Here is a 54,888-nt window from a genome sequence, read left to right on the forward strand (position 1 = left end):
CCCCGGCACGGTCAGCGGCGCCGGCACGGGGCCGCCCTGCCTCGATCCGCGCCGCCGCAGCGGGTCAGCCTGCCCCGGCGGCACCGCCCGTGCAAGGTGGCGAGGCTCGCTTGCACCCGATGCGCCGCCGCCGCAGGTCTGCCTGCCCCGCCCGGCGCCGCCTGCGCAGGCCGGGAGGTCCGCCTGCCTGCCGCGGCGTTCAAGCCCGAGGTCTGCCTGCCCTTCCCTGCCCCGGCATCAGCCGATGAGGCGCCCCTCGGGTTCGGTCATTTCCTCGGGTTCGACATGGATGATGACCCGCGCGCCGCGATCCTCGCGGCGCAGGGCCTTCTCCACCCGGTCGCAGATCGCATGGCTGTCGCGCACCGTCATCGCCCCGGGCATGATCAGATGGAACTCGATGAAGGTCACCGGTCCCGCCCGGCGGGTCACCAGGTCATGCAGCTCCAGCGCCCCGGCGGCGCTGGCCTCGATGATCGCGGCGATCCTCTCCTGCTCCTCCTCCCCGACCGCCTCGTCCAGCAGCCCGGCCAGCGATCCGCGGATCACGCCCCAGCCCTGCACCACGATGTGACCTGTCACGGCCAGCGCCAGAAGCGGGTCGAGCACGGGCCAGCCGGTGCCCCAGGCCAGGCCCAGCCCCGCCAGCACGCCGCCCGTGGTCACGACGTCGGACATCAGGTGATGCCCATCCGCCTCCAGCGCGGGCGAGCGCGCCGCGCGGCCGCGCCGGATCAGCTGCCGCGCCCAGAGCCAGTTCAGCGCCGTGGCCGCCAGGCTGAACCCGATGGCCAGCGGCGACAGGTCGGGAACCTGCGGCCGCAGCAGCGCCGCCACCGCATCCATCACGATCATCGCCGCCGCGATCATGATCAGCGCCCCCTCCAGAACGGCAGAGAGATACTCCACCTTCTGATGACCATAGGGATGGTTCTCGTCGGCCGGCCGACTGGCATAGGACAGCGCCAGGCAGGCGGCGACCGCGGTGACGACGTTGACGATGGACTCCAGCGCATCCGAATAGAGCGCAACCGAGCCGGTCATCCGCCAGGCGACGACCTTCAGCGCCAGCACCGCCAGGGCCACGGCAATCGACAGTCGCGCCTGGCGCAACAGCTGCGGGGGATAGGCGTCGGGCGGGGGCATGGCACTCTCCGGTTTCGCGCCCTTCCCCTAGGCCGGATTCGCCACTGGCAGAACCCCCAGCCGAGAGTCGCTCTTAACTGGAGCTGAAAAAACGGCGGCCTGCCCTCGGCCCCGCCGGACCGGGCCGGGCCATGCGCGCGGCCATTGCGGCGCGTCCCGGGCGCGGCTATATCCGCGCTCATGCTGGACACCCGTTCGAACCGCCCCGACCTTCCCGCGGAGATCGCCCGCAGGCGCACCTTCGCCATCATCTCGCATCCCGATGCGGGCAAGACGACGCTGACCGAGAAGTTCCTCCTTTACGGCGGCGCGATCCAGATGGCCGGCCAGGTCCGCGCCAAGGGCGAGGCCCGGCGCACGCGCTCGGATTTCATGAAGATGGAGCAGGATCGCGGCATCTCGGTCTCGGCCTCGGCCATGTCCTTCGATTTCGGACAGTTCCGCTTCAACCTCGTCGACACGCCCGGCCACTCGGATTTCTCCGAGGACACGTACCGGACCCTGACGGCGGTGGATGCGGCCGTGATGGTGATCGACGGCGCCAAGGGGGTGGAGAGCCAGACGCAGAAGCTGTTCGAGGTCTGCCGCATGCGCGACCTGCCGATCCTGACCTTCTGCAACAAGATGGACCGCGAAAGCCGCGACACGTTCGAGATCATCGACGAGATCCAGGAGAACCTGGCCATCGACGTTACCCCGGCAAGCTGGCCGATCGGCATGGGGCGCGACTTCCTGGGCTGCTACGACCTGCTGCGCGACCGGCTGGAGCTGATGGACCGCGCCGACCGCAACAAGGTCGCCGAGAGCATCGCCATCGAAGGTCTCGACGATCCCAGGCTGGCAGAGCACGTTCCCGCCGCGATGCTGGCCCAGCTGCGCGAGGAAATCGAGATGGCGCGCGAATTGCTGCCCGCGCTGGACCCGCAGGCCGTGATGGACGGCACGATGACGCCGATCTGGTTCGGTTCGGCGATCAATTCCTTCGGGGTGAAGGAGCTGATGGACGGGATCGGCAGCTACGGCCCCGAGCCGCAGCCGCAATCGGCCAGCCCCCGCCAGATCGCCCCGGACGAGACCAAGGTCGCGGGCTTCGTCTTCAAGGTCCAGGCCAACATGGACCCCAAGCACCGCGACCGCGTGGCCTTCCTGCGGCTGGCCTCCGGGCATTTCAGGCGCGGCATGAAACTGACCCATGTGCGCACCAAGAAGCCCATGGCCGTGTCGAACCCGGTGCTGTTCCTCGCCTCCGACCGCGAACTGGCCGAAGAGGCCTGGGCCGGCGACATCATCGGCATCCCCAATCACGGCCAGCTGAGGATCGGCGACACGCTGACCGAGGGCGAGGCGCTGAAGGTCACGGGCATCCCCTCCTTCGCGCCGGAACTGCTGCAGGGCGTGCGCTCGGGCGATCCGATGAAGACCAAGCATCTGGAGAAGGCGCTGATGCAATTCGCCGAGGAAGGCGCGGCGAAGGTGTTCAAGCCGATGATCGGCTCGGGCTTCATCGTCGGCGTCGTCGGCGCGCTGCAATTCGAGGTGCTGGCCAGCCGGATCGAGCTGGAATACGGCCTGCCGGTCCGCTTCGAGCCGTCGCAATTCACCTCCGCGCGCTGGGTCACGGGCCCCAAGACGGCGGTCGAGAAATTCGCCGATGTCAACAAGGGCCACATCGCCTATGACAATGACGGCGACGTCGTCTACATGACCCGCCTGCAATGGGACATCGACCGCATCGAGCGCGATTATCCCGAGCTGAGCCTGTCGGCGACCAAGGAAATGATGGTGTAGTTCTAGATCTACTCAGGATGCATCAAGAATACCGAACTTCTTGATGTAGTCCTTCATAACGACCGGATCGCCGACCGCGCCACGAAAATGGGCGAAATAGGAATGAACGGGCTGAAGGGTTTCGATCCCCTTATACCGGCGCGGTGTCGGAGGGTACGCTTGAAAGTTTTCTTCTAATATATCGATCTGGGACTTCCATTTTCGGAACAATATGGCCTGAAGCGCAGCCTGATCGCCCCGAACCCGACGGCAGAGTTCTGCTTGCCAATCCCTCAAGATATTCATCGAAACCTGAGATGGTCTATAGAAAAAAATTCCACTATTGATAACAGGCCCTCTTGAATACCTGAGGTGCTCCCAGAAACTAAGATTTCCTGCAGAAGCGCCGACCCTTTTAAGTTCACTGCGCTCATTCCGAGAAACGCCAAAATCGTTCTTCATATCGAAAAGAACGTTGAAAATCTCCGGCATGGGTGAAACCGGTACGATGTCCACATCCAGCTGCAAAACTAAATCATAGCCCGAAATATCGATATAACGGTGAAGAACCGGCGTAAGCTGCTTAATAACATCACCGACATTGTTCGCTCTGCTCATATCGCGGATGTCGAACTCATATCCCCAGCTATCCGCGTCTGGATTCAAGTTCAGTTGCCAAGCAGGCACTTCAACCGTATGGACCCGCGCGTCTCCTGGCGCCACGGGCGCGTCGGAAAGTATCGCAATATCACCATCCCAGCCCATTCTTCTAACGCAAGAGATGGATAGTTCACACAGAGTCCGCGCAGCCGCGCCAATTGCAAGATAGGTTACAAGCGATTTACGAACCATTGACCTTTTCTCCACGGCCGAATTATAAAAAAGAGTAGGTTATAAACACAATGCGAACTTAGCCGACGACCGCCGCCTCTATGGTGCGCTGCATGTTCCGGCATTTTCCCTCGTAGTCCCGGTACCAGAATCCCTCGAATTTCTTGCGCACCCGGCGCCGGTACAGGCCGACGCGAATGTCTTCCATGATCCTGAGGCCGTGTTTCGGATTTTCATACCTCCAGGCCGCCGAGCCTTCGGGCACCTTGCGCTTGAACTCCGGAAATTCGCGCTCCAGGTAATCTGCATATTCGGCCTCGAACAGGCGCAGGAAAGGATTGTCCTGCTTGTCCCAGGGCTTGGACGGACCCGCGAAATGCAGAACGACCGGATCGAACCGCTCGACGATCCGCGGGTTCATCCAGTCGCGCGAGCGCCAGTTCAGCAGCGGATTCAATGGCAGGATGTCATCGGCGAAGGCCAGGTTCATGGCACCCTGGTCCTGATCGCGATGGATCGGAAGGAACTCGACATTCTTGGCCATGGCCTCCTGGAACCGGCGCAGCCCGTCCATCGCCAGAAACGCCTCGGGCTGATAGACGAGAACCCCGGCATTGTAATACTCGCCGTTGCGCCCCCCGAGATCCCGGACCTTCGCTTCAAACCGCCCGGTCTGCGTCAAGGCCGGATCGATCAGGCGCGACAGCTCGGTCACCGCGGCCAGCGGGACGGGCCGGTCGATGCCTTCGAACAGGTCCTGTATCCCGGGGCGCCGCAGGTAGGTATCCGTGTCGAGATAGAACAAGGTCTCGTACTCGTCGCGGAACACCGACGGCAGAACCCAGCGGTAATAGGTCCCGAAGCTGATCCAGTCCTTGACCATGGGCACCGTCGGCAGGGCGGAAATGTCGATTTCGCAGATGCGCACCGGCCCGTCCATCTGCGCAGGGGTGACCTTGGCGATGTCCGGCATGGCGATGACAATGTCGAAGGGCCCGTCCTCGACCCGGCGAATGCGCTCCGCCGCGAACATCGCCAGCGGGAAATGCCCGTGGTCACAAGCGAAGACGACTGCATTGCGATGATGCGACGCCCTGTTCTGTCTCTTGACTAGCTTCATCGCCCGATCCTTGCAGTCATGCCCGTGATGTTCGGCCCAGATACCGGTGGCGGCGGGCTCAAGTCAACGAAACACACCACCTTGGCCGGGGGGCCGGGCCCGGGCGTCGCCATGAAGGTTGCCTTGCCGGCCAAGGCAGGGTTTGCCATATCGGCAACGAAAACGGAGGTAGTCATGCGCGCGCGCTTCATTCCCGCCCTTCTGAGGGCGCACAGGCAGGGCCTGAGACAGCCGGTGCTTCGCAACCAGGCCAAGGCGATGGTCCTCCCCGCTGCCCGGGCGATCTATGTGCCGGTGCCGAAGGCCGCCAACTCCTCCATCCGCATGGCGCTCTGTCCGAGCCTGGGGATCGACCCCGCCACCATCGCCGACCCGCAGGGCGACAATGGCCTGCCCATCCTTCCCCTGCGCGAGGCGCTGGAGCAGGCCGGTCCCGACTGGCTTGTCTTCACTGTCGTGCGGCACCCATGGGACCGCGCGCGCTCCGCCTGGCGCGACAAGCTGGTCCTACGCGACCCGCCCCTGCGCCCGCTCGTCACGATGGGACTGGAAAAGACCGACAGCTTCCGCACCTTCCTGCTGGCCTCGCGGCTATGGCCCCGGCAGGGTCTCAACGATCATTTCATTCCGCAAACCGATCTGCTGGCTCCGGTGCTGGACCATCCGGGCCTGCGCATCCTGAAAATGGAAACCCTGGCGGAACAGTGGCCCGCGCTGTGCGACGACCTCGAACGCCGCGGCGCGGTCCGGCCGGACGCATTGCCCATCCTCAACCGCCGCCCCACGGCTCCGGGCAACCGGTCTTTCAGCCGGGGCGAAGTCCTGCTGCTGCGAAGTCTCTACGACCGGGACTTTGCTCCGCTGGGGTATGATTGCGACGCCACGGCGCCTGCATCGGCTCCAAGTTGACCGGTATCGGCTTTTGCTGTAATGCGTCGCCAGCCTTCCTCGTGAGAGGCGATATACGCGGGACGCCCGAAATCATGCGTCCTTCCGACGAATGGCGGCCCGATGCCGCTCCTACAGGACGCTGATGACGAAATTTTCCGATCTCAAGCTGGACCCGAAGGTCCTCAAGGCCATTGACGACGCGGGCTATGAAACGCCCACCCCCATCCAGGCCGGGGCGATTCCGCCCGCCCTGGAAGGCCGCGACGTGCTGGGCATCGCCCAGACCGGCACCGGCAAGACCGCCAGCTTCACCTTGCCGATGATCACCCTGCTGGGCAAGGGCCGGGCCCGGGCGCGCATGCCGCGCAGCCTTGTGCTGGCCCCGACGCGCGAGCTGGCCGCCCAGGTGGCCGAGAACTTCGACACCTATACCAAGCACATGAAGCTGACCAAGGCGCTGCTGATCGGCGGCGTCAGCTTCAAGGAGCAGGATGCGCTGATCGACCGGGGCGTCGACGTCCTGATCGCCACGCCCGGCCGGCTGCTGGACCATTTCGAACGCGGCAAGCTCCTGCTGACCGGCGTGCAGATCATGGTGGTCGACGAGGCCGACCGGATGCTGGACATGGGCTTCATCCCCGATATCGAGCGGATCTTCAGCCTGACGCCCTTCACCCGCCAGACGCTGTTCTTCTCGGCCACGATGGCGCCCGAGATCGAGAGGATCACCAACACCTTCCTCTCCTCGCCCGCCAAGATCGAGGTCGCGCGCCAGTCCACCACCTCCGAGACGATCACCCAGGGCGTGGTGCTGTACAAGCCGTCGCGCAAGGACCGCCAGGCCAGCGAGAAACGCAACCTGCTGCGGGCGCTGATCGACCGCGAGGGCGAGGCCTGCACCAACGCGATCGTCTTCTGCAACCGCAAGAGCGATGTCGACATCGTCGCCAAGTCGCTGGTCAAATACGGCTACAACGCCGCGCCGATCCATGGCGACCTGGACCAGTCGAAGCGCATGGAGGTCCTGCAGGGCTTTCGCGACGGCAATCTGCGCATCCTCTGCGCCTCGGATGTGGCGGCGCGCGGGCTCGACATTCCCAATGTCAGCCACGTGTTCAACTTCGACGTGCCGAACCACCCGGAGGATTACGTCCACCGGATCGGCCGCACCGGCCGCGCCGGGCGCAAGGGCACCGCGCTGACCATCTGCGTCCCCTCCGACGAGAAGCAGCTGGCCGCCGTCGAGGCTCTGGTGAAGCAGGAGGTCCCGCGGGTCGAGACCCCCTATGCCCCGCCTGCCGGACGCCGTGCGGCCGAAGAGAACGCCCCCGAAACCGCGGAGAAGCCCGCCCGCCGCAGCCGCGCCGAGCGCAAGCCGCGCACGCCCCGCGCCGAACAGGCCGAGATGGCGCCGCGCGAGGATCAGCCCCGCCGTGATGAGGCCCCCGCACGGGAAGAGCGCCCCGCACGCGAGGACGCCCCCCAGCGCGAGGAGCGTCCCGCACGGGCGGAACGCAGCGATCGCGGGCCGCGCCGCGGCGGACGCCGGGATGAACCCGTCCTGGGCATGGGCGATCACATGCCCAGCTTCATGGCACAGAGCTTCGACGAGCGCCGCCAGACGGCACAGGGCTGACACCCGCGGCCGCCCGGCCGGAACCGCAATGGGAAAGGGGCCGCGCGGCCCCTTTTTTCATGCCCGTTTCATCGCCTGCACGGGGCGCCGATCCCCGGTTCCGGGCGGCAGAGCCCCTGCCCCGCCGCCCTCCCGGTCACTCCGACAGGCGGCTGATGACCACGGTGACCTCGGGCTTCTTGCCGATCTCGTTCTGCGCGCTGTTGCGCACGGTCCGGCGCATCATCTCGGTCAGCTTGTCATCATCGATGAGAACATCGTCATCGGCCCGGCCCAGCACCTGCGCCAGGTCATCCTCCATCACCTCGACCAGCGGCGCCCGCGACCGGCCGGTGGCGGGCAGGCCCATGGCCTCGCACCACGGCTCGCCCAGCGGATCGTCATTCTCGTCGATGATCAGCGTGACCAGGACATGGCCGTTCAGCGCCATGCGGATACGGTCGCGCACCACGCCGTCCATCGCCCCGATCATGGAGGAGCCGTCGAGATAGGTGCGCCCGGTATCGACGAAACCCACCACCTTGGGCGTGCCGCCCGAAAGCTGGACCAGGGTGCCGTTGGGCGCAAGGATCCCCGGAAGGCCGTTCTGTTCCGCCAGCTTGACATGCTCGCGCAGGTGACGGTGTTCGCCATGCATCGGCACGACGATCTGGGGCCGCACGATCTGGTGGATCTCGGTCAGGTCGGGGCGGTTGGCATGGCCCGAAACATGGTAGAGCCCGTCGCTGTCATCGACCACGTCGATGCCCATCTCGCTGAACTGGTTGATGATGCGGAAGACGCCGCGTTCATTGCCGGGGATGATCTTGGAGGAGAAGAGGAAGGTATCCCCCGGCTTCATCTGCAGGCCCAGATACTTGCCGCGCGCCAGCTGGGCGGAGGCGGCACGCCGCTCGCCCTGGCTGCCCGTGACCAGCAGCATCAGGTTCTCGCGCGGGATCTGGACCGCATCCTCCGCAGAGACGGTGGGCGGGAAATCCTTCAGCACGCCGGTCTCGATGGCTTCCTGGACCATGCGCCGCATCGCCCGCCCCAGAAGGACCACGGATCGTCCGGCATCGCGCCCGGCCTCGGCCAGGGTCTTCAGCCGCGCGATGTTCGACGCGAAGGTGGTCGCCACGACCATGCCGCTGCAGCCCGCCACCATCTTGCGGATCTCGGGGCCGACCAGCGTTTCCGAACGCCCGGGATGGGGATTGAAGACATTGGTGGAGTCGCAAGCCAGGGCAAGCACCCCGTCGGCCGCCACTTCCGCCCAGAGCGCGGGATCATAGGGATCCCCGACGCCGGGATCGCGGTCCAGCTTGAAATCGCCGGTATGCAGGATGCGGCCCTTGGGCGTGTCGATCACCAGCGCGGAGCTTTCGGGGATCGAATGGCTCATCGGCAGGTAGCCCACCTGGAACGGCCCGGCCTGCACCTGGTGCGGCCAGGGCTCCACGGTCGTCACCTCGGTCTCGGGCTGGTCCGCCTCGATCATCTTGCGCCGCGCGACGGCGGCGGTGAAGGGACGCGCATAGACCGGGCATTTCAGCCGCGACCACAGCCGCCCCACCCCGCCGACATGGTCCTCATGCGCATGGGTGACGAAGACGGCCTCGATCCGGTCGCGCCGTTCCTCCAGCCAGGCGATGTCGGGAAAGATCAGGTCGACGCCGGGCGTGGTGTCCATGTCGGGAAAGGCCACGCCCAGATCGATCACGATCAGCCGCTCGCGGTCCTTCGGCCCGTAGCCGTAGACATAGCAGTTCATGCCAATTTCGCCCGCACCGCCCAGGGGCAGGTAGATGACTTCGTTCTTGCTCATTCCGGTACCGCCATTTCATCCGGACCGATCCGGTCCTTGTTGTAATTGTAGATGACGGTGAGTCCGTGCATCGTCAGGTCTTCCTCGAAGACGTCGAATAGCGCATCGCCCTGCTGAAACAAAGGGGCCAGCCCCCCGGTTCCGATGACTTTCATGGCCCGGCCGCGTTCGGCCTTGATCTGCCGGATGATCCCCGCCACCAGGCCGACATAGCCCCAGAACACCCCGGACTGCATGCAGGCCACGGTATTGGTGCCGATCACCTTCTCGGGCTTGGTCACATCCACATGCGGCAGCGCCGCGGCCGCCTGATGCAGCGCCTCGAGGCTCAGGTTCACGCCGGGCGAGATCACGCCGCCGATATAGGCCCCGTCGGCATCGACCACGTCGAATGTCGTGGCGGTGCCGAAATCCACCACGATCAGGTCCCCGCCATAGAGGTCGAAACCGGCCACCGTGTTGACCAGCCGGTCGGGACCGACCTGGGTGCCGGGATCGACGCGCGGCTCCACCGGCAGCGCGCAGCCGGGCTTGCCCACCACCATCGGACGGCAGCCGAAATAGCGGCTGGCCAGGACGCGCAGGTTGAACACGACCCGCGGCACCGTGGAGGAGATGATCACCGCGTGGATCGGGGCCTCCAGCCGTTCGTGCTGGATCAGGGTTGACAGCCACACGTGGTATTCATCGGCCGTGCGGCTGTGATTGGTCGAGATCCGCCAGCGCCCCAGCAGCTGGCGCCCGTCCCAGATGGCGAAGACGGTATTGGTATTCCCGCAATCGATGGCAAGTAGCATGGGTCCGTCCGTTCCGGATCAGAAGAAGACATCGGCGGCCGGGATGCGGTGCAGCCCGTCGCCGTTGCGCAAAAGAAGGTGGCCGGTCTCGTCCACCGTATCGAATATCCCGTCAAGGGTCTCGCGCGCCGTGCGGGCGCGGATCGGCGCGCCCAGGCGCGCGGCGCGGGCCAGCCACCGGCTGCGGATCGGGGCAAAGCCCTGCGCCACGAACTCCGCCTCGCGCGCGGCATAGGCGCGGGCCAGCGCGATCATCATCTCCTCGCGGTCGACCGGACGGCCCAGCACCTCGGCCAGGCTCGCCGGCGGGACGGCCCCCGCCTCGATCAGCGCGGCATCCGGCGCCCCCGAAAGATTGATGCCGATGCCGATGGCCATCCAGGCCAGGCCGCCGCCGGCCCCGGCGCTGGCGCTTTCCAGCAGAATGCCCGCCGCCTTGCAGCCATGCAGGAGCACGTCATTGGGCCATTTCGCCGTGACTGCCCCGGCCGGGGCGCCCAGGGTCTCAAAAGCCTCTGCCAGCGCCACGGCGGCGACGAAGCTGCGCAATGCAGCGGTCCCGGCCGGTTCCGCCGGGCGGATCAGCAGCGTCGCGGCCAGCGCGCCCTCGGGACTGGCCCAGGCCCGGCCGCGGCGGCCGCGTCCGGCCGTCTGCCGCTCGGCCGTGATCCAGACCGGCGCATGGCAAGAGGCGGCCATGCGGGCCGCCTCGGCATTGGTGCTGTCGATTTCCCGGAGGCTGTGCAGGCCGTAACCCTGCGGCCAGCCTCCGCCCTTACGGGACAAGTGCCGCCGCGGCCCCTGCCGCGATGGAGTCGACGCCGAAGAAGTTGAAGATGCCCAGGAGCATGACCAGCGCAGAGGCCAGCACGAAGGTCCGCGCCACCGGCGCCCGGTCGAAATCCAGCGGCTCGATCTCGGGGCCGAAATACATCAGGTAGACGATCCGGATGTAGTAATAGGCCGCCACGACCGACGCGATCACCCCGGCGATGGCCAGCCAGACCAGCCCGCCCTCGACTGCGGCATAGAGCACGCCGACCTTGCCGAAGAATCCCAGCATCGGCGGCACCCCCGCCAGCGAGAACAGCAGCAGCGCCATGGCCAGCGCGCGCAGCGGATCGCGCGCCGACAGCATCGACAGCGACGCGATGTCGGTCACCGGATGGCCGTCGCGTTCGGTCGACATGACGAAGGCGAAGGTGCCGAGATTCATGGTCACGTAGATCGCCATGTAGATCAGCATCGCCTGCACGCCGAAGACCGTGCCGGAGGCCAGGCCCATCAGGCCGTAGCCCATATGCGCGATGGAGGAATAGGCCATCAGCCGCTTGATGTTGGGCTGTCCGACGGCGGCGATGGAGCCCAGGAACATGGAGGCCACCGAAAGGATCCCCAGGACCTGCTGCCAGTCCTCCACGGCATCGGGGAAGGCGCCGTAGAGCAGCCGCGCGAAAAGCGCCATCGCCGCCACTTTCGGCGCGGTGGCGAAGAAGGTCGTGACCGGCGTGGGAGAGCCCTCGTAGACATCCGGGGTCCACATGTGGAAGGGCGCGGCCGATACCTTGAAGGCCAGCCCCGCGCAGAGGAAGGCCAGCCCGAAGACCAGCCCCAGCGGCGTGCCCTCGCCGGTGACGGCCGAGGCGATCCCGTCGAAGGAGGTGGTCCCGGCAAAGCCGTAGCTCAGCGACGCCCCGTAAAGCAGCATGCCGGAGGACAGCGCGCCGAGAACAAAGTATTTCAGCCCCGCCTCGGTCGATTTCACGCTGTCGCGGCGCAGCGCGGCGACGATGTAGAGCGAAAGCGATTGCAGCTCCAGCCCCATGTAGAGCGACATCAGATCGTCCGCCGAGACCATGATCATCATGCCGATCACCGCCAGCACGATCAGCACGGGGAACTCGAAGCGCAGGATGCCGCGGCGTTCCATATAGGCCTCGGACATGATCAGCACCGCCGCCGCCGAAAGCAGGACCGTGACCTTGGCGAAGCGCCCGAAGGCATCATCCACGATCAGCCCGCCGAAACCGGCCGTAGTGCCGCCGCCATTCAGCCCGATCCAGAAGGCGGTCAGCGTGAAGACCGCCGCCGTGACCCAGGTCAGCAGCGGCGCCAGCCGGTCCTTCCCGGCATAGGCGACAATGACCAGTCCCAAGATGGCGAACAGCGCCAGGACGAATTCCGGCAGGACAGTGGAGAAATCGGTGGCCGTCATCTCTTCGGTCCTCAGTGGCTGTCGGTTTCGGCAAGCGCGAGTTCGGGCATGAACTCGGCCAGGGCGGCATCGTTATCGGCCAGCAGCGCATCGACCGAGGCGCCGATCACGTCCGTGACCAGCGCCGGATAGACGCCCAGCACCAGGGTAATCGCGACCAGCGGCGCGAAGACCGCCTTTTCTCTCAGGTTCATGTCGCCGATGGTCTTGAGGCTTTCCTTGATCAGGTCGCCCAGCATCACCCGCCGGTAGAGCCACAGCCCGTAGGCCGCCGACAGGATCAGCCCGGTGGAGGCCACGAAGGCGACCCAGGTATTGTCGAGGAAGATGCCCATCAGCGTCAGGAACTCGCCGACGAAGCCGCTGGTCCCCGGCAGCCCGGCATTGGCCATGGTGAAGAACATGAAGACCAGGGCGAAGGCCGGCATGCGGTTGATCAGCCCGCCATAGGCGGAGATCTCGCGGGTGTGCATCCGGTCATAGACCACGCCGACGCAGAGGAACAGCGCCCCCGAGATGAAGCCGTGGCTGAGCATCTGGAAGATCGCGCCATCGACCCCCTGCTTGTTCGCCGCGAAGATCCCCATCGTCGCATAGCCCATATGGGCCACGGAGGAATAGGCGATGACCTTCTTCATGTCCTTCTGCACCAGCGCGACCAGCGAGGTATAGACGATCGCGATCGCCGAAATCCAGAAGACCAGCGGCTCCATCAGCTTGGTGCCCACCGGGAACATCGGCAGCGAGAAGCGCAGGAAGCCATAGCCGCCGAGCTTCAGCAGGACCGCGGCCAGCACGATCGAGCCGCCCGTGGGCGCCTGGACATGGGCATCGGGGAGCCAGGTATGCACCGGCCACATCGGCATCTTCACCGCGAAGCTGATGAAGAAGGCCAGCCACAGCAGCGTCTGCATGCCGCCGATGACGTGAACGCCCAGAATGTCGAACGTGCCGGTGGCGAATTCGTGCTGCAGCAGCCCGACGGTTTCCGGCCCGCAGGCGCCGATGCAGGTGGTTCCGACCTCGATATACATCGCCACCATGCCGACCAGCATGAAGACCGAGCCGAAGAAGGTGTAGAGGAAGAACTTGAAGGCCGCATAGACCCGCCTGTCGCCGCCCCAGATCCCGATGATCAGGAACATCGGGATCAGCGACCCCTCGTAGAAGACGTAGAACAGCACCATGTCCAGCGCGCAGAACACGCCGGTCATCAGCGACTCCAACACCAGGAAGGCGATCATGTATTCCTTGGTGCGGTCCTTGACGTTCCAGCAGCTTAGGATGACCAGCGGCATCAGCGCCGTGTTGAGGATCACGAACAGCACCGAGATGCCGTCGACCCCCATGCGGTATTTCATGCCGAAGACCCAGTCGCGCTCCTCGACGAACTGGAACCCGGTCTCCGACGTGTCGAACCCCGCCAGGATGAACAGCGACAGAAGGAAGGTCACCGTCGTGGCGATCAGCGCGACCCATTTGGCATTGCGCTGGGACGCCTCGTCATTGCCGCGCAGGAACACCGCCAGGATCAGCGCCGCCAGCGTCGGCATGAAGGTGACGATGGAAAGAAGGTTATCCATTATTCGGCCCCTCCGGCGAGGACCAGCCAGGTCAAGAGGACCGCGATGCCCAGCACCATGGCAAAGGCGTAGTGGAAGATGTAGCCCGATTGCGCCCGCCCCGCGAGACGCGCCAGGTAGGGAATGAAGGCGGTGGCCACGCCGCGCACCGTCCCGTCGATCACCGTGCGGTCGCCGCGATTCCACAGGAAGCGGCCGAATTTCATCGTCGGCCGCACCACCGCATGCTCGTAGAGCTCGTCGAAATACCACTTGTTCAGCAGGAAGCGGTAGAGCGGCGCCTGGTTGCGCGCCAGCCTGCCCGGCAGGTCGGGACGGCGCAGATACATCTGCCAGGCCAGCACGAGCCCCGCCGCCATCGCGACGAATGGCGAGACGCGCACCCAGACCGGCGCGGCATGGGCATCGGCCAGCACGGTGTTCTCGGGCCCGAAGAAGACCGAGCCGATCTGGCCATGCGCCTCGGCGCCTTGATGCGGCATGCCGAAGAAGGCCGCGACCTGGTCGTGATCGCCGAAGAACGGCCCGTACCACAGCATCCCCGCCAGGATCGCCCCCACGGCCAGCACCGCCAGCGGCACGGTCATCACCGCCGGGCTTTCATGGGCATGGTCGTGACGGCGGCGATCGCCGCGCGGGCTGCCCCAGAAGGTCAGGAACATCAGCCGCCAAGAATAGAAGCTGGTCATGGCGGCCGCGATCACCAGCATCCAGAAGGCATAGGGCGCCATTGCGCCGCCCCCCGCCCAGGCGCTCTCGATGATCGCGTCCTTGGACAGGAAGCCGGCAAAGCCGATATGGGTCAGAGGGATGCCCACGCCGGTGATGGCCAGCGTGCCGATCATCATCGCCCAGAAGGTATAGGGCAGCTTCTTTCTGAGCCCGCCGTAATTCATCATGTCCTGTTCGTGATGCATCGCCGTGATGACCGAGCCCGCGCCGAGGAACAGCAGCGCCTTGAAGAAGGCATGGGTGAAGAGGTGGAACATCGCCGCCGGATACATGCCCACGCCCGCGGCGACGAACATGTAGCCCAGCTGCGAACAGGTCGAATAGGCGATCACCCGCTTGATGTCGGTCTGCACCAGGCCGACCGTGGCGGCGAAGAACGCGGTCGTCGCCCCGATGAAGGTGACGAAGCCCATCGTCTCGGGGGCGTATTCCATCACCGGCGACATGCGGCAGATCAGGAAGACGCCCGCCGTCACCATCGTCGCGGCGTGGATCAGCGCCGAAACCGGGGTCGGCCCCTCCATCGCGTCGGGCAGCCAGGTGTGCAGCAGCAGCTGTGCCGATTTGCCCATCGCCCCCACGAACAGCAGGAAGGCCGCCAGGTTGGCCGCGTTCCAGTCGGTCCACAGGAACCCGATCTGCGTCTCGCCCAGCTCGGCCGCCTGTTCGAAGATCGTGTCGAACTGCACGCTGTCGGTCAGGAAAAACAGCGCGAAGATGCCCAGCAGGAAGGCGAAATCGCCGATGCGGTTGATGATGAAGGCCTTCATCGCCGCCGCCCCCGCCGAGGGCTTGCGGAAATAGAACCCGATCAGCAGATACGACGCCAGGCCCACCCCTTCCCAGCCGAAGAACAGCTGGACCAGGTTGTCGGCCGTCACCAGCGTCAGCATCGCGAAGGTGAAGAGCGACAGGAAGGAGAAGAAGCGCGGACGGTAGCTTTCCTCGCCCTCGCGGAAATTCTCGTCATGCGCCATGTAGCCGAAGCTGTAGACATGCACGAGCGCCGAGACCGAGGTGATCACCACCAGCATGATCGCCGTCAGCCGGTCGATACGGATCGCCCAGTCGCCCATCATCGAGCCGCTGTCGATCCAGCGCGCGATCTCGACCGTGTAGGCGGTGCCGTCGAACCCGAAGAAGATGATCCAGGAGAAGAAGCAGGCGAGGATGACCAGGCCGGTGGAGATCCACTTGGCCGCCCGTTCACCCAGGGGCTTCCACAGGAACCCTGCGACCAGGCTGCCGGCCAGCGGCGCGAAGAGGATGATGCTTTCCACGTGCCTCAGCCTTTCATGTTGTTGACGTCTTCGACCGCGATCGTGCCGCGGTTGCGGAAGAAGCAGACGAGGATGGCCAGGCCGATCGCGGCCTCCGCGGCGGCGACGGTCAGCACGAAGAGCGTGAAGATCTGGCCCTGCAGGTCGCCCAGATAGCTGGAGAAGGCCACGAAGTTGATATTCACCGCCAGCAGGATCAGCTCGATCGACATCAGGATGATGATGACGTTCTTGCGGTTCAGGAACAGCCCGAAGATGCCGATCACGAACAGCGTCGCCGCGACGCCCAGGTAATGCTCTAGTCCGATCATGGGCGGTCCTCCTGGCTCGGGATGCCGGCTGCGGCGAAGGCCGGCGCGACCGCGCCCCCCGCTGCGCCGGAGCGGTGTTTCGCAATGAGCCGCATCGCCGTCGGGATGCAGCAGGCGCAGCCAAGCGCGATCCGGCTTGCGACCGGCATCACAGCCCCTGCCCCGGCTTGACGTCCTTCAGCTCCATCGCCAGTGCCGGATCGCGGTAGATCTGGGCCAGGACATCCTGGCGTTTCACATCGGCACGATGGCGCAGCGTCAGGACGATGGCGCCGATCATGGCGACCAGCAGGATCAGCCCGGCCAGCTGGAACAGCAGAAGGTACCTGTCATAGAGCAGAAGCCCGATCGCCTCCGTGTTCGACACTTCCGCGAGGTCGGGCGTCGGGGCGCCGCGCAGCATCTGCGCCTGGTCGGACATCTGCCAGACGCCGATGCCCATGGCCAGCTCGGTCAGGATGATGACCCCGATCACCAGCGCCAGCGGCACGCCCTGGGCCAGCCCGGCGCGCAGCTGGGCGAAATCGACATCCAGCATCATGACGACGAAGAGGAACAGCACCGCGACCGCGCCGACATAGACGATGACCATCAGCATGGCGACGAATTCCGCGCCCAGCAGCACGAACAGACCGGCCGAACTGAGGAAGGCCAGGATCAGCCACAGCACCGAATGGACCGGGTTGCGCGAGATGACGGTGAAGCCCCCCCCGGCCAGGACCCCGAGCGCGAAGGCGTAGAAGGCGATGGTTGCCATGGTCAGCGTCTCCCCGGCCTAGCGATACGGCGCGTCGATTTCGAGGTTGCGGGCAATCTCGGCCTCCCAGCGTTCGCCGTTCGCCAGGAGCTTCTCCTTGGAATAGTAGAGTTCCTCGCGCGTCTCGGTGGAGAACTCGAAATTCGGACCCTCCACGATCGCATCCACCGGGCAGGCCTCCTGGCAGAAGCCGCAATAGATGCATTTGGTCATGTCGATGTCATAGCGCGTGGTGCGGCGCGACCCGTCCTCGCGCGGCTCGGCATCGATGGTGATCGCCTGGGCGGGACAGATCGCCTCGCACAGCTTGCAGGCGATGCAGCGCTCCTCGCCGTTGGGATAGCGGCGCAGCGCGTGTTCCCCGCGGAAGCGCGGGGAAAGCGGACCCTTCTCATGCGGGTAGTTCACCGTCGCCTTGGGGGCCAGGAAGTATTTCATTCCCAGCTTCAGCCCCACCCAGACATCCTGAAGCAGGAAATACTTCGCGGCGCGGTTCCAGTCGATGGCAGCCATCTCAGCCTCCCACGGCCCAGCGGGCATAGGCACCGCCGAACGCTTCGAATTTCGCGAGGAACGCCACCAGCACGACCCAGCCCAGCGACAGCGGCAGGAAGATCTTCCAGCCCAGCCGCATCAGCTGGTCGTAGCGGTAGCGCGGGGTGATCGCCTTGACCAGGGCGAAGAGGAAGAAGAAGAACGCCATCTTGCCGACCATCCACAGCGCCCCGTCGGGCAGGCCCGGGATCGGGCTGAGCCAGCCGCCGAAGAACAGCAGAGAGGTCAGCGCGCACATCAGCAGGATGGCGATGTACTCGCCCGCCATGAACAGCAGGAAGGGCGTCGAGGAATATTCCACCTGGTAGCCCGCAACCAGTTCGGATTCCGCCTCCGGCAGGTCGAAGGGCGGGCGGTTGGTCTCGGCCAGCGCCGAGATGAAGAACAGGAAGACCATCGGGAAATGCGGCAGCCAGTACCAGCTGAACAGCCCGAAATGCCCGTCCTGCGCCCGCACGATGTCGGAGAAGTTCATCGAGCCGGTGGAGATGATGACGCCGATGATGATCAGCCCGATCGAGACCTCGTAGGAAATCATCTGCGCCGCCGAGCGCAGCGAGCCCAGGAACGGGTATTTCGAGTTCGACGCCCAGCCGCCCATGATGACGCCGTAAACCTCCAGCGAGGAGACGGCGAAGACATAGAGGATGGCGACATTGATATCGGCCAGCACCCAGCCGTCGGCGAAGGGGATCACCGCCCAGGCGACCATGGCCAGCACGAAGGAGGTCAGCGGCGCCAGCAGGAAGACCGGCTTGTCCGCGCCTGCCGGGATGACGATTTCCTTGACCACGTATTTCAGCGCATCGGCGACCGATTGCAGGATGCCGAAGATGCCGACCACGTTCGGCCCGCGCCGCATCTGCACCGCCGCCCAGATCTTGCGGTCGCCATAGACCAGGAACAGCAGCGAGATCATGACGAAGGCCAAGAGGCCCAGGCATTGCGCGACGATGATGATCGCGATCCCCGCGGGCGTTGCGAAGAATTCAGCCATGGACGGTATCCTCCCCGGTCAGCACGCCTGCGGCCCGGTGGGTCGTGGCGGGTGGCTCCGACATGTCGCTGTAAAGCGTGTTTTGGTTGCCAAATCCAGAACCGATGCAAGTCCTTGTGCGTGTATGTCGCGGATTTTTCGCCAAGGCCCGTTACTCCGCCGCCATGGCCGGGCTGCGCCGGGCCCGGGCCTGCGCCGAAAGCGCCGCCATCAGTTCCGAGGCGCGCGCGATCGGGTTGGTCAGGTAGTAGTCGCGCACCGCCGGCACGAAATCTACCCCCGCCTGCGGGTCTCCGGCCGAAACGGGATCCAGCGGGTTTTCCGGCACCTCGTCGATCCGCGCCAGATGCGGCACCTGCTTCACCAGACGGCGGCGCAGCGCGGCCAGGCTGTCATAGGGCAGCGTCCCGCCGGTCAGCGCCGAAAGCGCGCGCAGGATCGCCCAGTTCTCCTTGGCCTCGCCGGGCGGGAACCCGGCACGGGCGGCGATCTGGGGGCGGCCCTCGGTATTGACGAACAGCCCCTGTTCCTCGGTCCAAGCGGCGGCGGGCAGGATGACATCGGCGCGATGCGCACCGCGGTCGCCATGGCTGCCCTGGTAGATCACGAAGGGCCCCGGCGCGATCTCGACCTCGTCGGCGCCGAGGCTGTAGATCACCTCCGCGCCCTCCATGGCCGCGGCCAGGCCGCCCTCGGTCACCGCGCCGACATCCATCGCGCCGACCCGGGCCGCCGCCGTGTGCAGCACCAGGATCCCGGCGCCGGTCTTCTCGGCCAGGGCCATCACCTGGCCCAGCACCGCCGCCCCGTCCGCCTCGCGCAGCGCGCCCTGCCCCAGGATGATCAGACTGCCCTCGGCGGGATCCGCCGTTTCGGCCAGGTCCAGCAGCGCCTGGCGGCCCGGCCCCAGATGCGTCACCTCATAGGTCAGATCCGCCTCGGGCCCGATCGCGGCCACGGACGCCCCCGCGATCCACGCCTTGCGGATGCGCGCATTCAGCACCGGCGCCTCCAGGCGCGGGTTGCAGCCCACCAGCAGGATGCGCCGCGCGGTGTCGATATCCTCGATCCGCGCGGTCCCGGCATAGCCCGAGCGGTTGCCCGCAGGCAGATGCGCCCCGTCGGTGCGGCATTCGACCCGGCCCCCCAGCCCCTCGACCAGCTCCTTCAGCGCGAAGGCGGCCTCCACCGGGGCGAGATCGCCGACCAGCCCCGCGACCGTCTTTCCCTTCATCGCCGCCGCCGCGGCGGCCAGCGCCTCGGGCCAGCTGGCGGGCCGCAGCCTGCCATCGACGCGGATATAGGGGCGGTCCAGCCGCTGGCGGCGCAGCCCGTCCCAGACGAAGCGCGACTTGTCGCCCAGCCATTCCTCGTTCACGCCGTCATGGTTGCGCGGCAGGAAGCGCATGACCTCGCGCCCCTTGGTATCGACGCGGATATTCGACCCCAGCGCGTCCATCACGTCGATCGACTCGGTCTTGGTCAGTTCCCAGGGCCGCGCCGTGAAGGCATAGGGTTTCGACACCAGCGCCCCGACCGGGCACAGGTCGATGATGTTGCCCTGCAATTCGCTGTCCAGCGTCTGGCCCAGGTAGGAGGTGATCTCGGCATCCTCGCCGCGGCCGGTCTGGCCCATCTGGTCGATCCCCGCCACCTCGGTGGTGAAGCGCACGCAGCGCGTGCAGGAGATGCAGCGCGTCATGTGGGTTTCCACCAGCGGACCGAGATTGATGTCGATCGCCGCGCGCTTGGGTTCGCGGTAGCGCGAGAAATCCACGCCATAGGCCATCGCCTGGTCCTGCAGGTCGCATTCCCCGCCCTGGTCGCAGATCGGACAATCCAGCGGGTGGTTGATCAGCAGGAATTCCATGACGCCCTCGCGGGCCTTCTTGACCATGGGCGACTTGGTGCGCACCTCGGGCGGCTCGCCGTTGCGGCCGGGGCGCAGGTCGCGCACCTGCATCGCGCAGGAGGCGGCCGGTTTCGGCGGGCCGCCCACGACCTCGACCAGGCACATCCGGCAGTTCCCGGCGATCGACAGGCGTTCGTGATAGCAGAAGCGCGGGATCTCCACCCCCGCCTGCTCGCAGGCCTGGATCAGCGTCAGGGCGGGGTCGACCTCGATTTCCTGTCCGTCGATGATGATGGTGCGCAGGTCTGACATGGCTTCACTCCGCTGCGATTGGGTTGCAGGCCCTGGTCTTCCAGAGCTGCGCCTGTTTGAGATGGGACCAGCCGAAGGCGTGGTCCGTGGCCCCGTGCGCCTCCAGATGCGCCAGCCGCTCCAACGCCTCCTCCAGCCTCGGCCGGTGCCCTGCGGGCACCCACCACATGGCGAAATGCGGACGGCCCAGGAGCCCGAACCATTCGGCGCGGCGGTCGTAGAACCGCCGATGCACGCTGTTGAAGACGAAATTCTCCAGGCTCGCCGCGTCTTCCCAGACGGTCAGGTTCGACACGAATTGCGGGTCGCCGCCGATCCCGGTTCCGGTATTGCCGGTGCCGGGCTCCCCTGAGCCTTCCATCATCCAGACGAAGCCGGGGCTGCGCCGCCCGATGCCGTTGACCCGGTCCAGCGCCGCCATGAATTCGGCCACGCGCGGATCGCCCGGCGCCGCGACCAGGCGGCCGATATTGAGCTGGGCCAGATGGGTTCCGGGCGGCTGCAGGGTCATTTCAGCACCCTGCCCAGGATGCTGCCGGTATCCTGCTCGGCCGCGCCGAAGGCACAGACATTCGCGGGCTGGGGGTTCTCGGGATTCACCCCGCCCTCCTCCAGCCGCTCGGCCACCTGCGCCTGAAGCGGTCCCTGCTCGAAGCTTTCCGTTCCGGTCTCCAGCGTCTCGGGATCGGCCCCCTCGGCCACCAGGTTCTTGTAGGCATTGGCGATATAGGTCTTGGCCCGCGCCGCGTCGAAGCCCATGGACGGACAGTTGTCGCCCACGAACTGCGCCGTGGCCACATCGACCAGCACGCGCTGCATCACCGGCGCGACCAGCGGCGTTGCCACCATGCAGGAGGCCAGACCGGCAAGCGCGGCCACCGGCAGCACCGGAACAAGAAGGCGGGCCATCCGGCTCAAGATGCGGGCTCCTCGCGGGTCAGCAGGACGCCGGTCAGGGTGCCTGCATCGATTTCCTCTTCGGCGATCGGACAGCCGATCGGCGGATCCTTCAGGTCGACCGGGTCGACATCATGGCTTTCCGCGAAAGCGGCGATCGCCTGTTTCAGCGCCTCGGTCTCGATATCGCCGCCCTCTTTCTTGAAGGCGTCGAGCTTGGCCTCGGCATAGCGCCCCACCGGCTCGTCGATCCAGATGCCTTCGCATTGCGACGCGAAGAGCACCCCGACCAGAAGCTGTCCCACCGCCGATCCCGGCGCGCCCTGGCCTGCCGCCTCCAGCACCGGGCGCTTCTCGGGGGCGACATCCGCCAGCAGCCGCGCCTCGGCCTCGGGCGTGAGGGTCGTGGCGCAGGCCCCGAGCGCGAGGGTCGCCGCCATGGCCGTCAGTGCAATATTCTTCCGCATCACTGTGCTCCGCTTTCTTCCCGGCGCGCCCCGGCGCCTGCTTCCTGTGCCTGGCCGCCGGTCCCGGGGACCGGCCGCCTCATTCCGCCGCGACGGCGCTGAGCTTGCCCGATTTCTGCGCCCGGATGCGGTCCTCGATCTCGTCGCGGAAATTCCGGATCAGCCCCTGGATCGGCCAGGCGGCGGCATCGCCGAGCGCACAGATCGTGTGGCCCTCCACCTGCTTGGTCACGCCGAAGAGCATGTCGATCTCCTCGATCTCGGCCTCGCCCTTCACCAGCCGCTCCATCACCCGCATCATCCAGCCGGTGCCCTCGCGGCAGGGGGTGCACTGGCCGCAGCTTTCATGTTTGTAGAATGCCGCCAGCCGCCAGATCGCCTTCACCATGTCGACCGACTGGTCCATGACCATCACCGCGGCCGTGCCCAGGCCCGAGCCCAGCTCGTTCCTGAGATAGTCGTAATCCATCACCGCATCGCGCATCTTCTCGCCGCGCACGCAGGGCACGGACGACCCGCCGGGGATCACCGCCTTGAGATTGCCCCAGCCGCCGCGGATGCCGCCGCAATGCTTCTCGATCAGTTCCTCGAAGGAGATCGACATCTCCTCTTCCACCACGCAGGGGCGGTTCACATGGCCCGAGATGGCGAAAAGCTTGGTGCCCGCATTGTTCGGGCGGCCCATCCCCGCGAACCAGTCGGCCCCGCGGCGCAGGATCGTGGGCGCCACCGCGATGGATTCGACGTTGTTCACCGTGGTCGGGCAGCCATAGAGCCCCGCCCCCGCCGGAAAGGGCGGCTTCATCCGCGGCATGCCCTTCTTGCCCTCGAGGCTTTCCAAGAGCGCGGTTTCCTCGCCGCAGATATAGGCCCCCGCCCCGTGATGCAGGTAGAGGTCGAAATCCCAGCCCGACCCGGCCGCGTTCTTGCCCAGCAGCCCGTCATCATAGGCCTCGTCGATGGCCCGCTGCAGCGCCTCGCGTTCGCGGATGTATTCGCCGCGGATGTAGATATAGGCGTCATGGGCCCCCATGGCGAAGCTGGCGATCAGGCAGCCCTCGACCAGCGTATGCGGGTCATGGCGCATGATCTCGCGGTCCTTGCAGGTGCCGGGTTCGGACTCATCGGCATTGACCACCAGGTAATGCGGCCGCCCGTCGCTTTCCTTGGGCATGAAGGACCATTTCAGCCCGGTGGGGAAGCCCGCCCCGCCGCGCCCGCGCAGGCCCGATTTCTTCATTTCCTCGACGATCCAGTCGCGCCCCTTGGCGATGATTTCGGCCGTCCCGTCCCAGCGCCCCAGTTTCTTGGCACCGGCCAGCGAACGGTCATGCATGCCGTAGATATTGAGGAAGATGCGGTCTTCGTCCTTCAGCATGGTCTATCCTCCGTTGGGGGGCCGCGGGCCGCCGCGCGCCTGCCAGAGTTGCCAGGTGACGACCAGGGCCCAGATCAGGGCCGCGATCGCCGCAAAATCGATCAGGAACGCATAGCGCGCGGGCAGTCCCAGCCAGCCGCCGATCAGTTGCGCCCCCAGCCACGCCACCATCGACACGGCGATCACCAGCCCGGCGGTGCGGCCCTTGCGGGCCAGCCTGGCATCGGTCTCGCTGCGCGGATGGTCGGCCATGGTCAGTCCTTCTTCATCAGCGCCCCGGCCTGCGCCGCCCAGTCATCGCGCAGCACCCGCCCGCGGGCGCCGGGGACATGTTCGTCGATCCAGGCGATTTCGGCCGGGCCCCAGGCGGCGATCTGCGCATAGGTGTGGATGCCCGCCTCGTGCAGGGCCTCCTCCAGCTTGGGGCCGATCCCGGTGATCGCGCGCAGGTCGTCCGCCGTCTCGGGCGGGCTGTCGTGAAGCTCGGGGCGGGTCATGGGCGCCTCGGGCTCGGGCGTGCCCGCCTTCTCCGCCGGGGCTTCCTGCCGGGTGGCGCCGTCCTCTGCCACGGGGCGTCCCCGCGACCGGTCGTCATGATCCGCGGCCGGGGTGTCGGGAACGGGCTCGGGCTGCGGCGGCTGTCCCGCGCGCTCCAGCATCGCGGCCTCCCCCTCGCCCAGCCAGGCCGCGCGCAGGGGCACCTCGCCGCCGTCGATCCGCCGGATGGTATCCTGCAGCTCCACCGCCCGTGCGACGGAGGCGTTATGCGCCGCCCGTCCCTCTTCCTGCGCGGTCAGCGCGGTCAGCCCGCCAAGGGGCTCGGCGGCATAGCGGCCGTTCTGCGGCCCCGGCACCGGCACCCGGCCCGCGGCCAGCTCGTCCAGGATCTCGCCGAAGCGTGCGGCGGTCAGGTCCTCGTAGTAATCCTTGCCGATCTGCACCATGGGCGCGTTGGTGCAGGCCCCGAGGCATTCGACCTCTTCCCAGGAGAACCGCCCGTCCCCGGACAGCGCGTGGGGCCGGGGCGCGATGCGTTCGCGGCACACCGCCACCAGGTCCTCGGACCCGCAGAGCATGCAGCTGAGCGTGCCGCAGACCTGGATATGGGCGACCGATCCGACCGGCTGAAGCTGGAACATGAAATAGAAGGTCGCGACTTCCAGCGCCCGGATCCGGGCCATGCCCAGCATGTCGGCCACGCATTCGATCGCGGGACGGGTCAGCCAGCCTTCCTGTTCCTGCGCCCGCCACAGGAGCGGAATCACGGCGGAGGCCTGCCGCCCTTCGGGATAGCGGGTGATCTGCGCCTCGGCCCAGGCCTTGTTGGCAGGGGTGAAGGCAAAGCTGTCGGGCTGTTCGGGATGGAGACGACGCAACATTCAGGCTTTCCCTTCTGCTCGTCGGCGGCAGGCGGCAGCCCCGCCCGGTACCGCCGGATCCTGGCTGGGCGCGGGCCGTCCCGCGCATGGTTCGCGATGCATCCTGACCTCCTGCGGGCTGCTCCCGCAGGATACCGCCGCACGGTCGCTTTCGCAGGAAATTCCGGCAGGTACAACGGGGGAATCGGCCCGATGGCGCGGGGCGTGGCTCATTGTTCGCACTCCACCAGCCGGGCGATCCGCGTCGCCCGGTCGAACCCGATCTGCCTCTTGCGCAGCAGGCGTTCCAGCGTCTGGGTGAACAGGTCGTCGGTCAGCTGCATCAGCCCCGGCTGCAGATCCGCCGGGATCCCCAGCCGGCCGGCGAAATCCGGAAGCACATGGTTGCGCAGCGCCGCGGCGCGCGACAAGTCCACCTGGCAGCCCTGGGCCGAGAGCACCGCCCGCCCGGCCGTCTCGAATTCGGCCTCCGGCAGCGCCAGCACGCGATTGCGTTCGGCCAGCATCTTCTTCTGGCGGGCCTGCTCCGCTTCGGCGGCGGCGAATCCTTCCACCTGCGCGGCGCTCAGCACCGGGCGGCAGTTCTTCAGCAACACGATATTGGCGATGTCGCTGTCGCACAGGAAAGCCAGCCCGCGCCGGTCCTGCACCAGCAGCCCGCCCTCATAGGGCCCGATCACCGCATATCCCGAGGTTCCGTCGAATTCCGGCAGCCCCTGGGCCGAAAACGCCTCCGCCGCCATCATTGCCAGCCCGATCGCCAGCCCGAGGCCCATCTTGACCCGCGCAGGAAGCCGCAGCCGCGCCCCGATCTGCCCGGCGATGCCGCGCGGCGCCGCCTCCGGCCCGGTTGCGAACCTGTCGGTCATGCTACCTGTCGACCTCCCCGAAGACGATGTCCATCGATCCCAGGATGGCCGAGACATCGGCAAGCTGGTGGTTCCTGGACACGTGGTCCATCGCCTGCAGATGCGGATAGCCCGGGGCACGGATCTTGGCGCGATAGGGCTTGTTGGTCCCGTCGGATTTCAGGAACACGCCGAATTCGCCCTTGGGGGCCTCCACCGCCGCATAGACCTCGCCGGAAGGGACGCGGAACCCTTCGGTGTACAGCTTGAAGTGATGGATCAGCGCCTCCATCGAGGTCTTCATGTCGCCGCGTTTCGGCGGGGTGATCTTGCCGCGGGCGAGGACGTCGCCCTGGTTCTCCGGCGCGGCCAGCTTGGCGCAGGCCTGGCGGATGATCTTCACGCTCTCGCGCATCTCCGCCATGCGGCACAGATAGCGGTCATAGCAGTCGCCATTCTTGCCCACCGGGATCTTGAAATCGAATTCGTCGTAGCATTCATAGGGCTGCGCCCGGCGCAGGTCCCAGGCCAGGCCGGAGCCGCGGACCATCACCCCCGAGAAGCTCCAGTCCAGGATCTCCTGTTCGGTGACGACGCCGATATCGGCATTGCGCTGCTTGAAGATGCGGTTCTCGGTCAGCAGGTCGTCGATGTCGTCGAGCCGGGCGGGAAAGGCCTCGGCCCAGAGGTCGATATCCTCCACCAGCCCCGGCGGCAGGTCCTGATGAACCCCGCCCGGGCGGAAATAGGCCGCGTGCAGCCGCGCCCCGCAGGCGCGCTCGTAGAAGATCATCAGCTTCTCGCGCTCCTCGAAGCCCCAGAGCGGCGGCGTCAGCGCGCCGACATCCATGGCCTGCGTGGTCACGTTCAGCAGGTGGTTCAGCACGCGGCCGATCTCGCAGAACAGCACCCGGATCAGCGATGCGCGCCGCGGCACCGGCGTGCCGGTGAGCTTCTCGATGGCCAGGCACCAGGCATGTTCCTGGTTCATCGGCGAAACATAGTCGAGCCGGTCGAAATAGGGCAGGTTCTGCAGGTAGGTGCGGCTTTCCATCAGCTTCTCGGTGCCGCGATGCAGCAGGCCGATATGCGGATCGCACCGTTCGACGATCTCGCCGTCAAGCTCCAGCACCATGCGCAGAACCCCATGCGCCGCCGGGTGCTGGGGCCCGAAATTGATGTTGAAGTTGCGGATCTTCTGTTCGCCCGTCAGAGCATCGTCGAAATTCGCGCCGTCCATCATGCCCGTTTCCTCTCGCTCGGCATCGCCGCGTCCCCGGTCTCTGCCGCCGCCTCCGGCGCGGCGGCCAGGATCTGCTGCGGATCCTGCCAGGCAGCGGGAACCGCATCGCCGAAACGCGCGCGGATGAAGTCGTACTGCCCCCCCAGCCCCTCGGCCAGCTTGCGCCGGATCGAGGCGGGCATCTCGAGCCGCTTGCCCTCGTTGGAGCGATGGCCGAAATCCGCGGGCATGGGCGCGATCCCGGCGAAATCGCAGAACTGCCTCACGGCGGCGTCGCTGAAGAGGGTCTCGTAGAACAGGTACTGGATGCGGTCGCGCGGAACCGCCGCCTCCAGCTCGGTGATGGTGCGCCGGTAATTCGACCGCGGCAGCGAGGCCGCATCGTAATTGCCCAGGTAATGCCGGAGGGCCTTGTGGGCCGCCTTTTCGAAATCCGCCCCCTGGTTGCGGTTCAGCAGGTTCTTCGAGGCCATGCGCGCCTGCGACCACAGCCGGTCGATCGGGTCGCGCAGGATGAAGACGAACCGCGCGTCATCGGACAGGCTGTTCATGTAGCCGAACACCGTGCGGTCGCAGGTGGCATAGGACGGGGTGAAGTCGCAAAGCCGCGTGGCGGTCCCGGCGCGCGCGGTCAGCAGGCGGATATAGGTCGCCAGCCCGCGATCATCGGGCGTGAAAAGCTCCGCACGCGCGGCCGCCGCCTGCAGCTCGGTGAGCTTCTGGCCGAACTGGAAACTGTCTGCCGCCTGCATCGCCTCCAGCATGCGCTTCATGTTGTTGATCGCGACCTTGCGGGCCTGCATGTCGAACCCGTAGCGCGTATCGAAGAAATGGCATTCCTTCATGTTGGGCAGGAAGCATTGCGGATGCGCGGCGACGTAATCGCCCAGCCATGTCGTGCCGCCCTTCTGCGCGCCGATGCAGTAGATCACCGTCTTGCCGGGCGGAAAGCGCATCTCGTTGCCCTGATTGCCGCCCGGGCGGATCGCCTGCTTCGTCATGCTGCCTCCAGCTTCCCGGCCACGCGGGTATTGAACCTGTCCCATTGCACCACGGCGCGCTGATGGCGCCCCTGGCCGATCATGTCCTGCCCGTCATGGCCGCGGACCCGGAACCAGATGAACTTGCCGTCGATCTGCTCGATCTCGGTCTCGACCGTCACGGTCAGCCCCGGCGGGGTCGGCGCGACATGGGTCATCTCGAACCCGGTGCCCAGGGATCCCTCTCCTGCCTCGTAGAAGGGCGCGATCTGTTCCACGCAGGCCCATTCGAACAGGCCGATCATGCAGGCCGAGGCCAGGACATGCGGCATCGGATCCATCACGCGGGCATCGGCAAAGAGGCGCGGCACGACTTCGGAGGGCCGGATCACCCTGCTGAAGGTGGCGCGGTCGCCGATGCACAGACCGGGCCGCATCCCTCAGGCCTCTTTCTTCTCGTCGCCGGGAAGGATGTATTCGGCGCCTTCCCAGGGCGACATGAAGTCGAACTGCCGGTATTCCTGCACCAGCTTCACCGGTTCGTAGACGACGCGTTTCTCGACCTCGTCATAGCGCACCTCGGTATAGCCGGTGGTCGGGAAATCCTTGCGCAGCGGATGGCCGCGGAACCCGTAATCGGTCAGCAGGCGCCGCAGGTCGGGATGCCCCTTGAACAGCAGGCCGAACATGTCGAAAACCTCCCGCTCGAACCAGTTGGCGGCGGGGAAGATGCCGGTCAGGCTGGGCACCATCTCGTCCTCGCGGACCTGAGCGCGCAGGCGGATGCGCTGGTTCTGGTACATGCTGAGGAAGTGATAGACCACATCGAAGCGCTTCTCGCGCTGGGGATAGTCGATGGCGGTGATGTCGATCAGCGTGGAGAAGCGGCAGGTCGGTTCCGTTCGCAGGTAATCGGCAAAGCCGGTCAGCCGCGCGGGCGCCACCGTCACGGTCAGCTCGTCATGCGCGATCTCGGTGGAGACGACGCAGTCGGGCCGCTTCAGCTCCAGCGTCGCGGCGAGTTCCTCGAGTTCCCTGGTCATGCTTCCCCCTCAGCGGACGATGGTGCCGGTGCGGCGGATCTTCCGCTGCAGCTGCATGATGCCGTAAAGCAGCGCCTCCGCCGTCGGCGGGCAGCCCGGCACATAGACATCGACCGGCACGACCCGGTCGCAGCCGCGCACCACGGAATAGCTGTAATGGTAGTAGCCGCCGCCATTGGCGCAGGAGCCCATGGAGATGACATAGCGCGGCTCGGGCATCTGGTCGTAGACCTTGCGCAGCGCAGGCGCCATCTTGTTGGTCAGGGTCCCCGCGACGATCATCAGGTCCGACTGGCGCGGCGAGGCGCGCGGCGCCGTGCCGAAACGTTCGAGGTCATAGCGCGGCATCGAGGTATGCATCATCTCGACCGCGCAGCAGGCCAGCCCGAAGGTCATCCAGTGCAGCGATCCGGTCCGCGCCCAGTTGACGATGTCCTCCACGCTGGTCAGCAGGAAACCCTTGTCCTGCAATTCGCGGTTCAGCGACTGGGTGGCGACCTCGCGATCGGCCCCGGCCGAGACGGCGCCATAGGGCGCGGCCTGGGCGGAGGGGCCGGATTTCACCCGCGGCTCCTGCGGACCGGTCGACTGGGTCTCGGTGACCAGCGCGTCCTTGCTCACTCCCATTCCAGGGCCCCTTTCTTCCATTCATAGGCAAACCCGGCGGTCAGCACGCCAAGGAACACCATCATCGACCAGAAGGCGGTCATCGAGATGTCCTTGAAGGCCACGGCCCAGGGGAACAGGAAGGCGATTTCCAGATCGAAGATGATGAACAGGATCGAGACCAGGTAGAACCGGACGTCGAATTTCATCCGCGCGTCGTCGAAGGCGTTGAAGCCGCATTCATAGGCGCTGACCTTCTCGGGATCGGGGTTGCGGACGGCGGCGACGGCGGCGGCGGCAATCAGGATCAGCCCGAGCGCGACGGCAATCCCGAGGAAGATGAGGATGGGAAGATATTCCCGCAAGAGCTCGTCCACGTCACTTCCTCCTGAGCAGTGCGCCTCGACTGGCTGGCTAGTTACCGTGGATAAGCCCGTCTAGATGGACGGTCAACCAACGGGAGGTTAATTCGGCAGGAACAAAGCCGATTGGCTGCAGGTGTTTATCGGCATAAGCGGAATTTCAGCGCGTTATTGACGCAGCGATCCTGCCGCACCGCCGCATTTGCGTGATCTGCCGCCGCGCGCGGTAACCGCAACGTGATGCCCTGCGCGGCAGCTCGGCCGCCGCGCCGCCCGTTCAGCCGCCGTGATGGCGCCGTGCATAGCGCCCGCCCAGCGAGGTCAGGATCTCGTAGCCGATCGTGCCGGCCGCGTCCGCCGCCTCGTCGACCCCATGCGCGGCGTTCAGCAGATCCAGCGCCTCGGGATCGTGATCCAGCGCCGAGACATCGATGGTCAGCAGGTCCATCGACACCCGTCCGACCAGCGGACAGGCCGTCTCGCCCGCCCACAGGATCGCCCGCCCCGACAGCGCCCGCAGGATGCCGTCGGCATAGCCCGCCGCGACGGTGGCGATGCGGGTGGGCCGCTCCGCCCCCCAGCTCCAGCCATAGCCGACCGCCTCGCCGGGGGCCACTTTCCGCACCTGGATCACCGGCAGGCTCAGACGCACGACCGGCGCGGCCGCCTCGAAGGGGCGCCCGCCATAGAGGCCGATCCCCGGCCGCACCAGGTCGTAGTGATACTCCCGCCCCAGCAGCACGCCGCCCGTCGCCGCCAGCGATCGCGGCACGCCCGCGCCGTCGGTCATCGCCTCGAAGACCCGTTTCTGCGACAGGTTGGCGGGGTGCCCGGGTTCATCGGCGCAGGCCAGGTGCGACATCAAAAGCGCAGGCCCCGCCGCCAGCAGATCCTCGCGCAGCCCCTGCCATTCGGCGGGCTCCATCCCCAGCCGGTTCATGCCGCTGTCCAGCTGGACGCCGAAGGGATGGCCCGGCAGCGCCTCCATGTGGCGCGTCGCCTGCTGTGCGCTGTTGAGCATCGGCACCAGCGCATTGCCCCGCAGGATCTCCGCATCGCCCGGCATGTGGCCGGAGAACACGCCGATCCAGACATCCGGCCCCAGCGCGGCGCGCAGCGCGGCGCCTTCCTCGGCGACGGCGACGAAGAACTCGCGCGCCCCCGCCCGGGCCAGCGCCCCCGCCACCTGCGCGACGCCCAGCCCGTAGCCGTCGGCCTTCACCGTCGCGGCGGTGCGCGTGCCCGTCGCGGTCATTGCATTCAGCGCCTGCCAGTTGCGGGCCACTGCGTCGAGATCGATATCGAGATGTCCTGTCGCCATTACCGCGAATTGCGCCCCCCGCGCGGTGCCGTCAAGACGTGATCGCCGCCGGTCGCTGCGGCATGGCGGGACCGCCCCGCCCGCGGCGCCGCCTCCGGGGCGGGACGCGCGCCGGAACCGGAGGGGCCCGGAGCGCAGACGGCGCCGCCCGGCCCGGCTGCGCGGGCCTACTGAAGATCGGCGAAGGCGGCCTGCAGCCGCGCCACCGCCTCCTCGATCCGGGCGCGCTGGGTGGCGAGATTGAAGCGCAGGAAGCTTTCGCCGCCGGTGCCGAAGCTGGCGCCCAGATTGCCCGCGATCCGTGCCCTCCCCTGCACCCGGTCGAGGATCTCGGCCGTCTCCATGCCGGTGCCGGAGAAATCGACCCAGGCCAAGTAGGTCGCCTCCAGCGGCATGGAGCGCAGGCCCGGAATGGCGTTCACCCCCGCGTCGAAGAGGCGGCGATTGCCGTCGAGATAGTCCCGCAGCGCATCGACCCAGGCCGCACCCTCGGGCGAATAGGCGGCTCGCGTCGCCTCCTGGCCGACGGAACTGGGCGCCATGGCCAGCGCCTGCATCCGCGCGGCGAACCGCCCGCGCAGCGCCGGATCGGGCAGGATCACCTGGCCGCAATGCATCCCCGCGGTGTTGAAGGTCTTGGAGGGCGCGTTCAGCACCGCCGTGCGCGGCGCCGCATCGGGGGCGGCCAGAAGGAAGGGCACATGGGTGGCGCCGGGAAAGGTCAGGTCCTGGTGGATCTCGTCGGAGATGACCAGGAGATCGTGGCGCGCGGCGAATTCCGCCAGGGCGCGCTGCTCCTCCGCCGTCCAGACGCGGCCGCCGGGATTATGCGGCGAGCACAGGATCACCGCACGCTCGCGGCCGGTCATCGCCGCCTCCCAGGCGGGCAGGTCCATGCGGTAGAGCCCCGCCTCGTCCTGCACCAGCGGCCGCTCGGCCACGACGCGCCCGGCATTGCGGATCGTCTTGGCGAAGGCGTGGTAGACCGGCGCCATCAGGATGATCTCGTCGCCCGGCGCGGTCATCGCGTCCAGCACCAGCGCCACCGCATTGCACAGCCCGTTGGTGGTGAAGACCGCCTCCGGCGCCACCTCCCAGCCATGGCGGGTGCGCATCCACCAGCAGACCGCCTCGCGATAGGCCGCATCGGAGGCGGTATAGCCATAGACCCCGTGATCGGCCATCGCCCGCATCGCCGCGGTCACGACCGGGGCGGTGGCGAAATCGGCATCGGCCACCCACATGGCCAGCCCGTCCTGCGGGTCGACGCCGTACAGCGTCTCCATCGCGTCCCACTTGGCGCTGTTGCTGCCGCGCCGCTCGATCACCCGGTCGAAATCATACCCCATGGCACCGCTCCCTGCCTTGCTCGGGTCAGGCTAGGACAGCCCCGCCCGCGAGGCCAGCCGGACGCGGGGGAAAGCGCCGCGGCCCCGATCACGTTTTTGCGCGACGCCGCCGTTGCGCCCCGGCGCGCCATGTCCTAGATGAGCCGCATGCCGATCCGCCCCATCCTCATCCATCCCGACCCGCGCCTGAAAACGGTCTGCGACCCCGTGCCGGACATGTCCGACGCGCTGCGCCGCCTCGCCGATGACATGCTCCTGACCATGTATGACGCGCCGGGCATCGGCCTGGCCGCGCCGCAGATCGGCGTGATGAGCCGCGTGCTGGTCATGGACTGCGTCAAGGAGGAGGGCGCCGCGCCGCAGCCTATGGCGCTGTTCAACCCGCGCATCGTCGCCGCCTCGGACGAAACGAGCGTCTACGAGGAAGGCTGCCTGTCCATCCCCGAGCAATATGGCGAGGTCACGCGGCCGCGGCTGGTGCAGGTGGAATGGATGGATCGCGACGGCAATCCGCAGAGCCGCGAATTCGACGGGCTCTGGGCGACCTGCGTGCAGCACGAGATCGACCATCTCGACGGCAAGCTGTTCATCGACTACCTCAAGCCGCTGCGCCGCCAGATGATCACCCGCAAGATGCAGAAGCTCAAGCGCGAACGCGCCCGCGGGCTGGCGTGAGACGGCGCGCATGACCGTCCGCCCCTTCGTGATGTGGCCCGACCGGCGGCTGCAGAGCCCCTGCGCCGAGGTGGCGGCCGTGGATGACGAGGTCCGCGCGATCTGGGCCGACATGGTCGAGACGATGGACGCGATGCCGGGCCTGGGCCTGGCCGCCTGCCAGATCGGGGTGATGCGGCGGCTGGCCGTGGTCGATGCCTCCGATGAACGGGGCCGCGCCGTGCTGATGGCCAATCCCGAGATCCTCTACGCCTCGGTCGAGCCGCGCGACCACGAGGAAGCCAGCCCCAACCTGCCCGGCGTCTCGGCGCGGGTGACGCGGCCGCGGGCGGTGACAGTGCGGTTCCTCAATGAAGCGGGCGAGATCGAGGACCGCGACTTCATCGGCCTCTGGGCCACCTCGGTGCAGCACCAGGTCGATCACCTGGCAGGGCGGATGTATTTCGACCGGCTCAGCAAGGTGCGGCGGCAGATGCTGCTGAAGAAGGCCGCCAAGCAGCGCTGACCCCGGGCGGCGCCCCGGCGCCGGGGCGCTCCCGCCCGTCATCGACGCCCCGCTGCGCGGGACATCTCTTCCCGTTGGGCCGGGCCGCGCTGACGCGCGGCTGTTGCACCTGCGGCGGCCGGGCGCCCGGCAACCCGCCGCCGCCGTCAGACCAGCCCCCGCGCACCGATCCTCAGCCCTGCCGGGATCACTCCGGCAGGGATCGCCCCCCCACGATCGGAGCCGCACCCCTGCCCCGGCCGCTCCCGTCGGCCGACCGGCGCGGCCGCCCCCGACGCGGTCCCGGCGGTCTCCTGCCCCTGCCCTCCGGCACCCGGCGCGCCTCCTTCGCCGCGCAGCGGCGCCCGGCCCAACGGGACGCGGCGCGCGGCAGCGCGCCAAGGACGGGCGGGAGCGCCCCCTTCGCCCTCCCCGCCGCCGTCTACATTCCCGAAACGCGGTTTCCCCGCTCCGCGGTGCGGTCTATACCGCGCCGCGGATCCATCGCCAGCGGGAGAGCATCATGCGCGTCATCTTCATGGGAACCCCGGATTTCTCGGTCCCCGCGCTCGATGCGCTGGTGGCGGCCGGTCACGAGATCGCCTGCGTCTATACGCAACCCCCCCGTCCCGCCGGGCGCGGCAAGAAGGACCGGCCGACCCCGGTCCATGCCCGCGCCGCGGCCCTGGGCCTGCCCGTACGCCATCCCGCCACGCTGAAGGCCGAGACGGACCGCGCCGCCTTTGCCGATCTCGGGGCGGATATCGCGGTGGTCGTGGCCTACGGGCTGATCCTGCCGCAGCCGGTTCTGGACGCGCCCCGCCATGGCTGCCTGAACATCCATGCCTCGCTCCTGCCGCGCTGGCGCGGCGCGGCGCCGATCCATCGCGCGATCCTCGCGGGGGATGCCGAAACCGGGGTCTGCATCATGCGGATGGAAGCCGGGCTGGATACCGGGCCGGTGCTGCTGCGCCGGGCGACGCCGATCGGGACGGAGGAGACCACCGCCTCCCTTCACGACCGGCTCTCGCAGATGGGCGCGGCGCTGATCACCGAGGCGCTGGAGCGGATCGACGAACTGGCCGCCGCACCGCAGCCCGAGGAAGGCGTGACCTATGCCGCCAAGATCGACAAGGCCGAGGCGCGCATCGACTGGCGCCGCCCGGCAGCGGAGATCGACCGGCAGATCCGCGGCCTCTCGCCCTTCCCCGGCGCCTGGTGCGAGGCGGCGGGCGAGCGGGTGAAGCTGCTGGCCTCGCGCCTGGCGGAGGGATCGGGCGCGCCCGGCACGCGGCTGGACGGGCTGCGCATCGCCTGCGGCACCGGCGCGATCGAGATCACCCTGGCACAGCGCCCCGGCAAGCGGGCGATGGAGAGCGGCGAGCTGCTGCGCGGCTGGCAGATCCCCGACCGCCTGGACTGAATGCCATGCGCATGTCGCATACCGGCCATGCAAACCGGTAAGCCGGGTTTTCACATGTGAGCCGCCCGTCTAGGCATGGAAGACCCAAGCGAGTTCCCCATGTCCCCGATCACCGGCATCCTGCTGAAAATCGCCTCCGTCTTCCTGATGACGGCGATGTCTGCGCTCATCAAATACGCCTCCGACACGGTCCCGCCCGGCGAGGCGGTGTTCTTCCGGTCGCTCTTCGCCTTTCCGCCGCTGCTGGTCTGGCTGGCGATGCGCGGCGAATTGCGCCACGGGCTGCGCACGGACCGCCCCCTGGGCCATCTGTGGCGCGGGCTGGTCGGCGGCACGGCGATGGGGCTGATGTTCCTCGGCCTCAGCTTCCTGCCGCTGCCCGAGGTCACCGCGATCTTCTATGCCACGCCGATCTTCGTGACGATCTTCGCGGCCATGTTCCTGGGCGAGCCGGTGCGCGCCTTCCGCGTCGCGACCGTGGTGACCGGGCTGGCCGGGGTGCTGGTGGTGATGCAGCCGCGGCTGACCGCGCTCAATGGCGGCGGCGACCTGGGCATGGCGCTGGGGGCGCTGGCGGTCTTCACCGCCACGGTCTTTGCCGCCATGGCGCAGATCACCGTGCGCCACCTGACGAAAACCGAGCATATCGCCGCCATCGTCTTCTACTTCACCGCCACCACCACGGCGCTGTCGCTGCTGACCCTGCCCTTCGGCTGGGTGATGCCCCAGGGGCCGGTGCTGTGGGCGCTGATCGGCGCGGGGCTCCTGGGCGGGGTCGGACAGATCCTGCTGACCGCCAGCTACCGCCATGCCGATGCCGCCGTGATCGCCAGTTTCGAGTTCATCTCGATCGTCCTGGCGATCCTCGTGGGCTATGCCGTCTTCGCCGAGATCCCCACCGTGCAGATGATGATCGGCGCGGCGCTGGTCGTGGCCTCAGGCCTGGCGCTGGCCTGGCGAGAACACCGGCTGAAGATCGCGCAGGCCAAGGTGAAACTGGTCCGCTGAGACCCTGCCGGGAGGGCCGCCCGCCATGCGCCGGGTCATGATCATCGGCCAGCCGGGGGCGGGCAAATCCACCCTGGCGCGCGACCTGGGCCGGATCACCGGCCTGCCGGTCGTGCATATCGACCTGATCCACTGGCAGCCGGGCTGGGTGGAGCGGTCCCCCGCCGAAAAGACACGCCTGTGCCTCGAGGTGCATGCCCGCGACGCCTGGATCTTCGAGGGCGGCCATTCCGCCACATGGGCGGACCGGCTGGCACGGGCCGATACGGTGATCTGGCTGGATCTGGGACTGGCGCGGCGGCTGTGGCGGGTGCTGCGACGGCGGATCGCGTTCCGCGGCGGCGCCACGAGACCGGACCTGCCGCCCGATTGTCCCGAGCGGCTCGACCCCGGGTTCCTGCGCTTCATCTGGCGCACCCGGCGCAGCGCCCGGGCGCGGATCCGGCGGCTTCTGGCAACCGCGCCGCCCGGCAAGGCCGTTCATCACCTGAAGGGCCCGCGCGCGGCACGACGTTTCCTGGAGAGCCTCGCGCGCGACTGTTCCCCGGTCAGCCCCGTGCCTCGAACAGCAGTCGGCAGGACGGAAACGGATCGGGGCTGAGCGGATCGAACTGGACCGGGTGCATCTCCGCGCGCCGCCAGTGACGCTTGAAGCCCCCATGGACCCGATCGACCGCCAGATCCGACCCCCGTGCCACAGCCGCAGCATGGCCCGCATCCGCGACATCCATCACCCCGATCACGCAAGGCTGCGCCTCCGGCCAGAGGTGCCACGCCGCGTGCCGCACCCTTTCGCGACGCAGGGACAGCGCCACCTCCCCGGGATGCGCCCGCATGAATGCCGCCCGACGGAAGACATCGGCAAGGCTGCAGTCGAGCGGTATCTTCATGGCGCGATACCCCATCCGCCAAGGGTGCGCCGGGGCATCCGGTCGGGCAAGTCCCGGATGCAGAAAGCCCCGGCGCCAGGGGCACCGGGGCTCGGAACTGTCGCGGGGCGACGCTGGATCAGGCCAGCGCGGCCTTCGCCTTGGTCACGATCGCACCGAAAGCGGTGGGCTCGTGCACGGCCAGGTCGGCCAGGACCTTGCGGTCGACTTCGATCCCGGCCTTGTTCAGGCCGTCGATGAAGCGCGAATAGGTCAGGGTCGCATCCTCGGCACGGACGGCAGCGTTGATGCGCTGGATCCAGAGGGCGCGGAAATTCCGCTTGCGGTTCTTGCGGTCCCGCGTTGCGTACTGGTTCGCCTTGTCGACGGCCTGGGTGGCGGTCTTGAAGGCGGTGCTGCGGCGGCCGTAATAGCCTTTCGCTGCGTCCAGGACCTTCTTGTGGCGACGGTGGGTGACGACTCCGCCTTTGACTCGGGGCATGTGTCTAACTCCTTAGCGGGCGTACGGCATGTAGGTCTTGACGATCTTCTCGTCCGGCTTGCTCAGCACCGTGGTGCCGCGTGCATTCCGGATGAACTTGGTCGTCCGCTTGATCATCCCGTGACGCTTGCCCGCCTGGGCGATCTTGATGCGCCCGGTGGCCGTCACCTTGAAGCGCTTTTTCGCGCCCGACTTGGTCTTCATCTTCGGCATTTTCTTCTCCTCGACTGGAGGTGATCGTCCGACTCGGCATGCCAGTTCACCGGCCGGACGGGGTAGAGCCGCGGTCTTTATGGCGCCTTCCGCCGAATGGCAAGCCCAAACTGGAGCGCATCGCCCCGGATCTGCCCCGCCGCCGCCCGGGGGCACGGAAATGCGTCGATCCGGACCTGCCCCTAGGGTAAGATGCACCTGCAATTCAGGTGGAGGGACTGCAAGATGACCCATGTGACCGGCTTCCTGGCGGCTGTCGCCGATGCCAAGAAGGAGGCCTATATCGACCATGCCCGCCGCGCCTGGCCGATCTTCCGGGATTACGGCGCCATCGCGATGAAGGAATGCTGGGGCGTCAATGTCCCCGATGGCGAGGTGACGTCCTTTCCCATGGCCGTGAAGAAGGAAGACGGCGAGACCGTGGTGTTTTCCTGGATCGAATGGCCCGACCAGGCCAGCGCGGAGACATGCTGGGCCTCGATGGAGAGCGATCCGCGCTGGAAGGAGATGCCCGCCGAGATGCCCTTCGACGGCAAGCGGATGATCTTCGGCGGGTTCGACGTGATCGTCGAGGGCTGAGCCCCCGACGAAAAGGGGGGCGCCCGCGGCATTCCCGGCGGCGGCCCCCTGTCCCGCGGGCGGTGCCCGCGCCGGATCAGCCCGGCTCGATCGAGAAGATCAGCCGCTCCTCGCAGGGAGCGACGCGCAGGATGTTCGTGGTGCCCGACTGGTTGAAGGGCACGCCCGCGGTGACGATGATGCTGTCCTTGGGCGTGGCGAAGCCCAGCTGCCGGGCGGCGCGCGCCGCGTTGACCACGGCCATCTTGAACCGGTCGACCTCGCCCGTGGTGGCGCAGGTCACGCCCCAGTAGAGCGACAGGCGCCGCGCCGTGGAGACCAGCGGCGTCAGCGCCAGGATCGGCAGGCGCGGCCGTTCGCGCGACACCAGCGCCGCGGTCGTCCCCGAATGGGTGAAACAGCAGATCGCCTTCACATCGGCGGTCTCGGCCAGGTTGCGCGCGGCCAGCACGATGCCGTCGGCCACGGTGCTGCGCTCCACATGGCGCGAGGCCTCGAGGATGCTGGCATAGTTCGGATCGCTTTCGACCGAGATCGCCACGTTGTTCATCGTGGTGACCGCCTCCACCGGGTATTTCCCGGCGGCGGATTCGGCCGAGAGCATCACCGCATCGGCGCCCTCGTAGATGGCGGTCGCCACGTCCGAGACCTCGGCGCGGGTCGGCATCGGGCTCTCGATCATCGATTCCAGCATCTGCGTGGCGACGATCACCGGCTTGGCGGCGGCGCGGCAGGCGCGGATCAGGCGTTTCTGCACCGGCGGCACGGAATGCACCGGCAGCTCCACCCCCAGATCGCCGCGCGCGACCATGATCCCGTCGGAGGCCGCCAGGATGTCGTCGAAGGTCTTCAGCGCGGCGGGCTTCTCGATCTTGGCGACGATCGCGGCGCGCCCGCGTGCCAGCAGCCGCGCCTCGGCCACGTCCTCGGCACGCTGCACGAAGCTCAGCGCCAGCCAGTCGACGCCCAGATCGCAGACGAAGGCCAGGTCCTTGCGGTCCTTCTCGCTCAGCGCGGCCAGCGGCAGAACCACGTCGGGCACGTTCACGCCCTTCCGGTTGGAGATCTCGCCGCCGATCTCGACGATGCAATCGGCATAGTCGGGTCCGCATTTCTCGACCTTCAGGCGGATCTTGCCGTCATTGACCAGAAGCATCGAGCCGGGCTTCAGCGCGGCGAAGATCTCGGGATGCGGCAGGCGCACGCGCTTGTCCGTGCCGTCGGTCTCGTCGAGGTCCAGGCGGAAGGAGGCGCCCTGTTCCAGCATTTCGGCGCCATTGGCGAAGGTGCCGACGCGCAGCTTCGGCCCCTGCAGGTCGGCGAGGATGGTGATGGGCGAATCCAGGTCGGCCTCCACCTGGCGGATGATCCGGTGGCGCTCGGCGATTTCCTCGTGGCTGCCATGGCTCATGTTCAGGCGGAACACGTCGGCGCCGGCCTCGTGCAGGGCACGGATCTGGTCATAGGTGGAGGATGAGGGGCCGAGCGTGGCCACGATCTTGGTGTTGCGTTGGCGTTTCACTTGAGGGCTCCCATTCGCTACAGGACCGCCTATGGCGCAAAACGATGTTAGCGGCAACAGTACAGAGGCGCGCAGTCAGGAGAGTGTGAAATGTGCATGGCATTCGAGGTAACCGGAGCCGGGCGCGGCGGGCGCTGGGTCATCAGCTGCGATCACGCGACCAATCTCGTGCCGCCCTCGGTCAATGGCGGCGACCTGGGCCTGCCCGCCGCCGACATGGCGCGCCACATCTCCCATGATGTCGGCGCGCTCGGCGTGGCCCGGGCCCTGGGCGGGGCGCTGGAGGCGCCGGTGATCGGCTCGCGTTTCTCGCGGCTGGTCATCGATCCCAATCGCGGCGAGGAGGATCCGACGCTGCTGATGCGGCTCTATGACGGGTCGGTCATCCCTGCCAACCGACATGCCGGGGCGGCGGAACGCGCGCGCAGGCTGGAGCTGTTCCACCGCCCCTATCACGCGGCGCTGGCGCGGCTGATGGCGGCGCGGACCGGCCCGGTCCTGGTGGCGGTGCATTCCTTCACGCCCCGCCTGGCCGGGCGGCCGCCGCGCCCCTGGCAGATCGGCATCCTTTCCGCGGCGGACCGGCGCCTGTCCGAGGCGCTGATGGCCCAGCTGCGCGACGCGGATTTCGCCGCCTGGGTGGCGCGGGTCTCGGGGGCGCCGCTGGTGATCGGCGACAACCAGCCCTATTCGGGGCACCTGCCCGGCGACAGCATCGACCGCCACGCCCTGCGGCAGGGCCATCTGAACACGCTGATCGAGATCCGCAACGACCTGATCGCCGACCCCGCGGATCAGCGCGCCTGGGGCGAGAGGCTGGCACCGCTGCTGCGCCGGGCGCTGGGACAGGTGACGGCGGACCCCGTCGCGCAGGCGTGAGCCGCGCCCACTGGACCCCGTCCCCGCCCCGCGCCAGAGTGCCCCCAGCCAGACAGGAGACCCGCGACATGAGCCTTCCCCAGATCGACCCCGACACCCGCACCGAGATCGAGGCGGCTGCCTTCCGCCGGCTGCTGGACCATCTCGACGCACGCAAGGACGTGCAGAATATCGACCTGATGACGCTGGCGGGGTTCTGCCGCAACTGCCTGGGCCGCTGGTACCAGGAGGCGGCAGAGGAACGCGGCGTGGCGCTGGACAAGGCGCAGGGCCGCGAGGCGGTCTACGGCATGCCCTACGAGGAGTGGCGCGACCGGTACCAGCGCGAGGCGACCGGAAGCCAGCAGGCAGCCTATGACGCCGCGCCGAAGCCGGGGCACTGACTCCGCGTCTCAGGTCGCGGCGTAATGATCCAGCACCGCGTCCAGATCCGACGGATTGGCATCGCTGCTAAGCATGGTGCAGGCATTGGCCGCATGCTGAAAGATCGATCCATCCGAGAAGAAGCTGCGCCGGGTGACGAAGACGATCTTCATCTCCGGCCAGCGATACCCGGCGTAATCGGCCACGGCGAAGGCGCTGCCATCCTCCAGGATCGCGTCCAGCACCAGGATGGAGACGGGTCCGCGATCCAGTTCCCCGATCGCGTCGGCCTCGGTATGCACCAGCGTGACCCGCTTGCCCGTGCGCATCAGGTGGCGCTGCCAGACCCGGCCGAGGTCGGCGTCGCTTTCCACGATGAGAACATGCATGCGCGGCATTCTCCTGCTCCGGTCCGTGCTGTCGGGGTCTGGCGGCGGCGGCTGCCGCGGCTGGGCCCATCTGCCTCCCATTTTCCTAACAGAATATTAAAATGGTCAAGTTGACGTAAATGGAATTTCACTTCGGCGGGGATCTTTCCGCGCTGCGGCAAGACCCGGGCGCGCGGCGCTGCGGGAATGGGCGGCGCGCGCGCCGGGCGCGCCGGGCGCAGCGCGGCGCGAATCGTCTGGACAGGGGCGGCCGCGGCACCGATCACGGGCCCGCCCCGCAACCGGTTCCGAAAGGCACGCCATGATCGCGACCCAGGCCGCCTGCCTCGCCCTGGCGCTTCTGCTCGATGCCCTGCTGGGCGAACCGGACGCCCTGTGGCGCCGCATCCCGCATCCGGCGGTGCTGATGGGGCGGGCCGTGGCAGGGCTGGACCGGCGCTGGAATCGCGGCACGGCGCGGCGGGCCAGAGGAATCGCGGCGCTCGCGGTGCTGGCCGGAGGCGCGGCGGGGCTGGGCGCGGTGATCGAGGCCCTGCCCGGCGGCACGCTGTGGTCGGTGCTGCTGGCGGCGGTGCTGCTGGCGCAGAAGAGCCTGTGCCAGCATGTGGCCGCCGTCGCCGATGCGCTGGATCGCGGCCTGCCCGAGGGCCGCCGCGCGGTCGCCATGATCGTCGGGCGCGACACCCGCGAGATGGACGGCCCCGCCATTGCCCGCGGCGCCATCGAAAGCGCGGCCGAAAACCTTTCGGACGGGATCGTCGCGCCCGCCTTCTGGTACCTGCTGCTCGGGCTGCCCGGCATCCTGGCCTACAAGGCGGTCAATACCGCCGACAGCATGATCGGCTACCGCACGGAGCGGCACGCGGCCTTCGGCTGGGCGGCGGCGCGGTTCGACGACCTGGTGAACCTTGTCCCCGCCCGGCTGACGGCCGGGCTGATCGTGATCCTGTGGCGGCTCTGGCCCCGGCTGGGCCCGATCCTGGCGGAGGCCCGGCGCCACCGCTCCCCCAATGCCGGCTGGCCCGAGGCCGCCGCCGCGCGCGCGCTCGGCGTCGCGCTGTCGGGCCCGCGCAGCTATGAGGGCCGGATGCGCGACTATCCCTTCGTCAATCCCGGCGGCCGGCACGCGATCGGCGCGGCCGAGATCCGCGCCTCGGTCGCGCTGCTGTGGCGGGTCTGGGCGGCGCTCCTCGGCCTGGTCCTGCTGATCGCCGCCATCGCGCTGGCCATCGCGTGACGCAGGCGGCCACGCCATGCTAGAGGCAGGTCGACCGGATCAAGGAGGCTTCCATGCGTCACGTCCTCGTCCCGCTGTGCCTGGCCCTCGCGGCAGGCGCCGTCCCTGCCCTGCCTGCCCTGGCCCAGACCGGATGCGGCGGCAGCTTCCCCGCCTTCCTGGACGGGGTGAAGCGGGAGGCCGCATCGCGCGGCCATGATCCCGCCGCCGCCGCACGGTTCCTGGCCGGCGCGCGGCAGGACCCGCGCGTGCTGAAGGCCGACCGCGCGCAGGGCATCTTCCAGATGAACTTCACCGATTTCGCGCGGCGGGTCATCAGCGCCAACCGCATCCAGAACGGCCAGAAGAATGCGCAGCGCCATGCCGCGACCTTCGCCGCGATCCAGCAGCAATACGGCGTCCCCAAGGGCATCCTTCTGGCCTTCTGGGGGCTGGAGACCGATTTCGGGCAGGTGCAGGGCGATTTCAACACGCTGAATGCGCTGCTGACCCTGGCCCATGACTGCCGGCGGCCGGACCTGTTCCGCCCGCAGGTCTTCGCCGCGCTGACGCTGTACGAACGCGGCGATTTCGACCCGGCCCGCACCACCGGCGCCTGGGCGGGGGAAATCGGCCAGGTGCAGATGCTGCCCGCCGACATCCTGGAGAACGGCGTGGATGGCGACGGCAACGGCCATGTCGACCTGAAGGGCTCCGCGGCCGATGCGCTGTTCTCGGGGGCGAAGATGCTGCGCTCCATCGGCTGGCGGCCGAACGAGCCGTGGCTGCAGGAAGTCACCGTGCCTGCCGGGCTGGACTGGTCGAGATCGGGGCTGAACCACCCGGCGCCGGCCCGCGACTGGGCGGCGATGGGGGTGCGTCCGCGCCAGGGCAGTCTGCCCGACCTGCCCGCCGCGCTGCTGCTGCCGCAGGGGCGCAACGGGCCCGCCTTCCTCGCCTATCCGAATTTCAACGTGCTTTTCGAATGGAACAAGAGCTTCGTCTACGTCACCAGCGCCGCCTATTTCGCCACCCGCCTGGAAGGCGCGGCGGTCTTCGATCCGGGCAATCCGGGCCCGGCGCTGTCGGGGGAGCAGATGCTTGCCCTGCAGCGCAAGCTGGTTGCGCGCGGCCATGACGTGGGGGGCGTGGACGGCATCCTGGGCGAGATGACCCGCGAGGCGGTGCAGGCCGAGCAGCAGCGCCTTGGCCTGCCCGCCGATGCCTGGCCGACGCCGGACCTGCTGAACCGGCTGTGACCCGCGGCGACGGACCGGCGCGGCATGCCCTGCCCCCCAGTCATCGGCGCGGCGGGATCAGCGGAATGTCGGGGAGGACGCAAGTGGTGAGCCGTGCAGGATTCGAACCTGCGACCCACTGATTAAAAGTCAGTTGCTCTACCAACTGAGCTAACGGCCCACAATGCGTCCGGGCTCTCTAAGGACGGCCGCCGGGGGCGTCAAGCGCCATCCGGCGACAGCGCCGAAAAAAGCCGCGCCCTGCCCCCACGTCAGTCGGCGGCGGGGTCCGGCCAGGAGATCCGCCCCCCGGTCAGCGGCGCCGCCACGCCGGTCGTGCCCGGACCCGAGATCGGCAGGCCGTGAAGCGCGCGCACCGCGAGATAGGCGAAGGCCTGGGCCTCCAGCATGTCGCCATCCAGCCCCGCCGCCTCCACCGGCACGACCTCGCAGGGCAGAAGCTCGGCCAGCGCCGCCATCATCGCGCGGTTGTGCCGCCCGCCCCCCGTCACCAGCAGCCGCGCGGGCACCGAGGGGCACCAGGCCATTCCCGCCGCCACGGCCTCGGCCGCGATCCTGACCAGCGTCGCGGCGGCATCCGCGTCGGTCATCCCCGTCACCCGGTCCGAAAGGTCGGGAAAGGCGTCGCGGTCGAGGCTCTTGGGCGGCACGCGCTGGAAATGGCGATGGCCCAGCACATCTATGACGGTGTTCATATGCGCACGCCCCTCCAGGGCCAGCGCCCCTCCAGCATCCTGCGCCCAGCCGCGGCGGCGCATCACCAGATCGTTGACCGGCGCATTGGCCGGGCCGGTATCGAAGGCCAGGAGCGCCCCGGGCGCGAAAGGGTCATCGGCGCCGGGATCCGTCCAGGTCAGGTTGCCCACTCCCCCGAGATTGAGGAAGGCCACCGGCGCCTGTGCCCCGATCCACCGCGCCAGCGCCCAGTGGAAAACCGGCGCCAGAGGCGCGCCCTCGCCGCCTGCGGCCACGTCGGCGCTGCGGAAATCCCAGACCACGGGGCGGCGCAGCGTATCGGCCAGCGCCTGCCCGTCCCCGGCCTGGTGGGTGCCGCGGCCGCGCGGTTCATGCGCGAAGGTCTGGCCGTGAAACCCGATCAGGTCGATCCCGTCAAAGCCCTTCAACAGGTCGGCATGCGCGGCGGTGACCAGATCCGCCGCCGCCGCCACACCGTCCTCGCCCGGCCAGGCCCCCAGCGCGGCGCGCAGGATCGCGACCTCGTTGGCGCCATAGGCGCGGTAATCCGATGGACCGAATCCGTGGATCGCCACCCCGTCGGTCAGCACCACCGCCGCATCCACCCCGTCCAGCGACGTCCCCGACATCGTGCCGAGCGCCGCCAGCACGCCATGGGCCTTTTCCTCGTCCATCGAACCTCCTATACCCGCGCCCATCCGAAAAGGGGCGACATCTATGACCTATACTCCTCGATCCGAGTTTCTCAATGTCATGCAGTCGCGCGGCTTCATGGCGGACTGCACCGACCTGCAGGGGCTTGACGACGCGCTGACCGGGGGAGTGGTCACCGCCTATATCGGGTATGATGCCACGGCCGCCTCGCTGCATGTCGGGCACCTCTTGAACATCATGATGCTGCGCTGGCTGCAGAAGACCGGGCACCGGCCGCTGACGCTGATGGGCGGCGGCACCACCAAGGTGGGCGATCCCTCCTTCCGCTCGGACGAACGCCCGCTCCTGGGGCCCGAGCAGATCGAGGCCAATATCCGCGGCATGCAGAAAGTCTTCGCCCGCTACCTCGATTACAGCGACGCGCGCGGCACGCCGGTCGCCTCGGGCGGCAAGAACGCGCTGATGCGCAACAATGCCGAATGGCTGGACGGGCTGAACTACCTCGATTTCCTGCGCGATATCGGGCGGCATTTCTCGGTCAACCGGATGCTGTCCTTCGAATCGGTCAAGTCCCGGCTGGACCGCGAACAGTCGCTCAGCTTCCTCGAATTCAATTACATGATCCTGCAGGCCTATGACTTCCTGGAGCTGAACCGCCGCTATGGCTGCGTGCTGCAGATGGGCGGGTCCGACCAGTGGGGCAACATCGTCAACGGCATCGACCTGACGCGCCGGGTGCTGGACCAGGAGGTCTACGGGCTGACCTCGCCGCTGCTGACCACCTCGGACGGGCGCAAGATGGGTAAGTCGGCAGGCGGCGCGGTCTGGCTGAACGGCGAGATGCTGTCGCCCTACGAATTCTGGCAGTTCTGGCGCAACACGACCGATGCCGATGTCGGGCGGTTCCTCAAGCTGTATACCGAACTGCCCGTGGACGAGTGCGAGCGCCTCGGCGCGCTGGCGGGGTCGGAGATCAACGAGGGCAAGATCATCCTCGCCCGCGAGGTCACGACGCTGCTGCACGGGGCGGAGGCGGCGGCGGCGGCCGAGGCCACCGCGCGCGAGGTCTTCGAGAAGGGCGGCGTGGGCGAGGACCTGCCGACCCTCGCGCTTTCGGCCGCGGAGGTCGGCGACGGCATCTCGATCGTGCAGCTGATCGTGCGCGCCGGGCTGGCGAAATCCGGCAAGGAGGCCAAGCGGCTGATCACCGATAACGGCGCACGCCTCGACGACGCGCCGCTGACCGATGCCGGGCTGATGCTGGATGCCGCCGCCCTGGCCCGGACGGTGAAACTGTCCGCCGGCAAGAAGCGCCACGCGCTGGTGGTGCTGGCGGGCTGACCGGCCGGGAGAGGCTGCGGCCTCTCCCCCCGGATCACCGCGCGGTCACTCGCGATAGGTGCTGTGGCAGGCCTTGCAGGTCGCCCCGATGGCGCCCATCGCCGGACCCAGATCGGCCGCCGCGGTGATCTGCGAGGCCGCGCCGGAGGCCGCGCGTTCCAGATCCGCCGCCTTGGCGGTGAAATCGTCGTATTGCTCCCAGATCACCGGCCTGGACTCGGAGGCCGGGTCCTGCGCCGGGTCCTCGAAAAGCGCGGGGATCGCGGCAGCTTCGGCGGCCACGGCGGCGGCGGCCTCCTGCGCGGCGGCGGCATCGAAGGCGGCCGAACCCTTGGCCATGTCGCCCAGCACGCGCATGTTGCGCCCGATGGTCTTCATCGCGTCGGTGCGGGCGACGACCTGCGGATCGGTCGGTTCGGCGGCGCGGGGCATGGTGGCCGGCAGGATCGCGAGGGTCATCGCGATGGCGGCGCCGGCGGCAAGGGTGCGGATCATCTGGCTGGGTCTCCTGTCAGGCTGGATCTGGAGCGAGCCTAGCAAGAGCCGCGACGGCTTCCTAGAAATCCCTGCTAGAAAAACAGCCGCAGCCCGAGTTCTGCCAGGACCAGCGCCAGCCCTGCCGGAAGGCTCAGCACCGAGGCCAGCCAGAAGGCCCCGGCGCAGGTCGGTCGCGGCGGTGCGGCACGATGGCCCAGGACGGGGGGACGGCTGCGTCTCATGCCGCCATTAACCCTGCCTTAGCTTTCGGCGGGGTTAACATCCGCCATGTCCTGGCACCCGATCCGCCCCCCCGCAGCGACCGGCGCGGTCCCGCTGCAGCAGCATCCGCGCTATGGCCGGGCCTGCATGCAGCTGGGCAGCCGGGTGGCGTGGTACGGGCTGGGACCGGCCGGGGCGCCGCGCGCCCGGGCGCAGGTGCTGATCCGGCGCTGGCCGCTTTTCGGGGATTTCGCGCTGGTCGCGCGCGGGCCGGTCTGGACGGCACCGGCGGGGCCGCGGGAGGCGGCGGAGGCCTGCGCCGATCTTGCGGCCCAGCTGCGCCGCCGCTGCCGCGGGGTGATCCTCACCCCCGATCCGGTCGCGGGCACCGATCCGCTGGAAGGCTCGGGATTGCTGAAGATGGTCACAGGCGGCGTGCAGGCGCGGCTGGACCTGACCGGCTCCGCCGCTGCACGGATGGCGCGCCAGCACGGCAAGTGGCGCAACCGGCTGCGCCGGGCGCAGGAGGCGGGGCTGGAGATAACCCACGGCCCCCTGCCCGCCGATCCGGACCACTGGCTGTTGCGCCGCGAGGCGCTGCAGGCACGCAGCCGCGGCTATCGCCGCCTGCCCCATGCCTTCGCGCTGGCCTGGCGGCGGCAGAACGGCGCCGCCTCCGCCCGCGTCTTCACCGCCTCCTACGGCGGCATGCCCGTGGCAGGCATGCTGTTCCTGCTGCATGGCGCTGCCGCAAGCTATCACATCGGCTGGAGCGGGCCGCTCGGGCGCAGGACGGGCGCGCATGCGCTGCTTTTGTGGGAAGCCTCGACCTGGCTGGCCCGGCGCGGCCATGACTGGGCCGAACTGGGCGCGCTGGATACCCTGTCGGCCCCCGGGCTGGCCCGGTTCAAGCTGGGCAGCGGGGCCCGGCCGGTCGCGGTCGGCGCCAGCTGGATGACGGCCCCAGGCACCGCCCCGGTCGCCCGCCTTTTCGGCGCGCGCCGACCCCCGCAGCGCGGCGACGACAGCGCGCCGGACCCGGCCTGACCTGATATCCCGGGTCCGGATGTCACGACCTGCTCACATCCGTTTCACCGCAAGACGGTCGATGCAGCCCGCCGCGGGATCCGGAAAAAATCATTTAAAATAGTATATTGCACCGAACTCGCACCGACAGGGGCGAAATCCCGCCGAGCCGCAGGGGGCCAGTGTTTCAGTCGGTTGCAATCATTGATTTGAGCCCGCGCCCCCCCGTCGCTAGCTACAGTTGCAGAAAACCGGGCGGTTCAGTTCCGGCGAAACGGCAGGGCAAACCTGCGCCAGGCGGGACATCCCGCATCGGGCGACAAAGCGGAAAGGACACGACATGCAACGGACTCTGAAAGGCAAGGCTGTGTTTCTTGGCCAGGGACTGCATTCCGGCCGTCCCGTCCGCATGTCCGTCTTCCCGGCCCCCGCCAATCACGGCATCACCTTCCGGCGCAGCGATGCCGGCGCCACCGGCGAGATCCTTCCCGCGCGCTGGGACAAGGTGGAGCAGACCCCGCTCTGCACCCGCCTGGTCGGCGCGACCGGCGACAGCGTGTCGACGGTGGAACATGTCATGGCCGCGCTGGCGGGGCTGGGCATCCATAATGCAATGATCACGCTGGACGGGCCCGAAGTGCCGATCCTCGACGGATCGGCCGCCCCCTTCGTGCGCGGCATCCTGGCCGCCGGGGTCGAGGCCCTGGCCGCCCCTGCCCGCGTCATCGAGATCCTGGAGCCGATCGAGGTGCGCCGCGGCGATGCGGTCGCCCGGCTGGATCCCGCAGACGGCGTCGAGATGAGCTTCGACATTTCCTTCCCCGACGCCGCCATCGGCACGCAGTCGCGCGCGCTGAACCTCGCCAACGGCGCCTTCATCCGCGACCTCTGCGACAGCCGCACCTTCTGCCGCCAGTCGGATGTGGACGCGATGCATGCCGCGGGGCTGGCGCTTGGCGGCACGCTGGAAAACGCCGTCGTCGTCGATGGTGACAGGATCGTGACCCCCGGCGGGCTGCGGCATTCCGACGAACCCGTGCGCCACAAGATGCTGGATGCGCTGGGGGACCTGGCCATGGCGGGCGGTCCGATCCTCGGCCGCTATAGCGGCCACAAGGCCGGTCATGCGCTCACCAACGAGCTTCTGCGGCAGCTTTTCGCCCGCCCCGAAGCCTGGCGCATGATCGATTGCGACCCCGAACTCGCCGCCCGCCTGCCCGGCGTCGGCGTCTCCGTCAGCGACCTGGCTCTCTGCGCCTGAGCGCAGGGGGTTGCGCGGGCCGCGGCACGAAAAACGCGGCTAAGGCGTTTTGCCCGGAAAATCTCTGTGCTATCGGAAAGCCGAACCGGCGGCACCGCCGGGACAAGGGCAAGCGGAGCGAGTGACGGGTATGACATCGGCAGGCGGGAAATCTGGGATCGCGGTCGCTCTGACCGCTCTTGTGCTTCTGGCCGGATGCGCCCCGCCGCCACCGAAATTCGAGCAATTCTCCGCCAAGGAGATCTATGACCGCGCCGAATACGAGCTGGCGCAGGACAATGCCGAGGAAGCGGCCGAGTATTTCGGCGAGGTGGAACGGCTCTATCCCTATTCCGACTGGGCGCGCCGGGCGCTGATCATGCAGGCCTACTCGCTGCATGTGGACCGCAAGTACGAGGAAAGCCGCGCCGCCGCGCAGCGCTATATCGACTTCTATCCCGCCGACAAGGACGCCGCCTATGCCCAGTACCTGCTGGCGCTGAGCTATTACGACCAGATCGACGATGTCGGCCGCGACCAGGGCGTGACCTTCCAGGCCCTGCAGGCGCTGCGGCTGGTGATCGAACGCTATCCCGACAGCGACTATGCCCGTTCGGCGATCCTGAAATTCGACCTCGCCTTCGACCATCTGGCGGGCAAGGAAATGGAAATCGGCCGCTACTACCTGAAAAAGGGACACTATACCGCAGCCGCCAACCGGTTCCGCACCGTGGTCCAGGATTTCCAGACCACCAGCCAGACGCCCGAGGCGCTTTACCGGCTGATCGAGTGCTACCTGTCGCTGGGCCTGCGCGAGGAGGCCCAGACCGCCGGGGCGATCCTGGGCTACAACTACCAGGGGTCCGTCTGGTACGAGGATGCCTACACGCTGCTGACCGGGGCGGGACTGCCGCTGGAACCCGCAGGCGGCAGCTGGCTGGTGCAGATCTACCGCCAGTCCATCCAGGGCGAATGGCTCTGAGGATACCGACGCTTGCTGCGCGCTCTTGAGATCCGGGACATACTCATCATCGACCGGCTGGACCTGGAGGTTCGGCCGGGCCTGAACGTGCTGACCGGCGAGACCGGGGCGGGCAAGTCGATCCTGCTGGATTCGCTGGGATTCGTCCTGGGCTGGCGCGGCCGCGCCGACCTCGTGCGCCAGGGCGCCGCCCAGGGCGAGGTCACCGCGCTGTTCGAGCTGGGCGCCGGCCACCCCGCCCATGCGATCCTCGAGGAGGCCGGCCTGCCGGGCGGCGAGGAGCTGATCCTGCGCCGGGTGAACACCACCGAGGGCCGCAAGACCGCCTGGGTCAATGACCGCCGGGTCTCGGGCGAGGTGCTGCGGCAGCTGTCGGGCGTCCTCGTGGAACTGCACGGCCAGCATGACGATCGCGGGCTGCTGGATGCGCGCGGCCATCGCGCCCTTCTGGATGCCTATGGCCAGCATGCGCCGCTGCTGGAGACCGTGGCCGGGGCATGGGCAGACTGGCGCGCGGCACAGCGCGCCCGCCAGGGCGCCGCACAGTCCCTGGAACGCGCGCGCGCCGAGGAGGAATTCCTGCGCCATGCCGCCGAGGAGCTGCTGGCGCTCGATCCCCAGCCCGGCGAGGAGCCCGAACTGGACCGCCGACGCCGCCTGATGCAGGCCGCCGAACGCGTCATGGGCGATGTGCGCAGCGCCGGGCGCGCCATGGCCGGGGAGGACGGCGCCGAAGCCGCCCTGTCCCAGGCCGCGCGCTGGCTGGAAGGCGCGGTGCCCGCGCTGGAGGGGCTGGCCGATGCGCCGCTGGCCGCGCTCGACCGGGCGATGGCCGAACTCGCGGAGGCCCAGGCCGGGGTGGAGGCCTGCCTTCAGGCGCTCAGCTTCGACCCGCTGGAACTGGAGACCGTGGAGGAGCGTCTTTTCGCGCTGCGCGGGCTGGCCCGGAAACATGCCGTCGTCCCGGAGGACCTGCCCAGCCTGGCCGCCGACTTCCAGGCGCGGATCGACGCGATCGACGGCGGCGCCGGATCGCTGGCGCGGCTGGAGGAGGCCGAGGCGGAGGCGGAGAAGCGCTATCGCGCCGCTGCCGCGACCCTCGGCGACGCCCGGCGCGAGGCTGCCGCCCGGCTCGACCAGGCGGTGATGGCCGAACTCGCCCCGCTGAAGATGGAGCGCGCGGTCTTCACCACCGAGATCACCGCCGCCCCCCCCGGTGCAGAAGGAGAAGATGCGGTTGCCTTCCGCGTCGCGACCAATCCCGGCGCCCCCTCCGGCGCGCTGGAAAAGATCGCCTCGGGCGGGGAATTGTCCCGTTTCCTTCTCGCGCTGAAAGTCTGCCTGACCACGGACAGCCACGGGCTGACCCTGATCTTCGACGAGATCGACCGCGGTGTCGGCGGCGCCACGGCCGACGCGGTCGGCCGCCGTCTGGCCGCGCTGGCCGAGGGAGAGGCGCAGGTGCTGGTCGTCACGCACTCGCCGCAGGTCGCGGCGCGGGGCGGGCATCACTGGCGGGTCGAGAAACGCGTGGAAAACGGGATCACCCTGTCCACCGTGACGCCGCTGGCGCCCGGCGACCGCGTGGACGAGATTGCCCGCATGATCTCGGGCGACCGCGTCACCGAGGAGGCACGCCAGGCCGCGAAGGCGCTGCTGCGCGCCTGAGGCCCGGCCGCCTTCCGCCGGTCTCCCCCTGCCATTGCGCGCCAAGGGGCGCGCACCGGCGTCGACCGGCTGCCGCCGCCGCGCCTTCCACCCGACCGGAGCGCGTCCGGGGGCACGGCCCCCTGGCGGCCGGATCATGCGGCGCCGCCATCACGGGACCTGCCTGGTCCCCGGCAGGCAGGCGGCCGGGGACCATCGCGATCCCGTGCCGGGCCGGAGCGCGCCCCTGTCTCCGCGGCAGACCGCGCGGGGCTCAGTTCCCCTCGCGGACCAGACCCTCGGGATCCACGCCGATCTGCTCCAGCGCCTCGGTGACCGCCTCCTCCATGGGGGGCGGACCGCACAGGTAGACGCGGGTTTCGGCGGTGACGCCGTGCCGTTCCAGAAGCGCCCGGGTGACATGCCCGCTTTCGCAGCCCTCGCGGTCCTCCTCCGCCAGCACGAAGACGGTCTTGAGGTCGCGCGCCCGGTGCCATTCGTCGCGCAGGATCAGCGAGGACCAGTCGCGGTCGGCCAGGATCAGCGTCATCTCGCCGGCCGTGCCCGCCTCTATGCGGCGGCGCAGGATCGGGATGAACGGCGTCACCCCCGCGCCGCCCGCGACGATGACCCCCGGCCCCTTGTCGCGGATCGCCCCGCCCGGGTCCTCGATGCGCAGATGCTCGCCCTTGCGCAGGGTGGGGATCTGCGCCGTCACGCCTTCATGGTCGGGATAGCTCTTGATGGTGAATTCGAGGAAATCATCCTCGGGCTGGCTGGTGAAGGTGAAGGGCCGGTCCTCGTCGCGCCAGCCTTCGCGGTCCAGCGTGACATGCGTGGCCTCGCCCGGGATGAAATCATAGCCCGGGGGCCGCTCCAGCCGCAGACGCCAGACCTCGCCGGTCAGCGCCTCGATCTCCTGCAGGGATACGTGATGGGTCATGGCGATCCTCCGTCTTGCCGCGCCAGTGATTGTTCGAAGGGAAACGGGCCCGGCGGCCAAAGGTTTCCCCGCCGGGCCCGGCCGGTGCCCGCAGAACGGGCGATGCGGCCGCGCGCGGGCCTCGGCTCTGGCTATGCGGCGGCAGATTGCCTATCAAGCCCGGAGACCACGGCGCCCGCGCCGCAGAAGGAGAACGCCCCATGTCCGAACCCCTGTCCGACCTGGCCGAGGCCCTGCTCGCCGCGGCGCGTGCCGCGGGCGCCGAGGATGCCGATGCCATCGTGACCCGCGGCACCTCGGTCTCCATCGGGCTGCAGTCGCGTAAGCTGGAGGATGTGGAACGCTCCGAATCCGTCGATCTGGGGCTGCGCGTGCTGATCGGCAGGCGGCAGGCCTGCGTCTCCTCCTCGGATATCCGCCGCGACACCTTCGCCGCCATGGCCGAACGCGCCGTGGCCATGGCCCGCGAGGCCCCCGAGGATCCCTGGATCGGACTGGCCGCCCCGGACCAGCTGGCCCGGGACTGGGACGCGATCGCGCTGGACCTCGTCGATCCCGAAGCGGAACCCGACCCCGCCCGCCTGGAGGCGGCCGCGCGCGAGGCGGAAGCGGTCGCCCTGGACATCCCGGGCATTTCCCAGGTGGAAAGCGCCGGGGCGGGGTTCAGCCGCCGCGCCCTGCACATGGCGGCGACGAACGGCTTCTCGGGGGGGTATGCGCGGACCGATCACGGGCTTTACTGCGTCGCCATCACCGGCACCGGCGCGGGCATGGAGCGCGATTACCACGGCAGCCAGCGCACCCATCGCGCCGATCTGGAACCGGCCGCCGATATCGGGCGCATCGCCGCCGAACGGACGCTGGCCCGCGCCGGGGCCCGGCGCCCGCCGACCGGCACCTATCCGGTCCTCTATGACGAACGCATCTCGGGGAGCCTGATCGCGCATCTCTTGTCGGCGATCAATGGCAGCGCCATCGCCCGCGGCGCCTCCTGGGCGCGGGACCTGCTGGGCCAGCCGGTGCTGCCCGCCGGGCTGAGCCTGACCGAACAGCCGCACCGCGCGCGCATCATCGGATCGCGCCCCTTCGATGGCGAGGGCCTGCCCACGACCGAGCGCGAAATCATCCGCGACGGGGTCCTGACGGGCTGGACGCTGGATCTCGCCACGGCCCGGCAGCTGGGCATGACCTCCACCGGCAGCGCGACACGGGGCACCTCGGCCCCCCCGGCCCCGGCCAACGGCAATGTCGCGCTCAGCCAGGGCAGCGCGACGCCGCGGGAGCTGATGGCGCAGATGGGCACCGGGCTTCTGGTCACCTCGATGATCGGGGCCACGATCAATCCCACGACCGGCGACTATTCCCGCGGCGCCTCCGGCATCTGGATCGAGAATGGCCAGCCGGCCTATCCGGTGAACGAATGCACCATCGCGGGCAACCTGCGCGACATGCTCGGGCGGATCATTCCCGCCAATGACGCGCGCCCCTATCTCAGCCGCGTGATCCCGTCGCTTCTGGTCGAAGGGATGTCGATTGCCGGGGAATGACCTGACGCTCCTGCGCGAGGCCGCCCTGTCGGCCGGCGAGATCGCGCTGCGCTTCTTCGATGGCGGCGCCGAAAGCTGGGAGAAACCCGGCAATCAGGGGCTGGTGACCGAGGCCGACCTGGCGGTGGATGCCCATCTGGCCGCGCAGCTGACCGCGGCGCGCCCCGGCTATGGCTGGCTGTCGGAAGAGACCCAGGACGACCCGCACCGGCTGTCGACCCCGCGGGTCTTCGTGATCGACCCGATCGACGGCACGCGCAGCTTCGCCAA

Annotated in this window: 58 protein-coding genes and 1 tRNA gene (1 of these 59 only partly in view); 20 read left to right on the top strand and 39 right to left on the bottom strand. The window is 68.3% G+C overall.

Going from position 1 to position 54,888, the window contains the following annotated elements:
• Positions 1–237: 237 nt before the first annotated feature.
• Positions 238–1,146: a cation diffusion facilitator family transporter gene (locus tag ICN82_RS10865; protein ID WP_193182596.1), complete on the bottom strand. Its 909-nt coding sequence runs from the start codon at positions 1,144–1,146 to the stop codon at positions 238–240.
• A gap of 180 nt (positions 1,147–1,326) precedes the next feature.
• On the opposite strand from ICN82_RS10865, the gene ICN82_RS10870 reads away from it, so the two are divergent.
• Complete coding sequence (locus ICN82_RS10870) at positions 1,327–2,934, top strand: peptide chain release factor 3 (protein ID WP_193182598.1); 1,608 nt, start codon at positions 1,327–1,329, stop codon at positions 2,932–2,934.
• 12 nt (positions 2,935–2,946) lie between these two features.
• On the opposite strand, the gene ICN82_RS10875 is transcribed toward ICN82_RS10870, so the two are convergent.
• Both ICN82_RS10875 and ICN82_RS10880 read right to left on the bottom strand, forming a co-directional pair.
• Complete coding sequence (locus tag ICN82_RS10875; protein ID WP_193182600.1) at positions 2,947–3,765, bottom strand: putative nucleotide-diphospho-sugar transferase; 819 nt, start codon at positions 3,763–3,765, stop codon at positions 2,947–2,949.
• Between the two features lie 58 nt (positions 3,766–3,823).
• Positions 3,824–4,864, bottom strand: coding sequence for a glycosyltransferase (locus ICN82_RS10880; RefSeq protein ID WP_193182602.1), 1,041 nt, complete (start codon positions 4,862–4,864; stop codon positions 3,824–3,826).
• A 174-nt stretch (positions 4,865–5,038) separates the two neighbouring features.
• Here ICN82_RS10880 and ICN82_RS10885 point away from each other — a divergent pair, with 174 nt between their 5' ends.
• Both ICN82_RS10885 and ICN82_RS10890 read left to right on the top strand, forming a co-directional pair.
• On the top strand, positions 5,039–5,773 hold the full coding sequence (locus tag ICN82_RS10885) for a sulfotransferase family 2 domain-containing protein (RefSeq protein ID WP_193182604.1): 735 nt from the start codon (positions 5,039–5,041) through the stop codon (positions 5,771–5,773).
• Between the two features lie 124 nt (positions 5,774–5,897).
• Positions 5,898–7,391, top strand: coding sequence for a DEAD/DEAH box helicase (locus ICN82_RS10890; protein ID WP_193182606.1), 1,494 nt, complete (start codon positions 5,898–5,900; stop codon positions 7,389–7,391).
• A 136-nt stretch (positions 7,392–7,527) separates the two neighbouring features.
• Here the strand turns inward: ICN82_RS10890 and ICN82_RS10895 are convergent, their stop codons facing one another.
• The 26 genes from ICN82_RS10895 to ICN82_RS11020 all read right to left on the bottom strand — a co-directional run bounded on the left by ICN82_RS10895 (position 7,528) and on the right by ICN82_RS11020 (position 32,462).
• Positions 7,528–9,198, bottom strand: a complete 1,671-nt coding sequence (locus ICN82_RS10895) for a ribonuclease J (protein WP_193182607.1) — start codon at positions 9,196–9,198, stop codon at positions 7,528–7,530.
• Positions 9,195–9,995, bottom strand: a complete 801-nt coding sequence (locus ICN82_RS10900; RefSeq protein ID WP_193182609.1) for a type III pantothenate kinase — start codon at positions 9,993–9,995, stop codon at positions 9,195–9,197. Before ICN82_RS10900 ends, ICN82_RS10895 begins: the two co-directional genes overlap by 4 nt.
• A gap of 18 nt (positions 9,996–10,013) precedes the next feature.
• Positions 10,014–10,781: a biotin--[acetyl-CoA-carboxylase] ligase gene (locus ICN82_RS10905; protein WP_226898429.1), complete on the bottom strand. Its 768-nt coding sequence runs from the start codon at positions 10,779–10,781 to the stop codon at positions 10,014–10,016.
• Entirely contained in the window at positions 10,771–12,210 is a 1,440-nt protein-coding gene (gene nuoN / locus ICN82_RS10910; RefSeq protein ID WP_193182610.1) for an NADH-quinone oxidoreductase subunit NuoN, read from the bottom strand. Before nuoN ends, ICN82_RS10905 begins: the two co-directional genes overlap by 11 nt.
• An 11-nt stretch (positions 12,211–12,221) precedes the next feature.
• Positions 12,222–13,793, bottom strand: coding sequence for an NADH-quinone oxidoreductase subunit M (locus tag ICN82_RS10915; protein WP_193182612.1), 1,572 nt, complete (start codon positions 13,791–13,793; stop codon positions 12,222–12,224).
• A complete protein-coding gene (nuoL, locus tag ICN82_RS10920) occupies positions 13,793–15,805 on the bottom strand; it encodes an NADH-quinone oxidoreductase subunit L (RefSeq protein ID WP_193182614.1) in 2,013 nt (670 codons plus the stop codon). The genes ICN82_RS10915 and nuoL overlap by 1 nt, the downstream gene beginning before the upstream one ends.
• Positions 15,806–15,810: 5 nt before the next feature.
• Positions 15,811–16,116: an NADH-quinone oxidoreductase subunit NuoK gene (nuoK, locus tag ICN82_RS10925; protein ID WP_193182616.1), complete on the bottom strand. Its 306-nt coding sequence runs from the start codon at positions 16,114–16,116 to the stop codon at positions 15,811–15,813.
• A gap of 148 nt (positions 16,117–16,264) precedes the next feature.
• A complete protein-coding gene (locus ICN82_RS10930; RefSeq protein WP_193182618.1) occupies positions 16,265–16,873 on the bottom strand; it encodes an NADH-quinone oxidoreductase subunit J in 609 nt (202 codons plus the stop codon).
• Positions 16,874–16,891: 18 nt separating this feature from the next.
• The gene (gene nuoI / locus ICN82_RS10935; protein WP_193182619.1) at positions 16,892–17,386 is read right to left on the bottom strand and encodes an NADH-quinone oxidoreductase subunit NuoI; all 495 of its coding nucleotides are present in this window, start codon (positions 17,384–17,386) and stop codon (positions 16,892–16,894) included.
• 1 nt (position 17,387) lies between these two features.
• Positions 17,388–18,425, bottom strand: coding sequence for an NADH-quinone oxidoreductase subunit NuoH (nuoH, locus tag ICN82_RS10940; protein WP_193182621.1), 1,038 nt, complete (start codon positions 18,423–18,425; stop codon positions 17,388–17,390).
• Positions 18,426–18,576: 151 nt separating this feature from the next.
• Complete coding sequence (gene nuoG, locus ICN82_RS10945) at positions 18,577–20,589, bottom strand: NADH-quinone oxidoreductase subunit NuoG (RefSeq protein ID WP_193182623.1); 2,013 nt, start codon at positions 20,587–20,589, stop codon at positions 18,577–18,579.
• A 4-nt stretch (positions 20,590–20,593) separates the two neighbouring features.
• The gene (locus ICN82_RS10950) at positions 20,594–21,100 is read right to left on the bottom strand and encodes a DUF3291 domain-containing protein (RefSeq protein WP_193182625.1); all 507 of its coding nucleotides are present in this window, start codon (positions 21,098–21,100) and stop codon (positions 20,594–20,596) included.
• Positions 21,097–21,498 (bottom strand): DUF5333 family protein, encoded by a 402-nt coding sequence (locus ICN82_RS10955; RefSeq protein ID WP_226898433.1) that lies wholly within the window; start codon positions 21,496–21,498, stop codon positions 21,097–21,099. The genes ICN82_RS10950 and ICN82_RS10955 overlap by 4 nt, the downstream gene beginning before the upstream one ends.
• A gap of 5 nt (positions 21,499–21,503) precedes the next feature.
• Positions 21,504–21,953 carry a hypothetical protein gene (locus ICN82_RS10960; protein ID WP_193182629.1) on the bottom strand — a complete coding sequence of 150 codons (450 nt, stop codon included), beginning with the start codon at positions 21,951–21,953 and terminating at the stop codon, positions 21,504–21,506.
• 79 nt (positions 21,954–22,032) lie between these two features.
• Positions 22,033–23,331 carry an NADH-quinone oxidoreductase subunit NuoF gene (gene nuoF, locus ICN82_RS10965; RefSeq protein ID WP_193182631.1) on the bottom strand — a complete coding sequence of 433 codons (1,299 nt, stop codon included), beginning with the start codon at positions 23,329–23,331 and terminating at the stop codon, positions 22,033–22,035.
• A 3-nt stretch (positions 23,332–23,334) separates the two neighbouring features.
• Positions 23,335–23,583 (bottom strand): DUF5337 domain-containing protein, encoded by a 249-nt coding sequence (locus tag ICN82_RS10970; RefSeq protein ID WP_193182633.1) that lies wholly within the window; start codon positions 23,581–23,583, stop codon positions 23,335–23,337.
• A gap of 2 nt (positions 23,584–23,585) precedes the next feature.
• The gene (locus ICN82_RS10975) at positions 23,586–24,710 is read right to left on the bottom strand and encodes an NADH-quinone oxidoreductase subunit E (protein ID WP_193182634.1); all 1,125 of its coding nucleotides are present in this window, start codon (positions 24,708–24,710) and stop codon (positions 23,586–23,588) included.
• Between the two features lie 209 nt (positions 24,711–24,919).
• Positions 24,920–25,579 (bottom strand): hypothetical protein, encoded by a 660-nt coding sequence (locus ICN82_RS10980; RefSeq protein ID WP_193182636.1) that lies wholly within the window; start codon positions 25,577–25,579, stop codon positions 24,920–24,922.
• A 1-nt stretch (position 25,580) separates the two neighbouring features.
• Complete coding sequence (locus tag ICN82_RS10985) at positions 25,581–26,801, bottom strand: NADH-quinone oxidoreductase subunit D (protein WP_193182638.1); 1,221 nt, start codon at positions 26,799–26,801, stop codon at positions 25,581–25,583.
• Positions 26,798–27,802 carry a sulfotransferase gene (locus ICN82_RS10990; RefSeq protein WP_193182641.1) on the bottom strand — a complete coding sequence of 335 codons (1,005 nt, stop codon included), beginning with the start codon at positions 27,800–27,802 and terminating at the stop codon, positions 26,798–26,800. The genes ICN82_RS10985 and ICN82_RS10990 overlap by 4 nt, the downstream gene beginning before the upstream one ends.
• The gene (locus ICN82_RS10995) at positions 27,799–28,218 is read right to left on the bottom strand and encodes a thioesterase family protein (protein ID WP_193182643.1); all 420 of its coding nucleotides are present in this window, start codon (positions 28,216–28,218) and stop codon (positions 27,799–27,801) included. Before ICN82_RS10995 ends, ICN82_RS10990 begins: the two co-directional genes overlap by 4 nt.
• A 3-nt stretch (positions 28,219–28,221) precedes the next feature.
• Positions 28,222–28,824: an NADH-quinone oxidoreductase subunit C gene (locus ICN82_RS11000; RefSeq protein ID WP_193182645.1), complete on the bottom strand. Its 603-nt coding sequence runs from the start codon at positions 28,822–28,824 to the stop codon at positions 28,222–28,224.
• 9 nt (positions 28,825–28,833) lie between these two features.
• Entirely contained in the window at positions 28,834–29,451 is a 618-nt protein-coding gene (locus ICN82_RS11005) for a NuoB/complex I 20 kDa subunit family protein (RefSeq protein WP_226898430.1), read from the bottom strand.
• Positions 29,442–29,807: an NADH-quinone oxidoreductase subunit A gene (locus ICN82_RS11010; protein WP_193182647.1), complete on the bottom strand. Its 366-nt coding sequence runs from the start codon at positions 29,805–29,807 to the stop codon at positions 29,442–29,444. Before ICN82_RS11010 ends, ICN82_RS11005 begins: the two co-directional genes overlap by 10 nt.
• Before the next feature lie 262 nt (positions 29,808–30,069).
• The gene (gene alr, locus ICN82_RS11015) at positions 30,070–31,113 is read right to left on the bottom strand and encodes an alanine racemase (protein ID WP_193182648.1); all 1,044 of its coding nucleotides are present in this window, start codon (positions 31,111–31,113) and stop codon (positions 30,070–30,072) included.
• Between the two features lie 167 nt (positions 31,114–31,280).
• Positions 31,281–32,462 (bottom strand): MalY/PatB family protein, encoded by a 1,182-nt coding sequence (locus ICN82_RS11020; protein ID WP_193182650.1) that lies wholly within the window; start codon positions 32,460–32,462, stop codon positions 31,281–31,283.
• 147 nt (positions 32,463–32,609) lie between these two features.
• On the opposite strand from ICN82_RS11020, the gene def (ICN82_RS11025) reads away from it, so the two are divergent.
• The 5 genes from def (ICN82_RS11025) to ICN82_RS11045 all read left to right on the top strand — a co-directional run bounded on the left by def (ICN82_RS11025) (position 32,610) and on the right by ICN82_RS11045 (position 36,653).
• On the top strand, positions 32,610–33,137 hold the full coding sequence (gene def, locus ICN82_RS11025; protein ID WP_193182653.1) for a peptide deformylase: 528 nt from the start codon (positions 32,610–32,612) through the stop codon (positions 33,135–33,137).
• A 10-nt stretch (positions 33,138–33,147) separates the two neighbouring features.
• Positions 33,148–33,642: a peptide deformylase gene (gene def / locus ICN82_RS11030; RefSeq protein ID WP_193182655.1), complete on the top strand. Its 495-nt coding sequence runs from the start codon at positions 33,148–33,150 to the stop codon at positions 33,640–33,642.
• Positions 33,643–34,144: 502 nt separating this feature from the next.
• Positions 34,145–35,044 carry a methionyl-tRNA formyltransferase gene (fmt, locus tag ICN82_RS11035; RefSeq protein WP_193182657.1) on the top strand — a complete coding sequence of 300 codons (900 nt, stop codon included), beginning with the start codon at positions 34,145–34,147 and terminating at the stop codon, positions 35,042–35,044.
• Positions 35,045–35,143: 99 nt separating this feature from the next.
• The gene (locus ICN82_RS11040; RefSeq protein WP_193182659.1) at positions 35,144–36,052 is read left to right on the top strand and encodes a DMT family transporter; all 909 of its coding nucleotides are present in this window, start codon (positions 35,144–35,146) and stop codon (positions 36,050–36,052) included.
• A 25-nt stretch (positions 36,053–36,077) separates the two neighbouring features.
• A complete protein-coding gene (locus tag ICN82_RS11045) occupies positions 36,078–36,653 on the top strand; it encodes a P-loop NTPase family protein (protein ID WP_193182661.1) in 576 nt (191 codons plus the stop codon).
• Here the strand turns inward: ICN82_RS11045 and ICN82_RS11050 are convergent.
• The 3 genes from ICN82_RS11050 to rpmI form a co-directional block, all read right to left on the bottom strand.
• Positions 36,601–36,942, bottom strand: a complete 342-nt coding sequence (locus tag ICN82_RS11050; protein ID WP_193182663.1) for a hypothetical protein — start codon at positions 36,940–36,942, stop codon at positions 36,601–36,603. The genes ICN82_RS11045 and ICN82_RS11050 overlap by 53 nt on opposite strands.
• Positions 36,943–37,060: 118 nt before the next feature.
• Positions 37,061–37,423 carry a 50S ribosomal protein L20 gene (rplT, locus tag ICN82_RS11055; RefSeq protein ID WP_193182664.1) on the bottom strand — a complete coding sequence of 121 codons (363 nt, stop codon included), beginning with the start codon at positions 37,421–37,423 and terminating at the stop codon, positions 37,061–37,063.
• A gap of 12 nt (positions 37,424–37,435) precedes the next feature.
• Positions 37,436–37,636, bottom strand: a complete 201-nt coding sequence (gene rpmI / locus ICN82_RS11060) for a 50S ribosomal protein L35 (protein WP_193182666.1) — start codon at positions 37,634–37,636, stop codon at positions 37,436–37,438.
• A gap of 225 nt (positions 37,637–37,861) precedes the next feature.
• Between rpmI and ICN82_RS11065 the strand changes: the two genes are divergently transcribed.
• The gene (locus tag ICN82_RS11065; RefSeq protein ID WP_193182668.1) at positions 37,862–38,215 is read left to right on the top strand and encodes a DUF1428 domain-containing protein; all 354 of its coding nucleotides are present in this window, start codon (positions 37,862–37,864) and stop codon (positions 38,213–38,215) included.
• 76 nt (positions 38,216–38,291) lie between these two features.
• On the opposite strand, the gene pyk is transcribed toward ICN82_RS11065, so the two are convergent.
• On the bottom strand, positions 38,292–39,737 hold the full coding sequence (gene pyk / locus ICN82_RS11070) for a pyruvate kinase (RefSeq protein ID WP_193182670.1): 1,446 nt from the start codon (positions 39,735–39,737) through the stop codon (positions 38,292–38,294).
• Positions 39,738–39,827: 90 nt separating this feature from the next.
• Between pyk and ICN82_RS11075 the strand changes: the two genes are divergently transcribed.
• Positions 39,828–40,616 (top strand): N-formylglutamate amidohydrolase, encoded by a 789-nt coding sequence (locus ICN82_RS11075; RefSeq protein WP_193182672.1) that lies wholly within the window; start codon positions 39,828–39,830, stop codon positions 40,614–40,616.
• A gap of 83 nt (positions 40,617–40,699) precedes the next feature.
• Positions 40,700–40,999, top strand: a complete 300-nt coding sequence (locus ICN82_RS11080; protein ID WP_193182731.1) for a DUF1244 domain-containing protein — start codon at positions 40,700–40,702, stop codon at positions 40,997–40,999.
• A 9-nt stretch (positions 41,000–41,008) separates the two neighbouring features.
• Here ICN82_RS11080 and ICN82_RS11085 read toward each other — a convergent pair whose 3' ends face one another.
• On the bottom strand, positions 41,009–41,368 hold the full coding sequence (locus tag ICN82_RS11085) for a hypothetical protein (protein WP_193182674.1): 360 nt from the start codon (positions 41,366–41,368) through the stop codon (positions 41,009–41,011).
• 301 nt (positions 41,369–41,669) lie between these two features.
• Here ICN82_RS11085 and cbiB point away from each other — a divergent pair, with 301 nt between their 5' ends.
• Together cbiB and ICN82_RS11095 are read left to right on the top strand one after the other, a co-directional pair.
• Entirely contained in the window at positions 41,670–42,605 is a 936-nt protein-coding gene (gene cbiB, locus ICN82_RS11090; protein ID WP_193182676.1) for an adenosylcobinamide-phosphate synthase CbiB, read from the top strand.
• Positions 42,606–42,658: 53 nt separating this feature from the next.
• Positions 42,659–43,843 carry a lytic murein transglycosylase gene (locus ICN82_RS11095; protein ID WP_193182678.1) on the top strand — a complete coding sequence of 395 codons (1,185 nt, stop codon included), beginning with the start codon at positions 42,659–42,661 and terminating at the stop codon, positions 43,841–43,843.
• Positions 43,844–43,927: 84 nt separating this feature from the next.
• Here ICN82_RS11095 and ICN82_RS11100 read toward each other — a convergent pair.
• Both ICN82_RS11100 and ICN82_RS11105 read right to left on the bottom strand, forming a co-directional pair.
• A tRNA-Lys gene (locus ICN82_RS11100) sits at positions 43,928–44,003 on the bottom strand.
• A 91-nt stretch (positions 44,004–44,094) separates the two neighbouring features.
• A complete protein-coding gene (locus tag ICN82_RS11105) occupies positions 44,095–45,213 on the bottom strand; it encodes an anhydro-N-acetylmuramic acid kinase (RefSeq protein ID WP_193182680.1) in 1,119 nt (372 codons plus the stop codon).
• 43 nt (positions 45,214–45,256) lie between these two features.
• Between ICN82_RS11105 and tyrS the strand changes: the two genes are divergently transcribed.
• Positions 45,257–46,534: a tyrosine--tRNA ligase gene (gene tyrS / locus ICN82_RS11110; RefSeq protein WP_193182682.1), complete on the top strand. Its 1,278-nt coding sequence runs from the start codon at positions 45,257–45,259 to the stop codon at positions 46,532–46,534.
• A gap of 45 nt (positions 46,535–46,579) precedes the next feature.
• On the opposite strand, the gene ICN82_RS11115 is transcribed toward tyrS, so the two are convergent.
• Complete coding sequence (locus ICN82_RS11115; protein ID WP_193182684.1) at positions 46,580–47,029, bottom strand: c-type cytochrome; 450 nt, start codon at positions 47,027–47,029, stop codon at positions 46,580–46,582.
• Positions 47,030–47,103: 74 nt separating this feature from the next.
• A complete protein-coding gene (locus ICN82_RS11120) occupies positions 47,104–47,253 on the bottom strand; it encodes a hypothetical protein (protein WP_193182686.1) in 150 nt (49 codons plus the stop codon).
• A 46-nt stretch (positions 47,254–47,299) separates the two neighbouring features.
• On the opposite strand from ICN82_RS11120, the gene ICN82_RS11125 reads away from it, so the two are divergent.
• From ICN82_RS11125 to recN, 4 genes are all read left to right on the top strand, one after another.
• Positions 47,300–48,280, top strand: a complete 981-nt coding sequence (locus ICN82_RS11125; RefSeq protein WP_193182688.1) for a GNAT family N-acetyltransferase — start codon at positions 47,300–47,302, stop codon at positions 48,278–48,280.
• A gap of 319 nt (positions 48,281–48,599) precedes the next feature.
• Complete coding sequence (gene lpxC, locus ICN82_RS11130) at positions 48,600–49,520, top strand: UDP-3-O-acyl-N-acetylglucosamine deacetylase (protein WP_193182690.1); 921 nt, start codon at positions 48,600–48,602, stop codon at positions 49,518–49,520.
• A gap of 130 nt (positions 49,521–49,650) precedes the next feature.
• Complete coding sequence (locus ICN82_RS11135; protein WP_193182733.1) at positions 49,651–50,481, top strand: outer membrane protein assembly factor BamD; 831 nt, start codon at positions 49,651–49,653, stop codon at positions 50,479–50,481.
• Between the two features lie 12 nt (positions 50,482–50,493).
• On the top strand, positions 50,494–52,149 hold the full coding sequence (gene recN, locus ICN82_RS11140; protein ID WP_193182691.1) for a DNA repair protein RecN: 1,656 nt from the start codon (positions 50,494–50,496) through the stop codon (positions 52,147–52,149).
• Positions 52,150–52,402: 253 nt separating this feature from the next.
• On the opposite strand, the gene ICN82_RS11145 is transcribed toward recN, so the two are convergent.
• Positions 52,403–53,071, bottom strand: a complete 669-nt coding sequence (locus ICN82_RS11145) for a ferredoxin reductase domain-containing protein (protein WP_193182693.1) — start codon at positions 53,069–53,071, stop codon at positions 52,403–52,405.
• Between the two features lie 200 nt (positions 53,072–53,271).
• On the opposite strand from ICN82_RS11145, the gene ICN82_RS11150 reads away from it, so the two are divergent.
• A complete protein-coding gene (locus tag ICN82_RS11150) occupies positions 53,272–54,618 on the top strand; it encodes a TldD/PmbA family protein (RefSeq protein WP_193182695.1) in 1,347 nt (448 codons plus the stop codon).
• A protein-coding gene (locus ICN82_RS11155; protein ID WP_193182697.1) for a 3'(2'),5'-bisphosphate nucleotidase CysQ crosses the window boundary here: on the top strand, positions 54,605–54,888 show its 5' portion. The gene runs 499 nt beyond the window's last position; the window shows 284 of its 783 coding nt (coding positions 1–284); the start codon lies at positions 54,605–54,607; its stop codon lies off the right edge, out of view. The genes ICN82_RS11150 and ICN82_RS11155 overlap by 14 nt, the downstream gene beginning before the upstream one ends.

It is taken from the genome of Mangrovicoccus algicola (assembly GCF_014903745.1).
Lineage (GTDB): Bacteria > Pseudomonadota > Alphaproteobacteria > Rhodobacterales > Rhodobacteraceae > Mangrovicoccus > Mangrovicoccus algicola.

Excerpts from the sequence above, each read along its gene's own strand:
- ICN82_RS11135 (WP_193182733.1), top strand. The coding sequence starts at position 49,651 with ATGACATCGGCAGGCGGGAAATCTGGGATCGCGGTCGCTCTGACCGCT.
- ICN82_RS10955 (WP_226898433.1), bottom strand. The coding sequence starts at position 21,498 with ATGGCCCGCCTTCTTGTTCCGGTGCTGCCGGTGGCCGCGCTTGCCGGT.
- ICN82_RS11075 (WP_193182672.1), top strand. The coding sequence starts at position 39,828 with ATGTGCATGGCATTCGAGGTAACCGGAGCCGGGCGCGGCGGGCGCTGG.
- ICN82_RS10885 (WP_193182604.1), top strand. The coding sequence starts at position 5,039 with ATGCGCGCGCGCTTCATTCCCGCCCTTCTGAGGGCGCACAGGCAGGGC.
- ICN82_RS10895 (WP_193182607.1), bottom strand. The coding sequence starts at position 9,198 with ATGAGCAAGAACGAAGTCATCTACCTGCCCCTGGGCGGTGCGGGCGAA.
- lpxC (WP_193182690.1), top strand. The coding sequence starts at position 48,600 with ATGCAACGGACTCTGAAAGGCAAGGCTGTGTTTCTTGGCCAGGGACTG.
- rpmI (WP_193182666.1), bottom strand. The coding sequence starts at position 37,636 with ATGCCGAAGATGAAGACCAAGTCGGGCGCGAAAAAGCGCTTCAAGGTG.
- ICN82_RS10865 (WP_193182596.1), bottom strand. The coding sequence starts at position 1,146 with ATGCCCCCGCCCGACGCCTATCCCCCGCAGCTGTTGCGCCAGGCGCGA.
- ICN82_RS11150 (WP_193182695.1), top strand. The coding sequence starts at position 53,272 with ATGTCCGAACCCCTGTCCGACCTGGCCGAGGCCCTGCTCGCCGCGGCG.
- alr (WP_193182648.1), bottom strand. The coding sequence starts at position 31,113 with ATGGCGACAGGACATCTCGATATCGATCTCGACGCAGTGGCCCGCAAC.
- ICN82_RS10890 (WP_193182606.1), top strand. The coding sequence starts at position 5,898 with ATGACGAAATTTTCCGATCTCAAGCTGGACCCGAAGGTCCTCAAGGCC.
- def (WP_193182653.1), top strand. The coding sequence starts at position 32,610 with ATGCCGATCCGCCCCATCCTCATCCATCCCGACCCGCGCCTGAAAACG.
- ICN82_RS11045 (WP_193182661.1), top strand. The coding sequence starts at position 36,078 with ATGCGCCGGGTCATGATCATCGGCCAGCCGGGGGCGGGCAAATCCACC.
- ICN82_RS11095 (WP_193182678.1), top strand. The coding sequence starts at position 42,659 with ATGCGTCACGTCCTCGTCCCGCTGTGCCTGGCCCTCGCGGCAGGCGCC.
- ICN82_RS10990 (WP_193182641.1), bottom strand. The coding sequence starts at position 27,802 with ATGACGAAGCAGGCGATCCGCCCGGGCGGCAATCAGGGCAACGAGATG.
- ICN82_RS10985 (WP_193182638.1), bottom strand. The coding sequence starts at position 26,801 with ATGATGGACGGCGCGAATTTCGACGATGCTCTGACGGGCGAACAGAAG.
- tyrS (WP_193182682.1), top strand. The coding sequence starts at position 45,257 with ATGACCTATACTCCTCGATCCGAGTTTCTCAATGTCATGCAGTCGCGC.
- ICN82_RS11085 (WP_193182674.1), bottom strand. The coding sequence starts at position 41,368 with ATGCATGTTCTCATCGTGGAAAGCGACGCCGACCTCGGCCGGGTCTGG.
- ICN82_RS11120 (WP_193182686.1), bottom strand. The coding sequence starts at position 47,253 with ATGAGACGCAGCCGTCCCCCCGTCCTGGGCCATCGTGCCGCACCGCCG.
- ICN82_RS10995 (WP_193182643.1), bottom strand. The coding sequence starts at position 28,218 with ATGCGGCCCGGTCTGTGCATCGGCGACCGCGCCACCTTCAGCAGGGTG.
- ICN82_RS10970 (WP_193182633.1), bottom strand. The coding sequence starts at position 23,583 with ATGGCCGACCATCCGCGCAGCGAGACCGATGCCAGGCTGGCCCGCAAG.
- def (WP_193182655.1), top strand. The coding sequence starts at position 33,148 with ATGACCGTCCGCCCCTTCGTGATGTGGCCCGACCGGCGGCTGCAGAGC.
- ICN82_RS10975 (WP_193182634.1), bottom strand. The coding sequence starts at position 24,710 with ATGTTGCGTCGTCTCCATCCCGAACAGCCCGACAGCTTTGCCTTCACC.
- ICN82_RS10930 (WP_193182618.1), bottom strand. The coding sequence starts at position 16,873 with ATGGCAACCATCGCCTTCTACGCCTTCGCGCTCGGGGTCCTGGCCGGG.
- cbiB (WP_193182676.1), top strand. The coding sequence starts at position 41,670 with ATGATCGCGACCCAGGCCGCCTGCCTCGCCCTGGCGCTTCTGCTCGAT.
- ICN82_RS10870 (WP_193182598.1), top strand. The coding sequence starts at position 1,327 with ATGCTGGACACCCGTTCGAACCGCCCCGACCTTCCCGCGGAGATCGCC.
- fmt (WP_193182657.1), top strand. The coding sequence starts at position 34,145 with ATGCGCGTCATCTTCATGGGAACCCCGGATTTCTCGGTCCCCGCGCTC.
- ICN82_RS10915 (WP_193182612.1), bottom strand. The coding sequence starts at position 13,793 with ATGGATAACCTTCTTTCCATCGTCACCTTCATGCCGACGCTGGCGGCG.
- ICN82_RS10875 (WP_193182600.1), bottom strand. The coding sequence starts at position 3,765 with ATGGTTCGTAAATCGCTTGTAACCTATCTTGCAATTGGCGCGGCTGCG.
- ICN82_RS11050 (WP_193182663.1), bottom strand. The coding sequence starts at position 36,942 with ATGAAGATACCGCTCGACTGCAGCCTTGCCGATGTCTTCCGTCGGGCG.
- ICN82_RS10960 (WP_193182629.1), bottom strand. The coding sequence starts at position 21,953 with ATGCGGAAGAATATTGCACTGACGGCCATGGCGGCGACCCTCGCGCTC.
- nuoN (WP_193182610.1), bottom strand. The coding sequence starts at position 12,210 with ATGACGGCCACCGATTTCTCCACTGTCCTGCCGGAATTCGTCCTGGCG.
- ICN82_RS11005 (WP_226898430.1), bottom strand. The coding sequence starts at position 29,451 with ATGGGAGTGAGCAAGGACGCGCTGGTCACCGAGACCCAGTCGACCGGT.
- nuoH (WP_193182621.1), bottom strand. The coding sequence starts at position 18,425 with ATGGCTGAATTCTTCGCAACGCCCGCGGGGATCGCGATCATCATCGTC.
- nuoG (WP_193182623.1), bottom strand. The coding sequence starts at position 20,589 with ATGTCAGACCTGCGCACCATCATCATCGACGGACAGGAAATCGAGGTC.
- ICN82_RS11040 (WP_193182659.1), top strand. The coding sequence starts at position 35,144 with ATGTCCCCGATCACCGGCATCCTGCTGAAAATCGCCTCCGTCTTCCTG.
- ICN82_RS10880 (WP_193182602.1), bottom strand. The coding sequence starts at position 4,864 with ATGAAGCTAGTCAAGAGACAGAACAGGGCGTCGCATCATCGCAATGCA.
- rplT (WP_193182664.1), bottom strand. The coding sequence starts at position 37,423 with ATGCCCCGAGTCAAAGGCGGAGTCGTCACCCACCGTCGCCACAAGAAG.
- nuoF (WP_193182631.1), bottom strand. The coding sequence starts at position 23,331 with ATGCTGAAGGACGAAGACCGCATCTTCCTCAATATCTACGGCATGCAT.
- ICN82_RS11000 (WP_193182645.1), bottom strand. The coding sequence starts at position 28,824 with ATGACCAGGGAACTCGAGGAACTCGCCGCGACGCTGGAGCTGAAGCGG.
- ICN82_RS10980 (WP_193182636.1), bottom strand. The coding sequence starts at position 25,579 with ATGACCGACAGGTTCGCAACCGGGCCGGAGGCGGCGCCGCGCGGCATC.
- ICN82_RS11125 (WP_193182688.1), top strand. The coding sequence starts at position 47,300 with ATGTCCTGGCACCCGATCCGCCCCCCCGCAGCGACCGGCGCGGTCCCG.
- ICN82_RS11065 (WP_193182668.1), top strand. The coding sequence starts at position 37,862 with ATGACCCATGTGACCGGCTTCCTGGCGGCTGTCGCCGATGCCAAGAAG.
- ICN82_RS11105 (WP_193182680.1), bottom strand. The coding sequence starts at position 45,213 with ATGGACGAGGAAAAGGCCCATGGCGTGCTGGCGGCGCTCGGCACGATG.
- nuoK (WP_193182616.1), bottom strand. The coding sequence starts at position 16,116 with ATGATCGGACTAGAGCATTACCTGGGCGTCGCGGCGACGCTGTTCGTG.
- nuoI (WP_193182619.1), bottom strand. The coding sequence starts at position 17,386 with ATGGCTGCCATCGACTGGAACCGCGCCGCGAAGTATTTCCTGCTTCAG.
- ICN82_RS11145 (WP_193182693.1), bottom strand. The coding sequence starts at position 53,071 with ATGACCCATCACGTATCCCTGCAGGAGATCGAGGCGCTGACCGGCGAG.
- ICN82_RS11115 (WP_193182684.1), bottom strand. The coding sequence starts at position 47,029 with ATGATCCGCACCCTTGCCGCCGGCGCCGCCATCGCGATGACCCTCGCG.
- ICN82_RS11020 (WP_193182650.1), bottom strand. The coding sequence starts at position 32,462 with ATGGGGTATGATTTCGACCGGGTGATCGAGCGGCGCGGCAGCAACAGC.
- ICN82_RS10950 (WP_193182625.1), bottom strand. The coding sequence starts at position 21,100 with ATGACCCTGCAGCCGCCCGGAACCCATCTGGCCCAGCTCAATATCGGC.
- ICN82_RS10900 (WP_193182609.1), bottom strand. The coding sequence starts at position 9,995 with ATGCTACTTGCCATCGATTGCGGGAATACCAATACCGTCTTCGCCATC.